The sequence below is a fragment of the Streptomyces broussonetiae genome (genome assembly GCF_009796285.1).
Classification (GTDB): Bacteria; Actinomycetota; Actinomycetes; order Streptomycetales; family Streptomycetaceae; genus Streptomyces; species Streptomyces broussonetiae.
Genome location: NZ_CP047020.1, coordinates 8,832,415 through 8,888,573, shown reverse-complemented (window position 1 = coordinate 8,888,573; position 56,159 = coordinate 8,832,415). Strand labels below are relative to the sequence as shown.

The 56,159-nt window shown below is 71.6% G+C and carries 53 protein-coding genes and 1 pseudogene (1 of these 54 running past the window's edge); 34 read left to right on the top strand and 20 right to left on the bottom strand.

Going from position 1 to position 56,159, the window contains the following annotated elements:
* On the bottom strand, positions 1–71 hold the beginning of the coding sequence (locus tag GQF42_RS40440; protein ID WP_158928373.1) for a winged helix-turn-helix transcriptional regulator. It extends 322 nt beyond the left edge of the window; the window shows 71 of its 393 coding nt (coding positions 1–71); it begins with the start codon at positions 69–71; its stop codon lies off the left edge, out of view.
* Positions 72–200: 129 nt separating this feature from the next.
* On the opposite strand from GQF42_RS40440, the gene GQF42_RS40435 reads away from it, so the two are divergent.
* On the top strand, positions 201–851 hold the full coding sequence (locus GQF42_RS40435; protein WP_158928371.1) for an FMN-dependent NADH-azoreductase: 651 nt from the start codon (positions 201–203) through the stop codon (positions 849–851).
* A 56-nt stretch (positions 852–907) separates the two neighbouring features.
* Here GQF42_RS40435 and GQF42_RS40430 read toward each other — a convergent pair whose 3' ends face one another.
* Positions 908–1,237: a branched-chain amino acid transporter permease gene (locus tag GQF42_RS40430; protein WP_158928369.1), complete on the bottom strand. Its 330-nt coding sequence runs from the start codon at positions 1,235–1,237 to the stop codon at positions 908–910.
* The gene (locus GQF42_RS40425) at positions 1,230–1,979 is read right to left on the bottom strand and encodes an AzlC family ABC transporter permease (RefSeq protein WP_158928367.1); all 750 of its coding nucleotides are present in this window, start codon (positions 1,977–1,979) and stop codon (positions 1,230–1,232) included. The genes GQF42_RS40430 and GQF42_RS40425 overlap by 8 nt, the downstream gene beginning before the upstream one ends.
* A gap of 62 nt (positions 1,980–2,041) precedes the next feature.
* On the opposite strand from GQF42_RS40425, the gene GQF42_RS40420 reads away from it, so the two are divergent.
* Positions 2,042–2,500: an Lrp/AsnC family transcriptional regulator gene (locus tag GQF42_RS40420; protein ID WP_158928365.1), complete on the top strand. Its 459-nt coding sequence runs from the start codon at positions 2,042–2,044 to the stop codon at positions 2,498–2,500.
* A 16-nt stretch (positions 2,501–2,516) separates the two neighbouring features.
* Complete coding sequence (locus tag GQF42_RS40415) at positions 2,517–3,398, top strand: thioesterase family protein (protein ID WP_158928362.1); 882 nt, start codon at positions 2,517–2,519, stop codon at positions 3,396–3,398.
* A 139-nt stretch (positions 3,399–3,537) separates the two neighbouring features.
* Here the strand turns inward: GQF42_RS40415 and GQF42_RS40410 are convergent, their stop codons facing one another.
* Positions 3,538–4,299: a cache domain-containing protein gene (locus tag GQF42_RS40410; protein WP_158928360.1), complete on the bottom strand. Its 762-nt coding sequence runs from the start codon at positions 4,297–4,299 to the stop codon at positions 3,538–3,540.
* 37 nt (positions 4,300–4,336) lie between these two features.
* On the bottom strand, positions 4,337–5,077 hold the full coding sequence (locus GQF42_RS40405; RefSeq protein ID WP_158928358.1) for a FadR/GntR family transcriptional regulator: 741 nt from the start codon (positions 5,075–5,077) through the stop codon (positions 4,337–4,339).
* 109 nt (positions 5,078–5,186) lie between these two features.
* On the opposite strand from GQF42_RS40405, the gene GQF42_RS40400 reads away from it, so the two are divergent.
* From GQF42_RS40400 to GQF42_RS40340, 13 genes and pseudogenes are all read left to right on the top strand, one after another.
* Complete coding sequence (locus GQF42_RS40400) at positions 5,187–6,218, top strand: ABC transporter ATP-binding protein (protein ID WP_158928356.1); 1,032 nt, start codon at positions 5,187–5,189, stop codon at positions 6,216–6,218.
* Positions 6,219–6,260: 42 nt separating this feature from the next.
* On the top strand, positions 6,261–7,469 hold the full coding sequence (locus tag GQF42_RS40395) for an ABC transporter substrate-binding protein (protein ID WP_199272968.1): 1,209 nt from the start codon (positions 6,261–6,263) through the stop codon (positions 7,467–7,469).
* A gap of 3 nt (positions 7,470–7,472) precedes the next feature.
* On the top strand, positions 7,473–8,366 hold the full coding sequence (locus GQF42_RS40390) for an ABC transporter permease (protein WP_158928352.1): 894 nt from the start codon (positions 7,473–7,475) through the stop codon (positions 8,364–8,366).
* 33 nt (positions 8,367–8,399) lie between these two features.
* Positions 8,400–9,215, top strand: a complete 816-nt coding sequence (locus GQF42_RS40385) for an ABC transporter permease (protein ID WP_158928350.1) — start codon at positions 8,400–8,402, stop codon at positions 9,213–9,215.
* A 40-nt stretch (positions 9,216–9,255) separates the two neighbouring features.
* Positions 9,256–9,912 carry a maleylpyruvate isomerase N-terminal domain-containing protein gene (locus tag GQF42_RS40380; RefSeq protein WP_158928348.1) on the top strand — a complete coding sequence of 219 codons (657 nt, stop codon included), beginning with the start codon at positions 9,256–9,258 and terminating at the stop codon, positions 9,910–9,912.
* Between the two features lie 75 nt (positions 9,913–9,987).
* On the top strand, positions 9,988–10,269 hold the full coding sequence (locus GQF42_RS40375) for a hypothetical protein (RefSeq protein ID WP_158928346.1): 282 nt from the start codon (positions 9,988–9,990) through the stop codon (positions 10,267–10,269).
* Between the two features lie 269 nt (positions 10,270–10,538).
* Positions 10,539–11,741, top strand: a complete 1,203-nt coding sequence (locus GQF42_RS40370) for an IS110 family RNA-guided transposase (protein ID WP_158928343.1) — start codon at positions 10,539–10,541, stop codon at positions 11,739–11,741.
* Positions 11,742–12,042: 301 nt separating this feature from the next.
* Positions 12,043–13,122 (top strand): IS110 family RNA-guided transposase, encoded by a 1,080-nt coding sequence (locus tag GQF42_RS40365; RefSeq protein ID WP_158918164.1) that lies wholly within the window; start codon positions 12,043–12,045, stop codon positions 13,120–13,122.
* Between the two features lie 213 nt (positions 13,123–13,335).
* Positions 13,336–15,087, top strand: a complete 1,752-nt coding sequence (locus GQF42_RS40360; protein WP_158928341.1) for a carbohydrate binding domain-containing protein — start codon at positions 13,336–13,338, stop codon at positions 15,085–15,087.
* A gap of 108 nt (positions 15,088–15,195) precedes the next feature.
* Complete coding sequence (locus GQF42_RS40355; RefSeq protein WP_158928339.1) at positions 15,196–15,888, top strand: TetR/AcrR family transcriptional regulator; 693 nt, start codon at positions 15,196–15,198, stop codon at positions 15,886–15,888.
* A gap of 33 nt (positions 15,889–15,921) precedes the next feature.
* Positions 15,922–16,698 carry an SDR family NAD(P)-dependent oxidoreductase gene (locus GQF42_RS40350; protein WP_158928337.1) on the top strand — a complete coding sequence of 259 codons (777 nt, stop codon included), beginning with the start codon at positions 15,922–15,924 and terminating at the stop codon, positions 16,696–16,698.
* A gap of 36 nt (positions 16,699–16,734) precedes the next feature.
* Positions 16,735–17,772, top strand: a pseudogene (locus tag GQF42_RS40345) (NAD(P)-dependent alcohol dehydrogenase); the annotation flags it as partial.
* Positions 17,773–17,905: 133 nt separating this feature from the next.
* Positions 17,906–18,787 (top strand): DMT family transporter, encoded by an 882-nt coding sequence (locus tag GQF42_RS40340; protein WP_158928333.1) that lies wholly within the window; start codon positions 17,906–17,908, stop codon positions 18,785–18,787.
* A 79-nt stretch (positions 18,788–18,866) separates the two neighbouring features.
* Here the strand turns inward: GQF42_RS40340 and GQF42_RS40335 are convergent, their stop codons facing one another.
* On the bottom strand, positions 18,867–19,472 hold the full coding sequence (locus GQF42_RS40335; RefSeq protein WP_233273648.1) for a TetR/AcrR family transcriptional regulator: 606 nt from the start codon (positions 19,470–19,472) through the stop codon (positions 18,867–18,869).
* Positions 19,473–19,553: 81 nt separating this feature from the next.
* Here GQF42_RS40335 and GQF42_RS40330 point away from each other — a divergent pair, with 81 nt between their 5' ends.
* Positions 19,554–20,375, top strand: coding sequence for an NAD(P)H-binding protein (locus GQF42_RS40330; RefSeq protein ID WP_158928331.1), 822 nt, complete (start codon positions 19,554–19,556; stop codon positions 20,373–20,375).
* Between the two features lie 190 nt (positions 20,376–20,565).
* On the top strand, positions 20,566–21,795 hold the full coding sequence (locus tag GQF42_RS40325) for a polysaccharide deacetylase family protein (RefSeq protein ID WP_158931174.1): 1,230 nt from the start codon (positions 20,566–20,568) through the stop codon (positions 21,793–21,795).
* 354 nt (positions 21,796–22,149) lie between these two features.
* Here the strand turns inward: GQF42_RS40325 and GQF42_RS40320 are convergent, their stop codons facing one another.
* On the bottom strand, positions 22,150–22,632 hold the full coding sequence (locus tag GQF42_RS40320; RefSeq protein WP_158928329.1) for a carboxymuconolactone decarboxylase family protein: 483 nt from the start codon (positions 22,630–22,632) through the stop codon (positions 22,150–22,152).
* 120 nt (positions 22,633–22,752) lie between these two features.
* Here GQF42_RS40320 and GQF42_RS40315 point away from each other — a divergent pair, with 120 nt between their 5' ends.
* A complete protein-coding gene (locus GQF42_RS40315) occupies positions 22,753–23,733 on the top strand; it encodes a pirin family protein (protein ID WP_158928327.1) in 981 nt (326 codons plus the stop codon).
* 777 nt (positions 23,734–24,510) lie between these two features.
* Here GQF42_RS40315 and GQF42_RS40310 read toward each other — a convergent pair.
* Positions 24,511–25,386 (bottom strand): LLM class flavin-dependent oxidoreductase, encoded by an 876-nt coding sequence (locus GQF42_RS40310; RefSeq protein ID WP_158928325.1) that lies wholly within the window; start codon positions 25,384–25,386, stop codon positions 24,511–24,513.
* Between the two features lie 185 nt (positions 25,387–25,571).
* On the opposite strand from GQF42_RS40310, the gene GQF42_RS40305 reads away from it, so the two are divergent.
* Positions 25,572–26,183, top strand: coding sequence for a TetR/AcrR family transcriptional regulator (locus GQF42_RS40305; protein ID WP_158928323.1), 612 nt, complete (start codon positions 25,572–25,574; stop codon positions 26,181–26,183).
* A 181-nt stretch (positions 26,184–26,364) separates the two neighbouring features.
* Entirely contained in the window at positions 26,365–27,150 is a 786-nt protein-coding gene (locus tag GQF42_RS40300) for a tetratricopeptide repeat protein (protein WP_233273647.1), read from the top strand.
* A 42-nt stretch (positions 27,151–27,192) separates the two neighbouring features.
* Here the strand turns inward: GQF42_RS40300 and GQF42_RS40295 are convergent, their stop codons facing one another.
* Genes GQF42_RS40295 through GQF42_RS40280 form a run of 4 tightly spaced genes read right to left on the bottom strand, consistent with a single transcriptional unit; the run spans position 27,193 to position 31,062 of the window.
* Positions 27,193–27,651 (bottom strand): MaoC family dehydratase, encoded by a 459-nt coding sequence (locus tag GQF42_RS40295; RefSeq protein WP_158928319.1) that lies wholly within the window; start codon positions 27,649–27,651, stop codon positions 27,193–27,195.
* Between the two features lie 54 nt (positions 27,652–27,705).
* On the bottom strand, positions 27,706–29,229 hold the full coding sequence (locus GQF42_RS40290) for an acyl-CoA synthetase (protein ID WP_158928317.1): 1,524 nt from the start codon (positions 29,227–29,229) through the stop codon (positions 27,706–27,708).
* A 32-nt stretch (positions 29,230–29,261) separates the two neighbouring features.
* Positions 29,262–30,134, bottom strand: a complete 873-nt coding sequence (locus tag GQF42_RS40285) for an amidohydrolase family protein (RefSeq protein ID WP_158931172.1) — start codon at positions 30,132–30,134, stop codon at positions 29,262–29,264.
* Positions 30,135–30,150: 16 nt separating this feature from the next.
* Positions 30,151–31,062 (bottom strand): SDR family oxidoreductase, encoded by a 912-nt coding sequence (locus GQF42_RS40280; RefSeq protein ID WP_158928315.1) that lies wholly within the window; start codon positions 31,060–31,062, stop codon positions 30,151–30,153.
* A 152-nt stretch (positions 31,063–31,214) separates the two neighbouring features.
* Here GQF42_RS40280 and GQF42_RS40275 point away from each other — a divergent pair, with 152 nt between their 5' ends.
* Positions 31,215–31,670, top strand: coding sequence for a MarR family winged helix-turn-helix transcriptional regulator (locus GQF42_RS40275; RefSeq protein ID WP_158928313.1), 456 nt, complete (start codon positions 31,215–31,217; stop codon positions 31,668–31,670).
* Between the two features lie 33 nt (positions 31,671–31,703).
* Here the strand turns inward: GQF42_RS40275 and GQF42_RS40270 are convergent, their stop codons facing one another.
* Positions 31,704–32,669 carry a helix-turn-helix domain-containing protein gene (locus GQF42_RS40270; protein ID WP_158928311.1) on the bottom strand — a complete coding sequence of 322 codons (966 nt, stop codon included), beginning with the start codon at positions 32,667–32,669 and terminating at the stop codon, positions 31,704–31,706.
* 113 nt (positions 32,670–32,782) lie between these two features.
* Here GQF42_RS40270 and GQF42_RS40265 point away from each other — a divergent pair, with 113 nt between their 5' ends.
* The 5 genes from GQF42_RS40265 to GQF42_RS40245 all read left to right on the top strand — a co-directional run bounded on the left by GQF42_RS40265 (position 32,783) and on the right by GQF42_RS40245 (position 38,111).
* On the top strand, positions 32,783–33,373 hold the full coding sequence (locus GQF42_RS40265; RefSeq protein WP_158928309.1) for a non-oxidative hydroxyarylic acid decarboxylases subunit B: 591 nt from the start codon (positions 32,783–32,785) through the stop codon (positions 33,371–33,373).
* Positions 33,374–33,498: 125 nt separating this feature from the next.
* On the top strand, positions 33,499–34,923 hold the full coding sequence (locus tag GQF42_RS40260; protein WP_158928307.1) for a non-oxidative hydroxyarylic acid decarboxylases subunit C: 1,425 nt from the start codon (positions 33,499–33,501) through the stop codon (positions 34,921–34,923).
* A 23-nt stretch (positions 34,924–34,946) separates the two neighbouring features.
* Positions 34,947–35,198: a non-oxidative hydroxyarylic acid decarboxylases subunit D gene (locus tag GQF42_RS40255; protein ID WP_158928305.1), complete on the top strand. Its 252-nt coding sequence runs from the start codon at positions 34,947–34,949 to the stop codon at positions 35,196–35,198.
* Between the two features lie 157 nt (positions 35,199–35,355).
* On the top strand, positions 35,356–36,351 hold the full coding sequence (locus GQF42_RS40250; protein ID WP_158928303.1) for a trypsin-like serine peptidase: 996 nt from the start codon (positions 35,356–35,358) through the stop codon (positions 36,349–36,351).
* A 113-nt stretch (positions 36,352–36,464) separates the two neighbouring features.
* Positions 36,465–38,111: an APC family permease gene (locus GQF42_RS40245; RefSeq protein ID WP_158931170.1), complete on the top strand. Its 1,647-nt coding sequence runs from the start codon at positions 36,465–36,467 to the stop codon at positions 38,109–38,111.
* Between the two features lie 10 nt (positions 38,112–38,121).
* On the opposite strand, the gene GQF42_RS40240 is transcribed toward GQF42_RS40245, so the two are convergent.
* The gene (locus GQF42_RS40240; protein WP_158928301.1) at positions 38,122–39,960 is read right to left on the bottom strand and encodes an arabinofuranosidase catalytic domain-containing protein; all 1,839 of its coding nucleotides are present in this window, start codon (positions 39,958–39,960) and stop codon (positions 38,122–38,124) included.
* A 416-nt stretch (positions 39,961–40,376) separates the two neighbouring features.
* Here GQF42_RS40240 and GQF42_RS40235 point away from each other — a divergent pair, with 416 nt between their 5' ends.
* Entirely contained in the window at positions 40,377–43,199 is a 2,823-nt protein-coding gene (locus tag GQF42_RS40235; protein ID WP_158928299.1) for a lectin, read from the top strand.
* Between the two features lie 206 nt (positions 43,200–43,405).
* Entirely contained in the window at positions 43,406–44,590 is a 1,185-nt protein-coding gene (locus tag GQF42_RS40230) for a PP2C family protein-serine/threonine phosphatase (RefSeq protein WP_199272964.1), read from the top strand.
* Between the two features lie 3 nt (positions 44,591–44,593).
* On the opposite strand, the gene GQF42_RS40225 is transcribed toward GQF42_RS40230, so the two are convergent.
* From GQF42_RS40225 to GQF42_RS40215, 3 genes are all read right to left on the bottom strand, one after another.
* Positions 44,594–45,379: a maleylpyruvate isomerase family mycothiol-dependent enzyme gene (locus GQF42_RS40225; protein ID WP_158928297.1), complete on the bottom strand. Its 786-nt coding sequence runs from the start codon at positions 45,377–45,379 to the stop codon at positions 44,594–44,596.
* 118 nt (positions 45,380–45,497) lie between these two features.
* A complete protein-coding gene (locus tag GQF42_RS40220) occupies positions 45,498–47,960 on the bottom strand; it encodes a SpoIIE family protein phosphatase (RefSeq protein ID WP_158931166.1) in 2,463 nt (820 codons plus the stop codon).
* 120 nt (positions 47,961–48,080) lie between these two features.
* A complete protein-coding gene (locus GQF42_RS40215; protein WP_158928295.1) occupies positions 48,081–48,689 on the bottom strand; it encodes a TetR/AcrR family transcriptional regulator in 609 nt (202 codons plus the stop codon).
* 85 nt (positions 48,690–48,774) lie between these two features.
* Here GQF42_RS40215 and GQF42_RS40210 point away from each other — a divergent pair, with 85 nt between their 5' ends.
* The gene (locus GQF42_RS40210; RefSeq protein WP_158928293.1) at positions 48,775–49,566 is read left to right on the top strand and encodes an SDR family NAD(P)-dependent oxidoreductase; all 792 of its coding nucleotides are present in this window, start codon (positions 48,775–48,777) and stop codon (positions 49,564–49,566) included.
* 16 nt (positions 49,567–49,582) lie between these two features.
* On the opposite strand, the gene GQF42_RS45195 is transcribed toward GQF42_RS40210, so the two are convergent.
* Positions 49,583–49,786 (bottom strand): hypothetical protein, encoded by a 204-nt coding sequence (locus tag GQF42_RS45195; RefSeq protein WP_199272963.1) that lies wholly within the window; start codon positions 49,784–49,786, stop codon positions 49,583–49,585.
* A 339-nt stretch (positions 49,787–50,125) separates the two neighbouring features.
* Here GQF42_RS45195 and GQF42_RS40200 point away from each other — a divergent pair, with 339 nt between their 5' ends.
* Positions 50,126–50,884: a GNAT family N-acetyltransferase gene (locus GQF42_RS40200; protein ID WP_158928291.1), complete on the top strand. Its 759-nt coding sequence runs from the start codon at positions 50,126–50,128 to the stop codon at positions 50,882–50,884.
* Between the two features lie 25 nt (positions 50,885–50,909).
* On the opposite strand, the gene GQF42_RS40195 is transcribed toward GQF42_RS40200, so the two are convergent.
* Positions 50,910–51,536, bottom strand: coding sequence for a DinB family protein (locus GQF42_RS40195; protein WP_158928289.1), 627 nt, complete (start codon positions 51,534–51,536; stop codon positions 50,910–50,912).
* Positions 51,537–51,581: 45 nt separating this feature from the next.
* Positions 51,582–52,547 (bottom strand): prolyl aminopeptidase, encoded by a 966-nt coding sequence (gene pip / locus GQF42_RS40190; RefSeq protein WP_158928287.1) that lies wholly within the window; start codon positions 52,545–52,547, stop codon positions 51,582–51,584.
* A 178-nt stretch (positions 52,548–52,725) separates the two neighbouring features.
* Between pip and GQF42_RS40185 the strand changes: the two genes are divergently transcribed.
* From GQF42_RS40185 to efeB, 3 genes are all read left to right on the top strand, one after another.
* The gene (locus GQF42_RS40185; protein ID WP_158928285.1) at positions 52,726–53,493 is read left to right on the top strand and encodes a polysaccharide deacetylase family protein; all 768 of its coding nucleotides are present in this window, start codon (positions 52,726–52,728) and stop codon (positions 53,491–53,493) included.
* Positions 53,494–53,658: 165 nt separating this feature from the next.
* Entirely contained in the window at positions 53,659–54,906 is a 1,248-nt protein-coding gene (locus GQF42_RS40180) for an EfeM/EfeO family lipoprotein (protein WP_375992486.1), read from the top strand.
* Complete coding sequence (gene efeB / locus GQF42_RS40175) at positions 54,903–56,129, top strand: iron uptake transporter deferrochelatase/peroxidase subunit (RefSeq protein ID WP_199272962.1); 1,227 nt, start codon at positions 54,903–54,905, stop codon at positions 56,127–56,129. Before GQF42_RS40180 ends, efeB begins: the two co-directional genes overlap by 4 nt.
* Positions 56,130–56,159 lie beyond the last annotated feature (30 nt).

Sequence of the window (56,159 nt, the reverse complement as noted above, 5' to 3'; positions counted from 1 at the left end):
TGGAAGACACGGGTGATGCCGTCGTCCACCCGCTTGCACGCCGCGCTGTCGTGGTTCTGCTCCGCCGCCATGTGATCAGGGTACTACCTCACCGTATGGGGATGAAAAAAAGTAAGTCCCTGTGCTATCCATAGTTGAGTACGAAAATTCAGCCCGGCGTCTCGGCGCCCGGCTACCCTTTCCGATTCCTGGAGTCCCCCATGGCCACCCTGCTGCACATCGACTCGTCCTTGTTCCCGGCCGAGGCCTCGGCCTCGCGGGCCGTGACCGCGGCCTTCCGCAAGCACTGGGAGGAGCAGCACCCCGAGGGCACGGTCGTCTACCGCGACCTGAACGCCGAGCCCGTCCCGCACATCACCGCCGCCTCGCACACCGCCGGTTTCGTGGACCCCGCCGCCCACACGCCCGAGCAGGCCTCGGCCTTCGCCGAGCGCGTCCGGCTGATCGAGGAGCTGGAGCAGGCGGACGCGGTGCTGATCGGCGCGCCGATGTACAACTTCACGGTTCCCTCGACCCTCAAGGCCTGGCTGGACAACGTGGTCCTGATGGGCCGCACCGCGGGCGAGACCCAGTCCGCCAAGGGCACCCCGGTGACCGTCGTCGCGAGCCGCGGCGGCTCGTACGAGCCGGGCACCCCGCGCGAGGACTTCGAGTACGTGCGCAACTACCTCGGCGCCGTCCTCGGCACCGGCCTCGGCCTGGACGTCGACTTCATCGTCCCGGAGCTGACGATGGCCCCGCAGAACCCGGCGATGGCCGAGCTGGTGCCGCTGTACGAGGCCTCCCGCGACCGCGCCCTGGAGCAGGCCGCCACGAAGGCCGGACAGCTCGTGGAGCGCCTGGCCGCCTGAGCCCGCCCCGTCCGACCCGGGTACCGCCGACGAGGCCGGACCCGGGTCGACGTGTGTCAGTGCGCGAAGACCGTGCTGGCCAGCGCGATGTCGACCGCGGTGCCGGCCAGGATGCTCAGCGGCGCGTTGCGTCGCCACAGGTGCACGCCGACGGTGACGGCGAGCGCCGCGAGCGGAGCCAGTACGGCGGTGCGGGTGACCGGCAGGTCGCGCAGGCAGTACACGACCAGGATCACCATGATCCCGGCGGGCATCCGGGACTGGAGATACCCCATGGTGCGGCTCGCACGCAGCCGGCCGAGCACGGCGAAGGGCAGGGCGCGCAGGGCCCAGGTGACGGCGGCGGAGACGAGGACCGCGGCGACGAGGTACGGCGTGTCAGGCATGGCGCGGGCGGTCCTTGGCGGTCAGGTGCCGGACGAGGAGCCCGGCGGTGAACAGGGCGAAGGCGGCGATCAGCAGGCCGCCCGGGAAGAGCAGCCGGGCGGCGAGCGCGCTGAGCAGAGCCAGCGCCGGCGTCGGCAGATCGCGCCGCCGGTCCCGGACGGCCTCCAGCGCCAGCACGGTGAACAGCGCGGTGAGGGCGAAGTCCAGGCCCTGGACACGATCGGGGACGAGGGACCCGAGCAGCGCCCCGGCCGTGGCACCGCCGGCCCAGTACAGGTGCAGGAAGAGCTGGAGCCAGAGGATCCGGCGGCCGGACCAGGCGCGGGCCTGCTCGCCCGCGGTCAGCGCGTAGGCCTCGTCGCACAGCGCGAAGGTGCCGTACGCCTTGCCGAGCCGGCTCCGCACCCGGTCCAGCGGGAAGGACAGGGCATAGAAGACGTGCCGCACGTTCACCAGGAACGCGGAGACGGCGACCGAGGCCAGCGGTACGGCTGCGGTGACCAGGCCGATGAGCAGGAACTCGAAGGACCCGCCGTAGACCAGCGCGCTGGACAGGCTCGCCCACCACCAGTCGACCCCGGAGTGGGCGACGAGGACACCGAAGGCGACTCCGAGCGGGACGAACCCCAGTCCGACGGAGGCGGAGTCCCGCAGCGCGGCCCGCGCCTCGGAGGGGGTCCGCGCCGGCGGGACGGCCATGGACAGGGACGCGTCCCGGCCGACGGCAGGAGATATACACATGGAGACATTTTAGGACAGACTGTGCGCCATATGGTTGCCAAAAATGTCCGTACGATGCCCTCATGCGCAATGAAGCGAGCCTTGATGCCATCGATCGGGACATTCTGTTTCACCTGCGCCAGGACGGGCGGCTGACCAACGTCGAGCTGGCCCAGCGGGTGGGGCTGACCCCGCCGCCCTGCCTGCGCCGGGTCAAACGGCTGGAGGAGGCCGGTGTCATCACGGGATACCGGGCGGTGGTGGACCCCGAGGCGCTCAGCCGCGGGCTGGAGGTGCTGATCGACATCGAGGTCAGCGCCAACGACCGCACGACGTTCCTGGAGTTCGAGGACATCGTGGCCGGATACGAGGAGGTCGTCGAGTTCCGCCGGATGTACGGCCGCCCGGACTATTTCGTCCGCGTCGCCGTCGCCGACCACGCCGCGTACGAGGCCTTCCTGGTGGACAAGCTCAGCGCACAGCCCTGTGTCCTGCGCATCGACTCCCATCTGACCATGAAGGCGATCAAGTCCGGCCCGTGAGCGCGCCGCGAGCAGGATGTACCGTGCACGTACCTGCTCGACGCCCCGTGATCATGGACACCCCGAGGAGAGTCACCCGTTGTCCGCGAGCTACTTCGAACGCATCGACCCGCACCACTACAAGCCCACGGCGCACGCGAGCGGCGCGTGGGACACCGACGAGATGCACTTCAGCCCGCTCGCCGGTCTTGTCGTCCACGCGATCGACGGGTATCTCGCCGAGCGGCCGCGGCAGGGCGGACTGCTGGTCTCCCGGATCAGCTTCGACATCCTGGGGCGGCTCGCGCTGGACGAGTGCGAGATCCGGGTGGAGTCGATCCGGCCCGGCCGCACCATCGAACTCCTCGAAGCGGTCGTGGACATCGCGGGACGGACGGCCGTGCGGGCGCGCGCCTGGCTGCTGGCCGAGGGGGACACCCGCGCCGTGGCCGGCGGCGGTGACACCCGTCTCGCCCCGCCGCCGGACGCGATCGCCGCGCGGTCGCTGGGCTCAGTCTGGCCCGGCGGACACTGCGCGTCCGTCGACTTCCGGCCGCTCGCTCCCGCGGAGCCGGGCCGCGCCACGGCCTGGATCTCCACGCACCTCGATCTCGTCGCCGGCGAACCGAGCACCCCTCTCGCGTCCTACGTCGCCCTGATCGACACCGCGAACGGCATCGCGGTACGGCGCTCGCCGACCGAGTGGATGTTCCCCAACGTCGACCTGACGATCCACCTCCACCGCCAACCGGAGGGCCGCTGGGTCGGGTTGGACACCACGGTCGTCTTCGGCCCGACCGGCCAGGGCCTGACCAGCAGCGTCCTGCACGACCTGCACGGCCCGGTCGGCCAGGCCCAGCAGACCCTCACGGTCCGGCCACTGCCGGGCCGTCCCCCGCAGGCGGCACCCGGGGCCTGACGGCGGCGTGGGAGGCGTACGGCGTGCATCCGGCCGCTGTTGGATCAGTTGTGCATGCGGCGGGGCTTCGCGGTACACGTTGCGGGCACGGGCGGCGAAGTCCGAACGGATGCGATGACCGCCGCCGCGTGAGGCAGCCTCAGGCCAGAACCAGCACCAGGGGCACGCCCCCGCACGGCACCAGGCGCATGCCGTCGTGCGTGCCGGGCCGCGCCGCGCTGAGCAGTGCACCCAAGTCCGGGCCCTTGGTGAGGGAACCGGCCAGGTGGGCAGGGTCGGCGGAGGCGGCGACCCGGCCGCGCGCGTTCACCAGATGGGCCGGTCGCTCCAGGCGCCGCAGCAGCGGCAGGACAGCCGCCTCGAAGTGCCGCAGATACACGTCGGCGGCGGCCACTCCGGCGAACCGGCCCCGGATCCGGACGGGTTCGGACAGCGTGAGGCTGTACTCGTCGGAGCAGAGGTAGTCGACGTAGGGTCCGGCCACGGCCCGGCGACCGGTGTCGCGGGGCAGTGCAAACCAGTCCCAGTGCGTGTAGTCGGCATACGCCGACTGTCCGGGGTCGAGGTCGAGCAGCAGCGGACGCACGTCGCCGTCGGCGCCCGACTGCCACCACTCCAGCCACCCGGGTACGTCGGCGAGCAGGCCGGGGGCGGCGACGAAGCCGGCGCCGGAGACGAGGTCCTCGTGGGTCAGGTGCCGGTGCAGTGCGGGGCGCAGGGCGGCGAGGTCGGCACTGGCGGGACGCCGGTCCTGCGCGGCGACCCGGTGGAGCAGTGCCGCCGTCTCGGCGCGGACGGCGGTGACCGTCTCGAAGACGGCCTCGAGCGCACCGCCCACCTGTGCGGCCACCCAGGTCTGCGGATCCGTGTCCAGGGTGGCGAGCGCGGGACTCCAGCCCATGGTGTCCTCCAGCGGACGGGAACCGGACGCGGCGCGGTCAGAGGGTGAGGCGTACGGCGACTAGCCGCGCCGTCGACTCCCTGACGCACCGCTCGGCCAGCGTGCCGGCCGTTTCGTGCGCCCCATCCTGCACGGCGGAGATCACGGCGCGATGACGGTCCGCAACTTCTTCACCATATGCGTCGCCGGACAGGACGAGGCAGAGCAGCGCACCGATCTCGCTCTGCAGGCAGACTTGTTCGCGGGTGAGCCGGGCGGACTGGGCCGCCGCCGCGAGTTCGACGTGGAAGCGGCCGTACAGCCTGCCGCGGGTCGCCGCGTCCTCGGCATGTGTCAACTCCTGTGCAGTTCGGCGCAGTTGGCGAAGGTCCTCGGGTTCGGTGCGCTGGGCGGCGAGCCGGGCGGCGGCGCCGGACAGAGCGGCCCAGTGGTCGCCGAGGTCGCGCAGCCCCTCGGTGCTCCAGCCGTGCAGCCGCGCCTTGAGGCGGTCGTCGGCGGGCACTTCGGGCAGGGAGACGAAGCTGCCGCCGCCCCGGCCGCGGCGGGTGGTGACCAGGCCCTGCTGCCGCAGAGCCATGAGCGCCTCGCGCAGGGTGACCGTGGAGACGCCCAGCTGACCGGCCAGTTCGCTCTCGCCGGGCAGTTGCTCGCCGTCGGCGAAGAGGCCCAGCTCTATCGCGTCACCAATGCGGCGCACGACCGCGTCCACCCGGGCCCGGCTGTCCACCGGGCTGAACACGGCCTTGCGGGCGGCGTCCTCGATCTCGACCTGCTTCACGGCCACCACCTCGTGTGCCGACTCAAGCTTTACCTCAACGGGCTCTTGAGCTATGAACTATGACTTCATATGTTTACGGCAACGTACAGCGAGCCAGAAAGGTTCCCGTATGGAGGGAATGGCGATCCGGCTTCAGGACCTGCGGAAGTCGTTCGGTGAGACGACCGCTGTGGACGGGGTCGACCTGGAGATACGGGACGGCGAGTTCTTCTCGATGCTCGGCCCGTCCGGGTCCGGCAAGACGACCGTCCTCAGGCTCGTCGCCGGGTTCGAGACACCGGACCGGGGCCGGATCGAACTCGCCGGACAGGAGGTCACCGGCCTCGCCCCGTTCGAGCGGGACGTGCACACCGTGTTCCAGGACTACGCGCTCTTCCCGCACATGACGGTGGAACAGAACGTCGCCTACGGGCTGAAGGTCCGCAAGGTACCCAAGGCCGAACGCCTCGTCCGCGCCCGCAAGGCCCTCGCCGAGGTCCGCCTGGAGGGTTACGGCCAGCGCCGCCCGGCCCAGCTCTCCGGCGGCCAGCGCCAGCGCGTCGCGCTCGCCCGCGCGCTCGTCGGCCGGCCCCGGGTGCTGCTGCTGGACGAGCCGCTCGGCGCCCTCGACCTGAAGCTGCGCGAGCAGATGCAGGTCGAACTCAAGGCACTCCAGCGGGAGGTCGGCATCACCTTCGTCTTCGTCACCCACGACCAGGAGGAGGCCCTGACGATGAGCGACCGCATCGCCGTGTTCGACCAGGGCCGCATCGCCCAGGTCGGCACGCCCGCAGAGATCTACGAACGCCCGGCGACCTCCTTCGTCGCATCCTTCGTCGGCACCTCGAACCTGCTCGACGCGGAGGCCGCCCACCGGATCGTCGGCGCCCCCGGCTTGTACAACATCCGGCCCGAGAAGATCCGTGTGCTGAAGGAGTCCGCCGAGGCCGACGAGCCGGAACAGGCCACCGTCACCGGCACCGTCGCCGAGGTCGTCTATCTCGGTGACGCCACCCGGTTCATGGTCGATCTCGACGGCGGCGGCCGGCTCACCGCGCTCCAGCAGAACCTGGAGACCTCCTCCGAGGACGTCGCCGCCTACCGCGGCACCCGGGTGCGCCTGGCCTGGCAGCGCCGGCACGCCGTACGGCTGCCCTCCTGACCCCTCTCCCCCACCGCACCTCTCCCCCACCGCTACGTCCCCATGGAGAACGTCGTGCGTCTCAACCGCATCCCCCGGGCCGCCGCCGCGGCCGCCGCGCTGCTGCTCGCCGCCGCGTGCGGCTCCTCCGGCTCCGGCGGCTCGTCCGCCACGGGACTCAACCCGCCGGCCCTCAAGGCCCCGACGAAGCTCGGCGCGACGGAGGGCCAGGTGAACCTGATCGCCTGGGCCGGTTACGTCGAGGACGGCTCCAACGACCCCAAGGCCGACTGGGTCCACGGCTTCGAGAAGCAGACCGGCTGCCAGGTCCACTCCAAGGTCGCCGCCAGCTCGGACGAGATGGTCAAGCTGATGAAGACCGGCGAGTACGACGCCGTCTCCGCCTCCGGCGACGCCTCCCTGCGCCTGATCGCCTCCGGTGACGCCGCGCCCGTCAACACCGCTCTGGTCCCCAACTACAAGGACATCTTCCCCGGGTTGAAGAACGGCGCCTGGAACTCCGTGAAGGGTCGGATGTACGGCATCCCGCACGGCCGGGGCGCCAACCTGCTGATGTACAACACCGGGAAGGTCAGGCCCGCGCCCACTTCCTGGTCGGCCGTCTTCGACGACGCCGCGCCGTACAAGGGACATGTCACCGCCTACGACTCGCCGATCTACATCGCCGACGCGGCCCTCTATCTCAAGGCCACCAAGCCCGAGTTGAAGATCACCAACCCCTATGCGCTCGACCAGAAGCAGTTCGACGCCGCCGTGGCCCTGCTCAAGCAGCAGAACAAGAACATCGGCGAGTACTGGAGCGACTATCTCAAGGAGGTCTCCGCCTTCAAGAGCGGCGACTCCTTGGTCGGTTCCACCTGGCAGGTCATCGCCAACCTCGCCGCCTCCGAGGGCGCGAAGGTCAAGGCGTTCGTGCCCAAGGAGGGTTCGACCGGCTGGTCCGACACCTGGATGGTGTACAGCAAGGCCAAGCACCCCAACTGCGCCTACAAATGGCTGAACTGGATCGTCTCGCCCAAGGTCAACGCCCAGGTGGCCGAGTACTTCGGCGAGGCCCCGGCCAATTCCAGGGCCTGCGCCGAGACCAGTGACAAGAGCTTCTGCACGGTCTACCACGCCGCCGACGAGAGCTACTGGAAGAAGATCGCCTTCTGGAACACGCCGATCGCTCAGTGCCTCGACGGCCGCACGGACGTGAAGTGCGTGCCGTACGACCAGTGGGTGCAGGCCTGGACCGAGATCAAGGGCTGAGTCATGGCGACCGACGCGGCGACCGCCGCCGGCCGGGGTACCGTCCGGCGGCTCGCCGGGAGCCTGCACCGCAGGCCCCGGCTGCGACTGACCCTGTTGCTCACCGCGCCGCTGCTGTGGCTGGCCGTCCTCTACCTCGGCTCGCTTGCGGTGCTGTTCGTCTCGGCGTTCTGGACGACGAACTCCTTCACCTCGCAGGTGGTGAAGGTCTGGTCGACGGACAACTTCCACGAGCTGCTGACCACGCCCGTCTTCCGCGAGGTGATCCTGCGCAGCGTCGTCGTGGCGCTAGCGGTCACCGCCCTGTGCGTGGTGATCGCCTTCCCCGTGGCCTTCTACACCGCGCGGGTGGCGAAGCCCAGGTGGCGGCCGTTGCTCGTGGTGGCCATCCTCACCCCGTTGTGGGCGAGTTACCTGGTCAAGGTGTACGCCTGGCGGCTCATCCTGTCCCGGGGCGGCCTCGCCGACTGGATGCTCGCGCCGTTCGGGCTCAGCGGCCCCGGCTTCGGTCTGCCCGCCACGGTCCTGACCCTGACGTATCTGTGGCTGCCGTACATGATCCTGCCGATCCACACCGCCCTCGCACAGCTCCCGGCCGGTCTGCTGGACGCCTCGGCCGACCTCGGGGCGCGGGCCGAGCGGACCTTCTGCTCGGTGGTCCTGCCGACGGTGCTGCCCTCGGTCGCGGCCGGCTCGGTGTTCACCTTCTCGCTCAGCCTCGGGGACTACATCACCGTGCAGATCGTCGGTGGCAAGACACAGCTGATCGGCAACCTCGTGTACTCCAACATCGATCTCAACCTGCCCATGGCCGCCGCGCTCGGCACCGTCCCCGTCGTCGTGATCGTCCTGTACCTGCTCGCGATCCGCCGTACGGGCGCCCTGAACAGCCTCTAGCGGACCCGGAATCGCACGCCGGAAGGAAGCGTCATGCATCTCAGCCGCACCGCGCGCATCGCCCTGCGCGTCGGCGCCGGGCTCGGTTTCGCGGTGATCTACGTGCCGCTGCTGCTCGTCCTCGTCAACTCCCTGAGCCCCGACCGCAGCGCGAGCTGGCCGCCGCCGGGACTGACCGGGCACTGGTGGTCGGTGGCCGTGCACAACTCCGGTGCGCGGCAGGCGTTGTGGGTCTCGGTGAAGGCGGGCCTCGGGGCCACCGCGATCGCGCTCGTGCTCGGCACGCTCATCGCGTTCGCCGTCGCCCGGCACCGCTTCTTCGGCCGGGACACGGTCTCGTTCGTCGTCGTCCTGCCGATCGCGCTGCCCGGTATCGTCACCGGTATCGCCCTCAACTCGGCCTTCAGCACGGTTCTTCAGCCGCTCGGCGTGGGTCTCGGACTGTTCACGGTGGTCATCGGACACGCCACGTTCTGCATCGTGGTGGTCTTCAACAACGTCGTGGCCCGGCTGCGCCGCACGACGGCCTCGTACGAGGAGGCGGCCATGGACCTCGGCGCGAGCAGCTTCCGTGCCTTCGCCGACGTCACCTTCCCGCTGGTCCGCTCGGCGCTGCTGGCGGGCGCCCTGCTCGCCTTCGCCCTGTCCTTCGACGAGATCGTGGTCACCACGTTCACCGCGGGACCGGGGATCGAGACCCTGCCCATCTGGATCTTCGACAACATGACCCGGCCGCAGCAGGCACCCGTGGTCAACGTGGTGGCCGCGGTGCTCGTCCTGCTGTCGGTGCTCCCGATCTACGTCGCCCAGCGCCTGTCGGGGGACACGGCCACGTCGAGCCGGGTGTGACACCCTGGGCCCGGACCGACGGGGACTGCCAGGGGGGCGTATGCACACAGAGGCACAGGTGCTGCGCGCGGCGTACGAGGCCGCGGCGGCGGTCGTCGAGGGGCTGGGAGACGAGGAGTCGTGGCTGCCGAGCGGCTGCACCGGCTGGGCGGTACGCGATCTCGTCTTCCACTGCCTCGGTGATGCCCAGCGCGCCCTGGTGGCCCTGCACACGCCGTCGCCGGAGCCGGTGGACCGCGACGCGGTGACGTATTGGAAGGACTGGCGGCCGAACCCCGCCGGGGCGGCGAACGGCCGCCGCTGGGCGCGGGTGAACGCGAGCATGTTCCTGGACTTCGGTCAGCTGCGGGGCCTGTGTCTGGAGACCCTGGCGGCGACCGTGCACGCGGCGGAGGCGACCGATGCCGACCGGTGTGTCGCCACCCAGGGCCATGTGCTGACGGCCGGGTACCTGCTGACCACCCTTGTGGTGGAGGCTACCGTGCACCACCTGGACCTGACCGTCGCACTGCCGCTCGCCCCGGGGCCGGCGCCCGAGGGCCGGCCGCGGTGCGCGCCACCCTGGACGGTCTGCTCGGCCGGCCCGCGCTTGCCGGGTGGACACTACGCGCGCGTGGGCACCGGCCGCGCTCCCCTCACCGGGACCGAGCGCGCCACGCTGGGCCCGGAGGCGGACCGGTTCCCGCTGTTCGGCTGAGACAGACACACACTCCGGCCGACACACCCGCACGACGACGCCCGCACGGGCCGGGTTGATGGAAACCTGCGAGCCATGAACAACCCGCCCAGCATCAACAATTACGTCGACCGTGTCACCGCGGGCCCCGGTGGAGCGCTGACCGACGAAGCCGGCGTCCTCACCGGCGAACTGACCGTCGCGACCATCCTGCTGTCCGACGGCCACAGCGCGCGTGTCGCCGTCCAGCCCTTCGGCGGCGACACCTGGTACACCCTCTCGGGCAGTCCGGCGCCCGTACCCGCCGGGCAACTCGCCGCCTACCACCGGGATCTGCTGGGCCGCATCCGGCGCGGCGGCGGCACTCGGGCCAGCTGAGGCCCCCGTTATCTTCTTCGCGGTTCCGCAACGGGACCGCTGGCCTCCGGGCCCGGCATGACTGTTCCCCCCTGTCGAAGAGATGACCTGGGGGGTGGTGTCACCGGGCCCGGGAGGCGCCGTTGGAGACGCTGATGAGAGGTCCGACTACCGCCTGGCCTGGTGCAATGCCCGGCCGCTTGCGGGCGGCAGGTCTGCATAACGTGGATGCGCGCATACGACGCCAACGCCCTGGCCAGCACCGCACGAACCCCGTTCGGGAGGATGAGTTGGACGACATCGACGACGTGGGCGTCTTTCTCGGTCTGGACGTCGGCAAGAGCGCCCATCACGGGCACGGGCTGACCCCGGCCGGGAAGAAGGTCTTCGACAAGCAGCTGCCCAACAGCGAGCCGAAATTGCGGGCCGTCTTCGACAAGCTGGCCACGAAGTTCGGCACCGTGCTGGTGATCGTGGACCAGCCCGCCTCGATCGGAGCCCTGCCTCTGACGGTCGCCCGGGACGCCGGCTGCAAGGTTGCCTACCTGCCCGGACTCTCGATGCGGCGGATCGCCGATCTCTACCCGGGCGAGGCGAAGACCGACGCCCGCGACGCGGCCGTGATCGCTGACGCCGCGAGGACGATGCCGCACACCCTGCGCTCGCTGGAACTGACCGACGAGATCACCGCCGAGCTGACCGTGCTGGTGGGCTTCGACCAGGACCTGGCGGCAGAGGCCACCCGCACCTCCAACCGGATACGCGGCCTGCTCACCCAGTTCCACCCCAGCCTGGAACGCGTCCTCGGGCCGCGTCTGGACCACCCGGCCGTGACCTGGCTGCTGGAACGCTACGGATCTCCGGCCGCCCTGCGAAAGGCCGGTCGTCGCAGGCTGGTTGAAGTCATCCGGCCCAAGGCCCCGCGCATGGCTCAGCGACTGATCGACGAGATCTTCGACGCCCTCGACGAGCAGACCGTCGTCGTCCCCGGGACCGGCACGCTCGACCTCGTGATCCCGTCGCTGGCCCGCTCGCTAGCGGCCGTCCACGAACAGCGACGAGCTCTGGAAACACAGATCGGGCAACTGCTGGAGGCTCACCCTCTTTCCGCGGTCCTGACCTCGATTCCGGGGGTCGCGGTCAGGACCGCCGCCACTTTGCTGGTCACCGTCGGCGACGGCACCAGCTTCCCCACCGCCGCCCACCTGGCCTCCTACGCCGGCCTCGCACCGACGACGAAGTCGTCCGGGACCTCGATCCACGGCGAACACGCGCCCAGAGGCGGCAACCGGCAGCTCAAACGCGCGATGTTCCTGTCCGCATTCGCCGCCCTGCACGATCCCGCCTCCCGCACCTACTACGACCGCTGCCGAGCCCGCGGGAAGACCCACACCCAGGCACTTCTCCGCCTGGCACGCCAGCGGATCAACGTGCTGTTCGCGATGCTCCGCGACGGCACCTTCTACGAACCCAGAACCCCACGCCTCGCTTGACGAAAGACTGTGAGTCTTCATCTGGCTGGTCCGGGACCGGCTGGCAGGGTTGACGTCGGTCGCCTCGTCGTAGTCGTGACTCGTGACAAAAGTGGCCCCCACGGGTGCCTTGCCTATGAACTGTCCGACTATGGCGGGCGGTCGGCGCCGACCCGGCCCACCTCGGTGGCCTGATAAGAAGCCTGCCCGGCCCCAAAGGGCCGTGGCCCGTCACAGTTCTGCCTCGAAGTGACCTCTCCCGGGCACGGCGCCGGTCCGCAGCGACCGGGACCACCGCCTCACGGAGAGGAACCCTGATCGCGTGAACACCATTGTCGCCCAGGCGCATTCATTCATCATCGGCGTCGACACCCACGCCAAAACGCACACTTACGCCGTGCTCGCCTCCAGTGGTGAGCACCTGGGCACGGAGGCATTCCCCAACACCCACGCTGGCAGGGCACGAGCCATCAACTGGGCTGGACGTCGCACTGGTGGAGACCTCGGTGCTCTGTGGGTGATCGAGGGGGCGGGCAGTTACGGAGCCCAGATCGCCCGCCAGACGGCACGCGCCGGCTACCAGGTGGTTGAAGCCGCCAGAATGGGCCGCGCCGGCCGCCGCGGCATCGGCAAATCCGACCCGATCGACGCCCGGCGGATAGCCGCTGCCGTGCTTCCGCTCCCCGAAGAACAGCTGCGCACTCCACGAATGGACGAGGGGGTTCGGGCGGCAGCACAGATCCTCCTCACCTCCCGGGACGAGCTCACCAGCGAGCGGACCAGGGCCGTGAACGCCTTGACTGCCCTTGTGCGCATCGCCGACCTCGGCATAGACGCCCGCCGTCCCCTCAGCGCCAGGCAGATCGGCGAAATCGCCCGCTGGCGCCCCCGTGAGGAGGACCTCGCCGCCACGACGGCCCGCACCGAGGCCGTCCGTCTGGCCAAGAGGATCCTCGCCCTTGACACGGAAATCGCGGACAACATGAACCGGATAGGCGAGCTCGTTGACGCCAGCCCTGCGGCCGGCCTCCCCGAGGAAACAGGGATCGGCCCCGTCACCGCTGCCACCGTCCTGGTCGCCTGGTCCCACCCGGGACGGGTCCGTGACGAGGCCGCGTTCGCCGCCCTCGCCGGAGTGAGCCCCATACCCGCCTCCTCGGGCAACACCACTCGCCACCGCCTCAATCGCGGCGGCGACAGGCGTCTCAACCGAGCTCTGAACGTCATCGCGATGGTCCGCATGGTGCATCACCCGCAAACCCGCGCCTACGTTGACCGACGGCGGGCCGAAGGCAAGACAGACCGCGAGATCCGCCGCTGCCTCAAGCGCTACCTCGCCCGACGCCTCTACCGTCATCTCAACAACGCCGCCGCGGCCGAATTGGGGGTTGACGGGACATAGAAGCTTCATAGAGGCACCCCCCCGGCCGGGCGGGGATGACACAGCGTCAATATCAGTGATGTTCGGGCGGTTGACTCCCTCATGAACATGCAAAAGGCGGCTCCCAGACCTTGACCGGTGTTTGGTCCAGACCAATCATGGCCTAGACCAATAGCCCGGCCGGGCTGCTCGATCCCGTTCGATCGCCTGTCGTTCGCTATCCGGGAGTACCCGATGACACGTCCGAGATCCATACGCGCCCTGCTCGCCGGCGTGGCCACCCTGGCCGCGTCCGCGGGGCTCGCCCTGGGCGCCACCGGCACCGCACAAGCGGCCACCGCCCTGCCCACGCACGTCTTCGCACCCTACTTCGAGGCCTACAACGGCGACAGCCCCGCCGCACTCTCCCAGGCCTCCGGCGCCAAGTACCTGACCATGGCCTTCCTCCAGGCCAACCAGAAGGGTTCCTGCACCCCGTACTGGAACGGCAACACCAGCACGCCGGTCGACTCCTCCGTCTTCGGCTCCGACTTCACCACGATCCGCTCCCGGGGCGGCGACGTCATCCCGTCCCTCGGCGGCTACGGGGCCGACAACGCCGGCACCGAGATCGCCGACAGCTGCACGAACGTGGACTCCATCGCCGCCGCCTACGAAAAGATCATCACCACCTACGACGTCTCACGGCTCGACATGGACGTCGAGGACAACTCCCTGACGAACACGGCCGGCATCGACCGCCGCAACCAGGCCATCAAGAAGGTCCAGGACTGGGCCGCCGCCAACGGCCGCTCGGTGCAGTTCTCGTACACCCTGCCGACCACGACGACCGGGCTCGCCGACAGCGGGCTCGCCGTGCTGCGCAGCGCGAAGAACGCGGGCGCCAAGGTGGACGTGGTCAACATCATGACCTTCGACTACTACGACGGCGCCACCCACCACATGGCGACCGACACCGAGACGGCCGCGAGCGGGCTGCACGACCAACTGGCCTCGCTGTACCCGAACCTGTCGGACAGTCAGCTGTGGAACACGATCGGCGTCACCGAGATGCCCGGCGTGGACGACTACGGTCCGGCGGAGACCTTCACCACCGCCGACGCGACGACCGTGTACGAATGGGCGGTCTCCAAGGGCATCAACACCCTCTCCTTCTGGGCCCTCCAGCGCGACAACGACGGCTGCCCCGGCTCCGGCGCCTCCGACAGCTGCTCCGGCATCGCCCAGGACACCTGGTACTTCAGCCACACCTTCGAGCCCTTCACCGGCGGTACGACGACTCCGCCCGCCAACGACTTCGGCGTGTCCCTCTCCCCCGCCACCGCATCGGTCGACCCCGGCGCCTCGACGACCGCGACCGTGAAGACGTCGGTCACCTCGGGCAGTGCCCAGAGCGTGGACCTGGCCGTGAGCGGCGCGCCGAGCGGAGTGACCGCCTCCCTCAGCCCGGCCTCCGTCACCGCGGGCGGCAGCTCCACCCTCAGCGTGCAGGCCAGCGCCTCGACGGCACCCGGCAGCTACACCCTGACCGTCACCGGCACGGCAGGCTCGGTCAAGCACAGCTCCTCGCTCGCCCTGACCGTGAACGGCTCCGGCGGCGGCACGAGCGCACTCGCCAACGGTGACTTCGAGAGCGGCGCGCTCACGCCCTGGACCTGCGACAGCGGGGCGACGGTCGTCAGCTCGCCCGTGCACGGCGGCTCCCACGCACTCAAGACCGTGCCCACCGCCTCACAGACGGGCCAGTGCACGCAGGCCCTCACCCTGAAGCCCAACACCTCCTACACGCTGAGCGGCTGGGTGCAGGGCCCGTACGCCTACCTCGGCGTCAGCGGCGGGGCGACGGCCAGCACCTGGGCCTCGTCCACGTCGTGGTCGAAGCTGACGGTGCCGTTCACCACCGGCGCCTCGGGCACGGTCACGGTCTACGTCCACGGCTGGTACGGACAGGGCGCGGTGTACGCCGACGACCTGGGCGTCAGCTGATCCACCTGCGTCCTCCAGGCCCCGCCCGGCACCCACCGGGCGGGGCCGCCCGATGCCCCGGCGAAACTAATGTCCCACTGGGACATTAGTGGGTGTACGGTCGAAGGCATGACGGCGACGCAGCCACCCGAGCCCCCGTCCGGCACCCCCGAGGACCGCCGGCGACGCCGGGCGCTCAGGACCCGTACCGCGCTGGCGGCGGCCGCGGTGGAGCTGATCCTCGAGCGCGGTCTTGCGGAGACGACCGTGGAGGCGATCGCGGAGCGCGCCGACGTCACGCGCCGCACCTTCAGCCGGCACTTCACCGGCAAGGAGGACGCCGCGCTGGACTTCGTCCGCCTCGACGTCGACCACATCAACGCGCTGCTGCGCGAACGGCCGCCCGAGGAGCCCGCGCTGCTGGCCTACCGCCGGGCCGTGGAGTGCTGGCTCGCCGACCCGGCCAACCCGGCCCGGCATGTGCGCCCGGACCTGCGGCGCCTGCTCGCCCTGCTGGAGAGCGAGCCCGCGCTGTTCGCCGCGTACGAGCGCATCCGGGTCGACGCCCAGGAGGAGTCGATCCGCATCATCGCCGGCCGGCTCGGCACCGACGACCTCAGGGACGTGCGCCCGGCCGTCGTCGTGGACGCCGGTGCCGGAGTCCTCACCGCCGCCCTGCGCCTGTGGGCGCGCGGCAGCGCGGACCACGACGGGGCAGCCGAGGACCTCTCCGCCCTGGTCGGGCGGGCCTACGACGCACTGACCACCGAGGCAGCGTCCGCAGCCACAGGCACAGGCACAGCCGCCCACCAGACCCCTTGAGCCCCCCTTGAGCCCTCGAGAAGTGAGCCGAGCATGAACACCACCTCCCTGCCCGATCCCGCCGCCGAGTTCGCCGGCCGTACCGCCCTGGTCACCGGTGCCGCCTCCGGCATCGGCCTGGCCACCGCCCGCCGGCTGGCCGCCGGCGGCGCCCGGGTGGTCATCGCCGACTTCGACACCGAGGGCGCCGAGCAGGCCGCGGCGGACCTCACCGCCGACGGCGCCCCGGCCGCCGCCGTCCACGTCGACGTGACCGTGCCCGAATCCGTCGAGGCGGCGGTGGCGTTCACGGCACAGACCTTCGGCGGGCTGCACCTGGCCGTGAACAACGCCGGGATCGCAGGTCCGCTCGCCCCGACCGGGGCGTACGACATCGCGTCCTACCAGCGCGTGATACGCACCAACCTCGACGGCGTCTTCTACTCGCTGCGCCACGAACTCCCGGTGATGCAGGCCGCGGGCGGCGGTGCGATCGTCAACGTGGCCTCCATCCTCGGCTCGGTGGGCTTTGCCGGCTCCCCCGCCTACGTGGCCGCCAAGCACGGCGTGGTCGGGCTGACCAAGGCGGCCGCCGCCGAGTACGCCGCGCACGGCATCCGCGTCAACGCCGTAGGACCCGGCTTCATCGAGACCCCGCTGATCGGCGGGAAGGACGAGGCCGCGCACCAGGCCCTGGTGGACCGGCACCCCGCAGGCCGCCTCGGCCGGCCCGAGGAGGTCGCCGAACTGATCGCCTTCCTGCTCTGCGACCGCGCCTCCTTCGTCCACGGCGGCTACCACCTGGTCGACGGCGCCTACACGGCCGTCTGATCCCCGCGCCGCACACCGCCCCGAAGGGAACCCACCATGAAGGCACTGCAGTACCGCACCATCGGTGCCGCCCCCGAGGTGGTCACCGTCCCCGATCCCGAGCCCGGCCCGGGCCAGGTCCTGCTGAAGGTCACCGCCGCCGGCGCCTGCCACTCCGACATCGCGGTGATGAGCCAGCCCGCCGAGCACTTCAGGTACGCCCTCCCGCTCACCCTCGGCCACGAGGGCGTCGGCACCGTCGCCGCGCTGGGCGCCGGGGTCGGCGGACTCGCCGAGGGCGACGGGGTTGCCGTGTACGGCCCCTGGGGCTGTGGCACCTGCGTCAAGTGCGCCGAGGGCAAGGAGAACTACTGCCTGCGCACGGAGGAACTCGGCATCCGCCCGCCCGGGCTCGGCGCTCCGGGCTCGATGGCCGAGTACCTGCTGGTCGACGACGTCCGGCACCTGGTGCCGCTGGGCGGCCTCGACCCCGTCGCCGCCGTGCCCCTGACCGACGCGGGCCTCACGCCGTACCACGCGATCAAGCGCGCGCTGCCCAAGCTGGTGCCCGGCTCGAGCGCGGTGGTCATCGGCACGGGCGGGCTCGGCCATGTCGCCATCCAGCTGCTGCGCGCGCTGACTCCGGCGCGGGTGATCGCCCTCGACGTCAGCGCGGACAAGCTGCGGCTCGCGCGGGAGGTCGGTGCGCACGAGACCGTCCCGTCCGACGCGCAGGCTGCCGCGGCGGTCCGTGACCTCACCGGGGGCCTTGGCTCCGAGGTGGCGTTCGACTTCGTCGGCGCCCAGGTCACGGCGGACCTCGCCGCGACCGTGGTGGCCGTCGAGGGCGAGATCTCGGTCGTCGGCATCGGCGGCGGCGCCGTACCGGTCGGCTTCGGGCGGCTGCCGTTCGAGGTCACGGTGTCCTCCCCGTACTGGGGCAGCCGCACCGAGCTGGTGGAGGTACTGGCGCTCGCCCGGGCCGGCGCCGTGTCGGTGCACACCGAGACCTTCTCGCTGGACGAGGCGCCTGTTGCCTACCAGCGCCTGCACGACGGCAGGATCGACGGCCGGGCGGTCGTCCTGCCCCACGGTCAGAGTCCGCGCACGGAGGTGGACCCGGCAGGCGGGCGTGGACCCGGCACACGGGCGAGGCCTTTCGTAGGCTGAAGAGGTCCGAGGACTCCGCAAGCTCCTCCGGGAGGCCTCCTGTGGGCAGGAGACGGTCGTGATCGAACTGGCCGCGGCGTTCGCCGTCGCCGGAGCCGCGAGCAACGCCGTGGGCACCGCCTTCCAGCGCAAGGCGGCGTCCACGTCCCGCCGGAGCGGGATCCGCCTGGTCGCGGAGCTGGCGCGACGGCCGTTCTGGGTGATCGGCATGGCCGGTGTCGTCTGCGCCGCACTCTTGCAGAGCCTGGCCCTGGTCAACGGCCCGCTCGCACTAGTCCAGCCGCTGTTCATCCTCGAGCTGCCCTTCGCGCTGCTCGTCGCCGCCCCGCTGATGCACAAGCGGATGCCCCGCTCGGGCTGGTGGGGCGTGGGCGGCTGTGTGGCGGGCCTCGCCGTCCTGCTCATCGCCGCCGCCCCGCACGGCGCCATCGACCATGCGCCGCTCACCCGCTGGATCCCGGCCCTGTGTCTGTGCCTGGGCGCGATGGCCGTGGCCGTCGTGCTGTCCGGGCGCGGCCATGCCCCGGCCCGCCGCGCCGCGCTGCTCGCGGCCGCCTCCGCGACCGGAAACGCCCTGACCGCCGCCCTGCTCAAGTCGGCCAGCGGCACGTTCGCCGATCACGGCTTCACGATGTTCCTGCGGTCCTGGCAGACGTACGGCTTCGCGCTGACCGGGGTCGCGGCCGTGGTCCTGCTGGAGAACGCGCTCCAGGCAGGTCCGCTGGCCGCGGCGCAGCCGGCGCTCACCATCGGCGACGCGATGGTGAGTCTGGCGCTGGGCATGACCCTGTTCGACGAGCGCATCCGCACCGGCTGGTGGCTCGTGCCCGAGGCGTGCGGCGCCCTGCTGATCGTCGTCGGCGTGCTGGTCCTCAGCCGGGCCGTCCAGCACATCACCACGGTGCCGGTCGCGGCGGAGCAGCGGCAGGCGACGTCCTGACGGAGGCCGGCAGGGCCGGTCCGGTCCGGCGGGTGCCGTCGGCGGCGCCGGCAGAGCGCTCGCCCACGCCCCTGCCCGGCTACCGACCCGCGACCCCGTCGATCCAGGACCGCAGACGCTCCCCCTGCGCCGCCATCAGACCGGGATCGCGCAGGGTGTTGGTGAGAACGGACATGCCCTGGTAGGCCGCGACGAGTTCGACGGCCAGTGCGGCGGCGTCGGCACGGCCGAGCTGGGCGAACTGGGACTCCACCCAGTCCAGTAGGGCCCGCATGACCTGTGCCGCAGCCCGGTCGAGGCCGTCGTCGCGCTTGTCGAGTTCGGACGCGAGGGTGCCGAAGGGGCAGCCGAAACGGGCCGCGGTCTCGCGCTGGTCGACCCAGCCGGCGACCAGTGTCCTCAGCCGTTCGGCCGGGTCCGGGAGGGTGTCCAACTGGGCGGTGAGTGTGTCAAGTTGGGCGCAGTGGGCGGCCACCGCGGCCTCGACCAGCTGGTCCTTGGTCTTGAAGTAGTAGTAGACGTTGCCGAGCGGCACCTCGGCCGCACGGGCGATGTCGCCGAGGGTGGTCTTCTCCACACCCTGCTCATGGAAGATCCGCACGGCTGCCCTCACCAGGCGCTCACGCTTGCCGCCACGGCCCGCTCGCACAGCCTTCGTCCCGGTTCCGGATTCTGAGTCAGTCACCTGACTAACGATAGACAAAGGACCGCGCCGCAGGCTAACGTCCCTCTTAGTCAGTCAACTAACTAACTCGAAGGAGACGCCATGATCGTCGTCACGGGGGCCACCGGAAACGTCGGCCGAGCGCTGGTCGCCGAGCTGGCCGAGGCCGGCGAGGCGGTGACGGCCGTCGCCCGGCACATCGGGGCCGCGGACGTGCCGCCCGGGGTACGGGCCGTAGCCGCCGACCTCGGCAGGCCGAAGAGCCTCGCGCCCGCGCTCGCCGGCGCGCACGCCCTGTTCCTGCTGGTGGCCGGCGAGGACCCGGACGGCATCCTGCGCCGGGCCGCCGACGCCGGGATCGAGAAGGTGGTACTGCTGTCCTCACAGGGCGCGGGGACCCGGCCCGGGGCGTACGCACACGCCGCGGGCTTCGAGGCGGCCGCGACAGGGGCCGGTCCGGCGTGCACCGTCCTGCGCCCGGGCGGACTGGCCTCCAACGCGCTCGCCTGGGCGGAACCGGTCCGCCGGCACCGTACGGCGGCGGCGCCGTTCGCCGATGTGGCGCTGCCGTTCGTCGACCCGGCCGATGTCGCGGCCGTTGCGGCGGCCGTGCTGCGCGAGGCCGGGCACGCCGGCGCCACCTACACACTGACCGGCCCGGAGCCCACCACCCCACGTCAGCGGGCCGCCGCCATCGGCGAAGCGCTCGGGGAGCCGGTGACCTTCGTGGAGCAGACCCCCGAGGAGGCCCGCGCACAGATGCTCCGTTTCATGCCGCCCGCGGTCGCCGACGGCACGCTCGCCGTCCTCGGCACCCCCACCCCGCAGGAGCGGACGGTCACCCAGGACGTGCCCCGGCTGCTCGGACGGCCCGCGACCCCCTTCACCACCTGGGCGGCACGCAATGTGACGGCGTTCCGCTGACGGAGACGCTTTGGCAACCCCTTTGCGCGCCACACCGCCCTAAATCAATCAATTCCTCCGCTTATCGGATTTACAGTTCGATATGTTCCGACGCACGACTTCGGACGCACGGCATTCGGACCCACGGCATTCGGACGCAAGGCTGAGGAGGCGCACAACGCGTCGCGACAGGAGGCGAGTCGGGATGACGATGAGGGACATCAGCCGCCGGAGGATGGCACACCTCGGGATCGGCGCCGGCATCGGTGTGGCCGCCGCCTCCCTGGCCGGATGCGCGGGCCTGGGCACAGCAGAGGGGCAGGAGGGGCCGGGGGCGGCACCCAGGCTGATCGGGGACGGCTCGACGTCGTACACCGGGCGGCAGCCGCACCAGCCCGCACCGGCAACCCCGCTCGAACCCGGCCGGCGCCCGCCGCAGTTCGTGGTGTTCTCCTGGGACGGCGCCGGCGAGGTGGGCACCGGCCTGTTCCCGCGCTTCCTGCAGCTCGCCCGGGACCACGACGCATGCATGACGTTCTTCCTGTCCGGCCTCTACCTGCTGCCGGAGGACAAAAGCCAGCTGTACCGGCCGCCCAACAACCCGGTCGGCGCCTCGGACATCGGTTACCTCACCGACGACCACCTCAGGCAGACGCTGTCGTACGTGCGTCAGGCCTGGCTCGACGGGCACGAGATCGGCACGCACTTCAACGGACACTTCTGCGCCGGTCCCGGCTCGGTGGCCGACTGGACTCCGGCGCAGTGGCGTTCGGAGATCGACCAGGCCCGCTCCTTCGTCAAGTCCTGGCGCACGCACACCGGTTGGCACAGCGAGCCGCACCCCCCCTTCGACTACGACAAGGAACTGGTGGGCGGCCGAACCCCCTGCCTGCTCGGGCAGCGGAACCTCCTGCCGGTCGCGCAGGAAATGGGCTGGCGCTACGACGCCTCCTCACCGGGCGGGCTGCAGCGCTGGCCGAGGAAGCGGGAGGGCGTCTGGGACCTGCCGCTGCAGAGCATCCCGTTTCCCGGCCACACGTTCGAAGTGCTGTCGATGGACTACAACATGCTGGCGAACCAGTCCAAGAACACGACGCGGGCACCGTCGTACAACTACCCCTACTGGCGCGCCCAGGCGACACAGGCGTACGTGGCCGGGTTCCAGCGGGCCTATGAGACCAACCGGGCGCCGCTGTTCATCGGCAACCACTTCGAGGAGTGGAACGGCGGCATCTACATGGACGCGGCCGAGGAGGCCCTCAAGCAGATCGCCGGCCGGGAGGACGTGCGGCTGGTCTCGTTCCGGCAGTTCGTCGACTGGCTCGACGCCCAGGACACGGAGGTTCTCGCGAGACTGCGCAGCCTCAGGGTCGGCGAGAAGCCGGAGGGCGGGTGGAGCGCGTTCCTGGGCCCGGCAGAGCGCTATCGGGACACCGCGTGACCGCCGCCTTCGGGCAAGGCCACTGTCCCCCCTGCGCGCCGGGTGCTGTGTTCGATCGCGTCGTCCCCGGACGACCTGCTGGTCACAGGCGTGGCCCGGCGACGAGGCCGGGCGGCCCGGCTGCCGCACCTCGGGCCGGTGCACCGGTTGGTGCCGGCGCGGGCCGAGTGCGAGGTGCCGGTGGTGGCCGGCCGGAGGTCGCCGGAACAGTGCCGCAGCACCCTCCTGCACGGCTCGAAGTCCGCACGGCCGGGCGGCGGACAACGCACGCGCACTACTCCCTCATGCGCCGGACGCTGAGTGACCAGGAGCGATACGTCTCACAGCGATACGTCACAGCCGGCCGAGGCACGGTCAGTGCTCCTGCCGCACCGGGTGTCCGCTCATGATCGAGACCCGGTTGAAGGCGTTGATGGTGATGGCCACCCAGATCACCGCCGCCGTCTGGTCGTCGGTGAGCACGTCCCGCGCCGCCGCGTAGGCCGCGTCCTGGCGTTCACCGTCCGCCGCCGCGGTGGTCGCCTCGGCGAGCGCCAGCGCGGCCCGCTCGGCGGGCGTGAACAGTTCGGTCTCCCGCCAGGCGGCGAGGACGCCGAGGCGCTCCGGCGTGTCCCCCGCGCGCAACGCGGCCCGGGTGTGCACGTGCAGGCAGTAGGCACAGCCGTTGATCTGCGAGACACGCAGGTTGACCAGCTCCACCAGGGTGCGCTCCAGGCCGGCGTCGGCGGCTGCCGCCCGCACCGCCTCGGACGTCTGCAGCAGTGCGTGGTAGGACTTGGGGCTCTGCTTGTCGATGAAGATCCGCCGGGTGGCGCCGGACGGGACGGGACTGGTCAACCTGGACTCCTCCGTTCGCGGTGACCGGGCTCCCGCCAGGAGGTGCGCGGATCCGGTCTCGGGGCTATGATCGCACATAGTTGTTGAATATAAAACTAATATGGACGGAGGTGCGGACTCGTGAGCAACACCGAGGCGAGGCCCGCCGAGATGCGCTGCGGCTCCCCCGCCGAGACGGACCACACCGACACGGCCGCGCGGGTCGAGGTACTCACGCCGCGCGACGTACCGTTGGGCGGACCCCGCGCGATGACGGTCCGACGCACACTGCCCCAGCGGGCCCGAAGCCTGATCGGCGCCTGGTGCTTCGCCGACCACTACGGCCCCGACGACGTCGCCGCCACCGGTGGCATGGACGTCGCCCCCCATCCGCACACCGGGCTGCAGACGGTCAGCTGGCTGTTCAGCGGCGAGATCGAGCACCGGGACAGCCTCGGCAGCCACGCCTTCGTACGGCCCGGCGAGCTGAACCTCATGACCGGCGGCCACGGCATCAGCCACTCCGAGGTGTCCACGCCTGGGACCACCGTCCTGCACGGCGTCCAGCTCTGGGTGGCCCTGCCCGAGCAACACCGGCACACTGCCCGGGACTTCCAGCACCACGTGCCCGAGCCGGTGCGTCTCGAAGGCGCCGTGCTCCGCGTCTTCCTCGGCTCCCTCGCCGGATCGGCCTCTCCCGTACGGACCTTCACTCCTCTCCTCGGCGCCGAGATCGTCCTCGAACCCCACGCCGGGCTCACGCTGCCCGTCGATCCCGCCTTCGAGCACGGCGTCCTCGTCGACCAGGGTCATCTCAGCGCCGCCGAAACCCCGTTGCGTCCGGCCGAGTTGGGGTATGTCCCCGACGGCGCCTCCGCCCTCACCCTCACCAACGACTCCGACACCCCGGCTCGCGCCGTCCTGCTCGGCGGCCCGCCGTTCGGCGAGGAGATCGTCATGTGGTGGAACTTCATCGGCCGCTCGCACGCCGACATCGCCCAGGCTCGCGAGGACTGGATGACGGGGACGCGGTTCGGCGAGGTGAAGGGTTACGACGGTGACCCGCTCCCCGCGCCGGAACTGCCGCACGTCCCGCTGAAACCACGCGGACGGGTGCGCTGACCTGCGGGACCACGTCCGGCAGCGGCATCGCGTCGCGCTCGGGGGTTCCCCCGGTGTCGCGTGGTGGATGACCGGGCATGGGCCGCCGGTACCGCAGATCGCCATGGGGTGCAGGCGCACGGCGGCGGCCACCTTGCGAACTCGGTCTCCTTCACGACGAGTTCACCGACGAGCCGGACCGGATCCGGCGCGTCCGGGCCGGCGCCGGCGAGCGCGCGGGTGGGCCGCGCCGTGCGCGGCCGTCTCCTTCCGGTCGCGGTACGGCGAGCGGGCCACGGACTGCGCCGTATCGCCCTGCACGATCGGGAACCGGTCCACCCGCACTCGCCGCTGTGGCACCGCGGCAACCCGCACCCGGCACTCACCGCGCTCCGCCGCCACCTGCACTCCGGGCGGTTCGCCCTCTTCGGGGCGCGGCCTGGACCCCGGCCTGGGCACACTGTCCCCGAGGGCCACTTCCGCACGCATGAGCACCGTGGTGAGCACCGTACGACGGCCGACCCGGGAAAGGCATCGGCACCATGGACGAGCGACCGCCCTTGACCGACGCGGGCCGCCCTGCTGTTCCGCACCGAGCGCGTGAAGAAGTCCAGCGCCGCCTCGGTCTCGAACGACGGCGAGTTGGAGACGTCCACGACCACGTCCGCGCCCTTGACGGCCTGCTCCAGCCCCTCTCCGGTGAGCGCCGATGCGCACACCAACAGGACAGGGCAGCGGCCGGGCAGCGGCCGGGTCTGTGACAGGTGACGCCGTTCCTCCTCCCGGAACGGCCAGGTCCTAGGCCGACGGCTTGATCACCTCGTCGGTCACCCACTGGGCGACTCCGGCCGGATACGGCGCCGGCAGCCCGAGGACGACGTGCCCGAAGCCGGCGTCGACCGCCTCGGCGATCGCGGCCCGGGTGCGGCCGGGCCGGTCGTAGGAGACGGGCAGGTGGATCGAGCGCGTGAGGGTGGCCGGGTCGCGGCCGATCTCGGTGCAGTAGCGGTCCAGCAGGGCGCTTCGGCGCACGACGTCGGCGGTGTCGCCGCCGGGGATGTTCCACAGGTCCGCGTGCTCGGCGGCCACGCGGAGGGTGGCGGAGGCCCGGCCGCCGACGAGGATCGGCGGGTGGGGGCGCTGCACGGGCTTGGGGCTGCCGTACGCGCCGGCGAGGTGGTGGTGGGTGCCGTGGAAGTCGAAGGGTTCCGGCTCGGTCCACAGGCGGCGGATCAGCGTGCAGGCCTCGGCGAGGCTCTCGACGGCGTGCCCGGTGTCCTGGAAGGGCAGTCCGTGGGCCGGGTACTCGCGGCGGGCCTCGGGCGGGTTCGGTCGCGAGCCGACACCGATGCCGAAGTCGAGCCGTCCGCCGGAGACGACGTCGACGGTCGTGGCGATCTTGGCCAGCATCGCGGGCGGCCGGAAGCGGTTGCTGGTGACCAGCAGGCCGAGGCGCAGGCGACGGGTCTGCGCGGCCAGGGCCGCGAGCAGTGTCCAGCCTTCGAAGATCGGTCCGCGCGGGTCTCCGACGATCGGCATGAGGTGGTCGAAGAGCCAGGCGTGCTCGATCTGCGCGATCGCGTCCGCCTCGCGCCAGACCCGCACGATGTCGTCGTACGTCACCTGCATCGGAGCGGTCATGATGCCGAAGCGGGGCCGGGGTGTGTGCGGCATGACCGTGGGTCTCCTGTCTTCTCGGTACGAAGGGAGCGTGGCGACGCGGGCATGACTTGGCTGCCGGCGCTCGCTCTGCCACCATGGGCAAGCGGAACCATGTTCCGGAAACGAAGATACGGAACACCGTTCCGTTTAGCAAGGCGTGCCAGGGCGGCCGGGCATGCCGTGGAGGGAGCGGCGCGGTGCACGACGGCGACGACGGAGCGGGGCGCGGGGCGCAGGCCAGGCGCAGGGACGCCGTGCGCAACAAGGAGACGTTGCTCGACGCAGCGGCGGCGGTGTTCGTCACGTCGGGCGTGGAAGCACCGGTGCGCGACATCGCGACCCGGGCGGGAGTCGGACTGGGCACCATCTACCGCCACTTCCCGACCCGCGCGGACCTGATCATCGCCGTCTACCGGCACCAGGTGGAGAGCCTCGCGCAGGCCGGTCCCGAGCTGCTGGCGAGCGGTACGAGTGCTCACACCGCGCTCGGCCGCTGGATCGACCTCTTCGTGGACTTCCTGGTCACCAAGCACGGTCTCGCCGCCGTACTGCGCTCGGACAGCGCCGGCTTCGAGGCGCTGCACACCCACTTCCTCGACCGCCTCCTGCCGGTCTGCACCGAGTTGCTCGACGCCGCGGCGGCGGCCGGTGAGATCCGCCCCGGCCTGACGGCCTACCAACTCATGCGCGGCGTCGGCAACCTCTGCATCGGCGCGGAGAGCGACACCCGCTACGACGCCCGCGAGCTGGTCCGGCTGCTGGTCGCGGGCCTGCAGGCCGACGGCGGCGACCACCTGCCGCCCGGCTGATCCGGGCCGCGGGTCCGGCGATCCGGCCGGGCGCGGGCGACGCCGGGCAGCACGGGCCTTGCCGACCGCCGGTACCGCCTCGGACCCGCGTGCCCGGCGTTCGTATGCTCCGGACATGAGACTCTTCCGGCCCCGTGGCCGAAACGACGCGGGAAGGTCCGCGTCTCCGCTGACGCGGACCATGGACCTGCTCAAGGACGGGCGGTTCGCCGAGGCGGAGGCCGAGGCCCGTGAGGTCGCCTCGGCCCGCTCCGCGCTGCACGGTGACGACCCGTACGCACCGCGGGCACTGAGCATCGCCGCGGTCGCGATGGGCGCGCAGGGCCGCCACGCCGAGGCCCTTGCCCAGTACGACGAGCTGCTGCCGGTGTTCGGCAGGATATTCGGTGCCGAACACCTGCTGACCCTGAAGCTCCGCTCGGACCGCGCCCAGACCTTGGTGGCCCTCGACCGGTCCGCCGAGAGCGAGGCGGAGTGCGCGGCCGTCGCCCGCATCGCCGACCGCGGCACCGGGCCCCACCTGCCACTCGTCGCCGTGGCCGCCCGCAACGGACTGGTCTTCGCCCTCAACGCACAGGGCCGCCATGAGGAGGCCGAGGCAATCGCCCGTGACGCGCTCGCCGGCCGCTTCGCCGAGGGCCGGCTCGCGCTGGTCCTGCGCCTCGGCCTGGCCCGCAGCCTCAACGGCCAGGGACGCCACGAGGAGGCGCTCACCGAGGCCGAGCATGCCGGCGCGCTGCGCCGGGACCTGCCCGAACTCACTCGTGCGGAGACGGGCGGTGTCGAACTGGCCGTCGCCACCGCCCAGTTGGGCCTGGGCCGCACCGACGAGGCCCGCGCCGGGGCCGCGGACGCCCTCGACGCCTGCCGGACCGTGCTGGGCCCGGACCATTACCGCGCCGCCGAGGCCCGTTCGTTGCTCGACCGCATCGACGGCCGCTCCCCCGGGCGCGACAGCGAAGGCTAGCTCCCCGGCCCTGCCCCACTCGGCGGGCCGGGCTCCGGCACGTCAGGCGTAGTGCCGGTACACCGCCTGTGCCACGCACGCCGGTTTGTCGTTGCCCTCGACCTCGACGGTGAAGGCCACCAGCATCTGGACGCCGTTGCCCTTGACCCGCTCCACGGAGTCGACCGCGCCGTGCAGCCGGATCTTCGCGCCGACCGGTACGGGGCTGGGGAAACGGACCTTCTCCAGGCCGTAGTTGACGCTCATGGAGATGCCGCTGATCCGCAGCAGGTCACCGAAGAGCGGAATGACCAGGGAGAGGGTGAGATACCCGTGGGCGATGGGACCGCCGAAGGGCCCCGCACCGGCCCGCTGCGGGTCGGTGTGGATCCACTGGTGGTCGTCGGTGGCGTCGGCGAAGGTGTTGACGCGCTCCTGGGTGATCTCCAGCCAGTCGGTGCGGCCGAGATCGCGGCCGGACAGGGAGAGGAGGCCGTCGAGGCCGTCGGCGTGCAGGGGCATGGGAGGTCCGCCTTTCGTGAGGGAAGTCGGGGAGCCGTCCGGCCGGTTGCCGGGTCAGGGGTGGACGCAGGACGCACGCACGGCGGCCTTGACGATCTTTCCCGAGGCCGTGCGGGGCAGGCTGTCGGCGAAGACCAGGCTCCTCGGGATCTTGTACTTGGCCAGCCGGGGCCGTACGTGCGCGAGGATCTCCTCGGCGCCGGCCCGCGCCCCGGGCTCGAGGACGAGGACCGCGTGGCCGACCTCGCCCCAGACGTCGTGCGGCACACCGACGACGGCGCATTCACGGACGGCGGGATGGGTGAGCAGGGCGGCCTCGACCTCGGCCGGGTACACGTTCTCGCCGCCCGAGACGAACATGTCCTTGACCCGGTCGACCACATAGGCGTAGCCGTCGTCGTCGGTCCGCGCCACGTCACCGGTGCGCAGCCAGCCGTCGTCGGTCACGGCGGCCCGGGTGTCCGCGGGCCGGTTCCAGTAGCCGGCCATGACGTTCGGGCCGCTGACGAGGATCTCGCCCCGCTCTCCCGGGGCCGCCTCGTGGCCGTCGGGGCGCACCACGCGCGTGTCGGTGAAGAAGTGCGGCACGCCCGCGGAGCCCGCCTTCGCCGAGGTCTGCTCCCGGTCCAGGAAGAGGACTCCCGGAGAGGCCTCGGTCATCCCGTAGCCCTGGCTGAAGGCCAGTCCGCGCGCGAGATAGGTGTCGATGGTGCGGGCGGGCACCGGCGCGCCGCCGCAGCACAGGGTGCGCAGGCTGGAGAGGTCCGCCGTCGGCCACCGGGGGCGGGCGGCCAGGGCGTCGTACATCGTGGGCACCCCGAACATGTACGTCACCCGCCGCCGCTCGATGACCTCCAGCACCTGCTCGGCGTCGAAGGCGCCGAGCAGCACGGCACGGCCGCCCTTGAGGAAAGTGGGCAGGCAGGTCATGTTGAGCGCGGCGGTGTGGAACAGCGGGGCGACGACCAGGGTGACCTCGTCGCCTGCCAGGTCGGTGTCGACCAGGACGTTGACGCTGTTCCAGATGATGTTGGCGTGGGACAGGACGGCGCCCTTGGGGCGGCCCGTGGTCCCGGAGGTGTACATGATCATGCAGGGGTCGTCCGGGGCGACGGCCTCGTCCAGCGGCTCGGTTCCGGCGCCGGCGAGCAGGCCGTCGTAGTCGAGGGTGTCCGCGGTGTCCGGGGCACGGGCGATGCGGTGGCGCACGCCCGCGTCCGCCGCCGCGGTCGCGGCCGGCGCGGCGTGCTCGGGGCCGTGCACCAGGACAGTGCTGCCCGAGTCGCTGAGGTTGTACGTCAACTCCTGTGCCGTGAGGCGGGTGTTGAGCGGCACGAAGACGGCGCCGAGCGCACCGGCCGCGAACAGGGTCTCCAGGAAGGCGGGATGGTTGGGTCCGAGGTAGGCGACACGGTCGCCGCGTGCGACGCCCAGGGCGCGCAGGGCGTGGGCGAGGCGCAGTACCCGCTGGTGCAGTGCGCGGTAGGTGATCTCCTGGTCCTCGTGGACGACCGCGATGCGGTCCGGGGTCTTGCGGGCCCGGCGCGCGGGCCAGGAGCCGAGGCCTTGGTTCAGCACGGCATCTCCCTCCATCAGGCCTTGCGCAGGCCTCAGTCCTTGAGCAGGCCGAGCAGCCGGGCCGCGTTGTCCTTGAGGATCCTGGGCCTGACCTCGGGTTTGATGTCGAGGCCGGCGAAGTCGGCGAGCCAGCGGTCGGGCGTGATGACCGGGTAGTCGGAGCCGAAGAGCACCTTGTCCTTGAGCAGCGTGTTGGCGTACCGCACCAGCTGCGGCGGGAAGTACTTCGGGGACCAGCCCGACAGGTCGATGTACACGTGCGGTTTGTGCGTGGCGACGGCCAGGGCCTCGTCCTGCCAGGGGAACGACGGGTGCGCGAGGATGATGCGCAGTTCGGGGAAGTCCACGGCCACGTCGTCGACGAGCATCGGATCGGAGTGCTTCAGCCGGATCCCGCCGCCACCGGGGACACCGGCGCCGATGCCGGTCTGGCCGGTGTGGAACAACGCGGGGACACCGAGTTCCTCGATGGCCTCGTACAACGGATAGGCCATCCGGTCGTCCGGCGAGAACCCCTGGAGGCTGGGGTGGAACTTGAAGCCGCGCACGCCGTACTCCGTGACCAGCCGCCGGGCCTCGCGCACGCCCGCGCGGCCCTTGTGGGGGTCGATGCTCGCGAACGGGACGAGGACGTCGGCGTGGGCCGCGCAGCTCTCGGCGATCTCCTCGTTGGGGATGCGGGGATGGCCGGTGGCGTGCTCGGCGTCGACGGTGAACACCACGGCGGCCATGCGGCGTTCACGGTAGTGGGCGGCCATCTCCTCGATGGTGGGCTGCCGGTGGCCGTGCGCCTTGAAGTACGCGGCGGAGGCGCCGAGGAGTTCGGGGCTCAGTGACGCATGGCCGTCCTTGGAGATCTCTGCGTGGGTGTGGACGTCGATGGCGGTCAGCGAGCTGACATCGATCGCCGGGGTGGCCATGTCACGCCTCCGGTGCCTGGGGAGCCGGGATGCCGTAGGTCTCGGGCTCGGCGCCCACGCCGCCGTGCCAGTGCTCGGCGATGGCGTCGGCGCTCCAGCCCCCGGCGGCGAAGGCGACGGCCTTCTCCTGCGGGTGTGCCCACAGGGCGAGCCGGTCGCCGCCGATGCCGATGGCCTGGCCGGTGATGTCCTTGGCGGCGTCCGAGGCGAGGAAGGTGATCAGGCCCGCGACGTCCTGCACGGTGCCGAGCCCCTCGTCCCTGCGCAGCCAGTCCGGCAGGGGGGTGCCGGTGCGTTCGGACTCCTCGATGAGCGGCGCGAAGACCGGGATGGTCCTGGTCATCTCGGTGGCCGCGACCGGGACGACCACGTTGACGGTGATGCCGGCCCTGGCCAGCTCCATCGCCCAGGTCCGCGCCATCGCCACGATCCCGGCCTTGGCGGCGGCGTAGTTGGTCTGCCCGAAGTTGCCCCGCTGGCCGGCCGGGGAGGAGATCAGCACGATACGGCCGCCACTGCCCTGCTCGCGCATCCGCACGGCCGCGGCACGGGCACAGGTGAAGGTGCCGCGCAGATGCACCCTGACAACGGCGTCGAAGTCGTCGTCCGTCATCTTCCACAGCACCCGGTCGCGGAGGATGCCCGCGTTGGTGACGAGGACGTCGAGCCGCCCGAACTCCCTTACCGCGGTCTCGACGAGCTGCTCGGCCGCCGCGCTGTCGCCCACTGCGGCCACGACGCCGACGGCGTTGCCGCCCGCGGAGGTGAGGGTGTCCACCGCCGCGTCGACCGCGCCGGGATCGACGTCGTTGACGACGACGGCGGCTCCGGCCGCGGCGAGGGCCCGGGCGTAGGCCAGACCGAGCCCGCGACCGCTGCCGGTGACGACGGCGACCTTGCCGTGCAGATCCATGCGTGCGCCTCTTCCTGGGGTCCGTCGATTGGTGTCCGTCGATAGATCGACAGGAATCCTGTCGGTTGCGCCAGTGTTCTCTTCCGACAGGATTCCTGTCAATGACTTAGGCTGACGGAAGCGACCGAGATCGGCATGGGGGAAGGCACGGCATGACGCAACCGACGAAATCCGCTGCGCAGCGAGGTGGGGAGAGCGGCCCTTCCCTGCTCTACCTGCTCAAACGCACCGAACTCGTCGTCCGCGCCCGCCTGGACGAACTGGTCAGGCCGGCCGGCATCACGGCCCTGCAGTACACCGCCCTCACGGTGCTGGAACGGCACGACGCCATCTCCGCCGCCCAGTTGGCCAGGGACTCCTTCGTCACGGCCCAGTCCATGGCCGACATGGTCCGCGCCCTGGAGGCCCGCGACCTCATCCGCCGCGAACCGAACCCCGGCAACCGCCGGGAGAAGATCATCCTGCTCACCGACACGGGCCGCCGCCTCCTGGCCGAGTACGCCGAACCGGCCCGCAGCCTCGAACGCCGCATGGTCCAGGACCTGACCCCGCAGGAGGTCGGTCACTTCCGCAACGCCCTCAAGAGCGCGCACCGGGCACTGTCCTGAGGACGCGGGCAGGACCGCCCACCGAACGCACCCCTACCCCTGTGAGCCCTCCCCCCGTGAGCCCTGCACCGGTGAGTCCGGACCGGCCGGTCGCGGTGCGCGTCCTCGCACCCGTGCCCGGAACGCCGCGGGGGTCTCGCCGGTCCGGCGGCGGAAGAAGCGGGTGAACACGGTCGCGTCGGGGAAGCCGAGGCGGTCGCCGACCGCCGTGGCCGGCAGGTCGGTGTGCCACAGCAGCCGCCGTGCCTCCAGCAGTACGCGGTCGTCGATGAAGGCCTTGGCTCCGCTGCCGACGGCCGCGCGGGTGGCTCGGGTCAGGGTGCGGACGCTGTAGCCGAGGGCGTGCGCGTAGTCCTCGACCCGGTGGGTGCGGGCGAAGTCCCGCTCGACCGCGCGCCGCAAGCGCCGAAACGCCTCGTTGCCGCTCGCCGTCGCGTCCTCCTCCTGCTGCGCGTGGGACAGCCGGAGCACCAGCACCGACAGCAGATGTCGTACGACGTCGATCCGGATCTCCAACGGCAGGTCGGCCGGCCGCCGGTACTCGCTGCACAGCAGCCCGAGTACGGCGTCCAGGGCTGCCGCGTCCGTGTCCGCCGGGGCCAGCGGGGCGCGCCACACGGGCTGGTCGACGTGTGCCGCCTCGATGGTCGCTGGGGTGAGGAAGCCCGGGGTGAACAGCACGACCACCCCGTCGGCGGCGGCGAGGTCGGAGTCGTACTGGTGGACCTGGCCGGGCCGCACCCACAGCCAGTCACCCGCCGCCATCTCGCACGCGCCGAAGTCGAGCGAGCAGCGCAGGACGCCGCCGCGCAGCGCGATCAGCTCGTGGAAGGCGGGGCGCTTGGCCGCGTAGGGGTCCAGGCCGTGGCCGTGGGCGCGGCGGGGCAGCGCGGAGAGGTCGAAGACCTCCGCCCCGGGCGGGGCTCCGGCGGCGGCACGGTAGGGGGCGGGGGCGATCCCGGTCCGGCCGGTGGAGCGTGGCTGTCCGTTTTTGTCCATGATCTGTCCTCAGCGTACGCCGCCGACCTCACTGGGCACGCATAGCGTCGAAAGGGCGGTGACCGAAAGGGTTGCCCGCATTCCGAGCCGGACGAACCCAAGGAGCCGAGACCGTGCGACTGATCGTGGGCATGACCGGAGCAACGGGCGCCGTGTTCGGCGTCCGGCTGCTGGAGCAGTTGGCCGCGCTCGCGGACGTGGAGACCCACCTGGTGCTCAGCCGCTGGGCACGAGCCACGATCGAGCTGGAGACCGGGCTGGCGGTCTCCGACGTCACGGCGCTGGCCGATGTCACCTACGCGCCGCAGGACCAGGGGGCGGCCATCTCGTCGGGCTCGTTCCGGACGGACGGCATGGTCGTGGTGCCCTGCTCGATGAAGACCCTCGCCGGTATCCGTGCCGGCTACGCCGACGGGCTGGTCGGCCGGGCCGCGGACGTGGTGCTCAAGGAGCGGCGCCCGCTGGTGCTGGTGCCGCGCGAGACACCGCTGAGCGAGATCCACCTGGAGAACATGCTCGAACTCGCCCGCATGGGCGTGCAGTTGGTGCCTCCCATGCCGGCCTTCTACCACCATCCGCAGTCGGTGCAGGACATCGTCGACCACGTCGTCACGCGCATCCTCGACCAGTTCGGCCTGCCCGCGCCCGAGACCGGGCGCTGGGAGGGCATGCGGGCGGCCCGCGCCCTGCGCGCGACCGGCTGACCCGTCCGCCCGTCACCACGTGGCCCCCCTCCTCCCCATCCCTCACCTCACACCCACCTCTCTCACCACACCCGTCACCCCTCACCCGTCACCCCTCACCCGTCACCTCCGGGAAAGGACCTCCCATGCCCCACGACGACCTGCGCGGCTTCCTCGACGCGCTCGACAAGGCGGGCCAACTCCTGCGTGTCACGGACGAAGTGCTGCCCGAACCCGACATCGCGGCCGCGGCGAACGCCGCTCCGCGCCTCGGCGACGCGGCGCCCGCCCTGTTCTTCGACAACGTCAAGGGCTTCACGGACGCGCGGATCGCGATGAACGTCCACGGCTCGTGGGCCAACCACGCGCTCGCCCTCGGTCTGCCCAAGGAGACCGGGGCCAGGGAGCAGGTCGCGGAGTTCGTCCGCCGCTGGGAGGCGTTCCCGGTCGAGCCCGAGTGGCGCGAGAACCCTCCGTGGGCGCAGAACACCCTCGAGGGCGACGACGCCGACCTGTTCCGCGTGCTGCCGCTCATCCGGCTCAACGACGGGGACGGGAGCTTCTACCTCGACAAGGCCGCGGTCGTCTCCAAGGACCCCGACGACCCCGAGCACAGCGGCAAGCAGAACCTCGGTATCTACCGCCTGCAGGTCAAGGGCCGGCGCAGGCTCGCCATCCAGCCGGTGCCGATGCACGACATCGCCCTGCACCTGCGCACGGCCGAGGAGCGCGGCGAGGACCTGCCCGTCGCGATCACCCTCGGCAACGACCCGTTGATCACCATCGCCGCGTCCACCCCGATGAAGTACGAGGAGAACGAGTACGGGCTCGCCGGCGCCCTGAGGGGGGCGCCCGCCCCGATCGCGCGGGCGCCGCTGACCGGGCTGCCCGTGCCGTGGGGCAGCGAGGTGGTGATCGAGGGAGTCGTCGAGGGCCGCAGGCGCGAATTCGAGGGGCCCTTCGGCGAGTTCACGGGCCACTACTCGGGCGGCCGGAGCATGCCGGTGATCCGGGTCGACCGGATCTCGTACCGCACGGACCCGGTCTTCGAGCACCTGTACCTCGGAATGCCGTGGACGGAGTGCGACTTCCTCATCGCCGCCAACACCTGTGTGCCGCTGTTCCAGCAACTGAAGGCGGACTTCCCGGAGGTACAGGCGGTCAACGCCTCCTACACGCACGGGCTGGTCGTCATCGTCTCGACCAATAAGCGGTACGGCGGTTTCGCCAAGGCGGTGGGGCTGCGGGTGCTGACGACACCGCACGGACTCGGCTACGCGACCACGGTCATCGTGGTGGACGAGGACGTCGACCCGTTCGATCTGCCGCAGGTGATGTGGGCCCTGTCCACCAAGATGAATCCGGCCGGGGACCTGATCACCATCCCCAACCTGCCGGTCGTCGAACTCGCTCCGCAGGCCCGGACCCCGGGCATCGTGGACAAGCTCGTCATCGACGCGACGACGCCCGTCGCACCCGACCACCGCGGCACCTACGGAACCCCGGTCCGGGACCTGCCCGAGACGGCCGACTGGCTCACCCGCCTGCAGGCCCTCGCCGCCCGCCGCTGACCCGAGCCCTCAAGGAGACCGCCATGCCCGAACCCACGAACTACACCGTCTGCCCCCGCTGCGAATGCCCGCGGCTCGAGCACGTCCACTCCTCCCCGGTCCCCGGCGTCTGGGACGTGCTGCAGTGCGCCCGGTGCCTGTACATGTGGCGCACCAGCGAACCCGCACGGCGTACCCGGCGCGAGGCCTGTCCCGAGGGTTTCCGGCTCCGTGAGGAGGATCTCGCGGCCGCCGTCGAGACGCCCGCCGTTCCCCCGTTGCGCGGCACCCTCTGAGCAACTTCACGGCCCGTACACCCGGATGGCCGACAGGAGTTGACACCCCGTCGGGCGCCGGACACCCCGCATAGCCGGATTCGGCCGTGGACGCTGTGACTCCCGGGGCCGTGGGCTTATGGTGAGCCGTCACCTGCGGCCGCCCTGAGGGGAATCGATGTTGCTCGGGACCAGAATCGTCCGTTACGCCACCGGCTGCGCGGCAGCCCTTCTGTTCAGTGCCGGACTCACCACGACGGCATCCGCCGACAGCACCACGGCCGACCCCAACCCGGTCGCCGAACGACTCGACGCCTACTGGACCCCGGCCCGGATGGCCGCCGCCCTGCCCGCCGACGCCGTCAAGGGCGCGGAGACGGGCACGACGGCGCCGTCCGCCACGGTGTCCCCCGCGGTGGACGGGCCGCAGCCGGGCGAGTACATCCCGCCGAGCCGGAGCTTCGACGGCATCCCACAGGCCGGCACCTTCTTCTGGACCGACGCCACCGGGACCGGCCGCACCTGCAGCGGTTCCGTCGTCCGCAGCCCCGGCCACGACCTGGTGCTGAGCGCCGGCCACTGCCTGAAGGGGTACGCGGGCACCTCCCCCAAGCGCCATCTGGCCTTCGTCCCGCAGTACCACGACGCCCTCAAGCCCTTCGGGATCTTCCCGGTGCGCACCAACGGCGTCTATGTCCCGCAGAAGTACTACGACCTGGGCGAGCACGCGGGGGCGGCGTACGACTTCGCCTTCGCGGTCACCGAACCCAACGAGGACGGCACGCCGCTCCAGGACGCGGTCGGCGGGGTACAGCTGCTCACCGGGACCGGTTACTACCACGCCCCCGTGCGGATGATCGGCTATCCGTCGGGGGCGGAGAAGCCGCTGGAGTGCTGGAGCGCAACCACCCGCTGGGACAGCGACGACCCGGCCGACCCGGGTACGTTCCCGCGCATCGCCTGCGACGCCTTCGTGGGCGGCACCAGCGGCGGCCCCATGCTCCTGCCCTGGCCCGGCGGCTGGGCCGTCATCGGAGTGATCGGCGGCTATCACACGGGCGGCAACACACCCCAGATCTCCTACAGCGCCTACTTCGGCGCCGCCACCCGGGCCCTGTACGACGCGGCGGTCGGCGGGGCCGCGCCGGCCGGCCCGCACCTCGCGGCCGGCTGACCGGCGGGCCCGGGCCGCCGGGCCGGGTACGGGCGCCTGCCCGTCCACTGCCAAGAGCCCGTCGCCGTGGCACGATGAGGGTGAACATCGCCCTGATCGAGGGGGTGCGCGCCATGGCCGTGCCAGACACGACGCCCGGCCCCAAGGCCCGCGCACCCGGGCTGCGGCGCGAGATCGGGTTCGTCGGGCTGATCTGGGCCTCGGAGGGCTCGATCATCGGGTCCGGCTGGCTGTTCGGCGCGCAGGGGGCGCTGGCGGCGGCCGGCCCGGCGGCCATCATCTCCTGGGCCATCGGCGGCGTCGCGATCCTGATCCTGGCGCTGGTGCACGCGGAGCTGGGCGGGATGTATCCGGTGTCGGGCGGCACCGCCCGCTTCCCGCACTACGCCTTCGGGGGCGCCGCCGGCGCGTCCTTCGGCTGGTTCTCCTGGCTGCAGGCGGTAACGGTGGCGCCCATCGAAGTGCTGGCCATGATCACATATGCCCAGCACTACTCCTGGGCGGGCGGCTGGGAGAAGGTCCGGAGCGGCGAGCACATCCTGACGCCGTCCGGCATCGCCGTAGCGGTCGGGCTGATGGCCGTCATCACGTCCGTCAACTTTCTCAGCATCCGTCTGCTGGCCCGCACCAACAGCGCCGCCACCTGGTGGAAGGTCGGCACCCCGCTGCTGACGATCTTCGTGTTCGCCATCGTCCAGTTCCACACCGCCAACTTCACGGCCGCCGACGGCTTCGACCCGTACGGGGCCAAGGGCATCCTGTCCGCCGTCTCCACCAGCGGCATCGTCTTCGCGCTGCTGGGCTTCGAGCAGGCCGACCAACTCGCCGGCGAGAGCGCCAACCCCAAGCGGGACATTCCGCGGGCGGTGATCGGATCGATGGTCCTCGGCATCCTCATCTACGTCCTGCTGCAGGTCGTCTTCCTCGCCGCGCTGCCCTCGTCCCAGATCGGCAGCCACTGGGCCACCTCCGCGTTCACCGCGCTCAGCGGGCCCTTCGCCCAGGTCGCCACGCTCATCAGCCTCGGCTGGCTGGCCACGGTCCTGTATCTCGACGCCGTCATCTCACCCGCGGGCACCGGGCTGATCTACATCACGGCCACCTCCCGGGTCTCCTACGGCCTGAGCCGCAACGGCTATGTGCCCTCCGCCTTCGAGACCACCGACCGGCGCGGTGTCCCCTGGGTCGGTCTGAGCACCGCCTTCGTGATCGGCTGCGTCTGCTTCCTGCCGTTCCCGAGCTGGCGTTCCCTGGTCGGGTTGATCACCAGCGCGAGCGTGCTCATGTACGCCGGCGCGCCGCTGTCCTTCGGGGTGTTCCGCAACCGGCTGCCGCAGGCACACCGCCCCTACCGGCTGCCCGGCGGCAGCTGGATGTCGCCGCTCGCCTTCATCGTCGCCAACCTGCTGATCCTGTGGTCGGGTTGGACCACCGACTGGAAGCTGGGTGTGGCGATCCTCATCGGCTACGTCGTCCTGGTCGCCAACCGCGTCGCCGGGATGAACCCGATCACGCCCCAACTCGACCTGCGCGCCGCCCAGTGGCTGCCGGTCTATCTGGTCGGCATGGGCCTGATCGTCTACCTCAGCGACTTCGGACCCCTCAGGCACCCCTGGTTCCCGCTGTGGTGGGACATCGGCGTCACCGCCGTCTTCAGCCTCGTCGTCTACCACTGGGCCCTGGCGGTGGCGCTGCCTGCCGACCGGATCCAGCAGATGATCGACAAGGTCGTGGTCCCGGAGCAGGAGGAGATCCCCTGACCGTCCGGGATCAGCCCAGCCGGAACTTCTGCGCGGCCGAGCCGTTGCAGTCCCAGATCCGCAACCGGGTGCCGTTGCCGGTGGCACCGTTGGGCGAGTCCAGGCACCGCCCCGACTGCGGGTTCAGCAACGAACCGTCGGCCTGCTGCACCCACTTCTGCCCACCCACACCATTGCAGTCCCACAACTCCACCTCGGTCCCGTTCGCCGTACCGTTGCCGTCGACGTCCAGGCACCGGCCCAGCGTGCTCAGGGATCCGTCCGAGCGGTGGTACCAGTGCTGGTCGACCGCCCAGGACTGACAGTCCCACAGCTGTACGGCCGCGCCGTCGGTGCCCGTGTCGTCGGCGGCCACGTCGACGCACTTTCCGCCCGGTCCCGCCACCGGGGCGCCCCCGTCGACCGAGAACTTCTGCGCGGCCGAGCCGTTGCAGTCCCAGATCCGCAACCGGGTGCCGTTGCCGGTGGCACCGTTGGGCGAGTCCAGGCACCGCCCCGACTGCGGGTTCAGCAACGAACCGTCAGCCTGCTGCACCCACTTCTGCCCACCCACACCATTGCAGTCCCACAACTCCACCTCGGTCCCGTTCGCCGTACCGTTGCCGTCGACGTCCAGGCACCGGCCGATGGTGCTCAGGCTGCCGTCGGCGTTGTGGGTCCAGTGCTGGTCCTCCGCCCAGGACTGGCAGTCCCACAGCTGTACGGCCGCGCCGTCGGTGCCCGTGTCGTCGGCGGCCACGTCGACGCACTTTCCGGCCGGGCCGGTGATCGTGCCCTGCGGGCCGTTGGGGATGTTCGTCTCGCCCGAGTAGCCGACGGAGACGATGTTCGCCTGGACCGCGTTCTCGGTGGCGTCGCTCGGGTAGCCGGAGACCATCACGCCCTCGAAGAACGTGCCCATGTTCCAGTTGCTGTTGTCACCGCCGGTCCCGAGGATGATGCCGCCCTCCTGGTGCATGGGCCGGTAGCCGCCGCGGCCGGGCAGGGCGCCGTCCCACCAGGTCGTGAGCCCGCCCGACTGCGCGTCGGCGCCCTTGAGCGCGTACCGCGTCTGCCCGTCGTTCTTGAGCACCGCGGTGACGAAGGTGCTGTTGTTGCCCCGGTTGGCGGTGTTGGAGCCGTTGTCGCCCTGGAACATGCCGTTCTCCAGGTCCGCCTCGACCCAGGGCCCCGGCCCGGTGCACGGCGCGAAGTAACAGGTCGTCGCCAGACTCACCGCGTCCATGTGGCCGTTGCCGGTGTCGGCCGGGGTGCTCTCGGCATTGCCGTAGTCGAAACAGCACGCCGAACCCACATGGGTCCCGCTGGCCACCATGTAGGCGCCCTCCGCCGAGCCGCCCACGGCGACACCGGAGGCGGCGCCGGTGTAGCGGTAGCCGACGCCCGGTGAGATCCACACGCCGTACGCCTTGTGCCCGCCGGCCGTGACGGCGATCTCGGCGGCGTCCGCGCCGCGGTCCGCGCCCATCCCCGAGGTGCCCGCCGGGCCCGGGGTCAGATCGTTGTGCCGTGCGCTCTGGTCGTAGATCTTCGTGATGGCGCACGTGGTGTCGGCGCAGAACGTGTCCTGCCGGCCGGCATCGGCGTAGCCGCCCGGGGCGAGCAGGCCGATGTCGGCGCCGGCCCCGTCGGAGGCACGGGTGACGCGGTACAGCGGGCCGTCGTAGGAGGAGAAGAGCGCGCGTACGGTGCTGTGCGCGGCGACGCAGGGCGTGCCGGCACCTGCGTAGATGTCACAGGGCAGTTGGGCGCCGGCGGCCCGGGACGGTCCGGGCAGGCCGAGCACGGCACCCAGGAGAAGGCCGACGACGGCCAGGAACGACGCGAGCGATCCACGGCTTGCACGCATGCTGGGCTCCTCGATGCGGTGGAGGGTGATTCCGGCTCAGGGAGGGTCGAGCGGGAGCGCTGGGCAGCCGTTGCGGAAGGTACGCACGCCGACGGACGGCGTCAAGATTTGTTGCCTTTTGACTTGTGGGAAGTTCCGGATGTGAGTCAACGTGTGCGGCCACCAGGCAGTGTGACGTGTCGTCAGATGTTTGTGGCTTGCTCGGGCGGCCGGACGACTGCTTCTTCATCGCGCGTCCTTGACAGCGGGTGCGGAAGGCGCAAGCTTCGGGACAACGTTGTCGAAGGGACACGGTCACGATGACACGATCCACACGACTCAGAAGACACGGCAGAACTCGTTCGTTTCCGGTTCGAGTTCTGCCCCCCTTCCGACTCCCGTCCGTACTCGCCGCCGGCGCCCTGGCGGTGGGCGCCATGGCCGCCCCCGCATTCGGCACCACCGCCCGGCCCGCCCTCGTCACCGACCCCACCTCCCGCGTGAACCCCTTCATCGGGACCTCGAACGCCGCGGACGACTTCCCCGGCGCCGACACACCGTTCGGGATGGTCCAGTGGAGCCCCGACACCCCGCACAAGCCGGACGGCGGCGGCTACGAGTACAACGACTCCTCCGTCACCGGCTTCGGCCTGACCCACATCGCCGGACCGGGCTGCCGGGCCGGCGGTGACATCCCGGTCCTGCCGACCGTCGGCACGGTGGACACGAGCGCCACGGACAGCTTCTCGCACACCCACGAGTCCGCCTCCCCCGGCGCGTACACGGTGTCGCTGGACAACGGCGTCAAGACCGAGCTGACCGCGACCACCCGCAGCGGCATGGCCCGCTTCACCTTCCCGGCCACCCGGCAGTCGAATCTCCTCTTCAAACTGACGAACAGTCAGAACGGTGACACCGCTGCGCAGTTCCACATGGTGAACAGCAAAGAGGTGCGCGGCAGCGTCACCAGCGGGAACTTCTGCGGCGAGGGCAACTCCTACACCGTCTACTTCGACATGGTGTTCGACCAGCCGTTCCAGCACAGCGGTACCGCGCTGGCCGCCGCGACGCCCACCACGCCGAGGACCGCCGTCTCGCCCAGCACCCCCGAGGCCCCCAACAAGCCCGTGCTGCACGGCGTCGTGCCCGGCGCGGCCCGCCCCTTCGCCGCCAGGGCGAGCGGCACCGACGGCTACGTCACCTTCGACACCACCACCCGTCGTACCGTTCAGGCCAAGGTCGGCATCTCGTACGTGTCGGCTGCCGACGCGGTGGGCAACCGCACGGCGGAGAACGCCGGCTGGGACTTCGCCAAGGTGCGCGACGCGGCGCACAACGCCTGGAAGTCCCTGCTCGGCCGGGTCAGGATCGCCGGCGGCACGGCCGCTCAGCAGACCGTCTTCTACACGGCGCTCTACCACGCGCTGCTGCACCCGAACGTCATCAGCGACACCAACGGCCGCTACCCCGGCTTCGACGGCAAGCCGCACACCGTGGACAAGGGACACGCCGCCGCCTACGCCAACTACTCCGGCTGGGACGTCTACCGCTCGCAGGCCCAGCTCGAAGCCCTCCTCGCCCCTAAGGCCGCCTCCGACACCGCCCAGTCGATGGTCGACGACTACCGGCAGACCGGGCTGTTCCCCAAGTGGTCGGAGAACAACGGCGAGACCTACGTCATGGTCGGGGACCCCGCGGACGAGATCATCGCCGACTACTACGCCTTCGGCGCCCGGAATTTCGACACCGCCACCGCTCTCAAGGGCCTGATCGCGGAAGCCACCGTCACCAACAACAACCGGCCCGGCCTGAACTACCTCGAGCAGATCGGCCGACTGCCCAGCAACGGCAGGTACGGCTGCTGCAACTACTACGGCCCGGCCTCCACCACGCTCGAGTACAACGCGGCGGACTTCGCGCTCTCCTCGTTCGCCGGAGCCCTCGGCGACACCGCCGACCAGCACCGGTTCGCGGACCGGGCACAGGACTGGCAGAACCTGTTCCACTTCGGCAGCGGCTTCATCCAGCCGCGCGACGCCTCGGGCACCTGGACCTCGGGCTTCTCCCCGACCTCCGGCAAGAACTTCGTCGAGGGCGACTCCTGGCAGTACACCCCGATGGTGCCGTTCAACGTGCACGGGCTGGCCACCGCCATGGGCGGCGACGCGGCCCTCGGCAAGTTCCTGGACACCGACCTGTCCTCGCTGACCGGCGCCGGCGGCTACACCAACCTGGGCAACGAGCCCAGCCTCAACATCCCCTGGGAGTACGACTACATCGGCATGCCGTACAGGACACAGAAGGTCGTCCGGCAGGTGCAGGACCAGATCTGGACCGACAGCCCCTCGGGCCTGGCCGGTAACGACGACCTGGGCGAGATGAGTTCCTGGTACGTGTGGTCCGCGCTGGGTATGTATCCGCAGACCGCGGGCACCGCCGACCTGGCGCTGGGCAGCCCGCTGTTCACCCAGGCGGTGATCACCCTGCCCTCCGGGCACACCCTCACGGTCAACGGCGACGGAGCCGCGGACGACGCTCCGTACGTACAGTCGGCGACATGGAACGGCACGGCGTGGAACAAGGCGCACGTGCCGGACGGCGCCCTCACCGGCGGCGGCACCCTCGGCTACGTCCTCGGCACCTCGGCCAACACCTCCTGGGCGTCGGACACCACGGCGGCTCCGCGTTCCTACCCGGGCTCGCCCGGCTACACCGACGTCGGCACGTCCGGCGACACGGCCGCCGCCTCGGCGAACTTCGACGGCGCGGGCTACAGCTACTCGGCGCACGCCCTGGCCGCCGCGGGCGTCACACCGGGAGCGAAGGTCACGGCCGGCGGGGTCACGTTCACCTGGCCCAAGGTGGCGTCCGGCGCCGCGGACAACTACGTGGCGAACGGGCAGACGGTACGGGTGTCCGGGTCCGGCAGCATCTCCTTCCTGGGCGCCGCCAACAACGGCCCGTCCTCCGGTACCGCGACCGTCACCTACACGGACGGCACGACCCAGTCGGTCGCGCTCGGCCTCTCCGACTGGACGCTCGGCGCGGGCAGCGCCTCGCCGCTCGCGGACAACACGGTGGCGGTGACCACGTCGTACCGCAACCAGGCCGGTACGGCGCACGACAGCACCACGTCCTACGTGTTCGCCACCAAGCCGGTGACGCTGACCCCCGGCAAGACGGTCAGCGGCGTGCGTCTGCCGTCCGACGTCAACGCCGGGGGCCTGCACGTCTTCGCGATCGGTTTCGGCACCGGCTGAGCCGAACGGAACATGCCGCCCGGTGGAGCAATGACCGGGATCCCGGGGCTCGGCCCACCAGGCTGGAGGGCTGTCGAGGTCGTGTGACAGGAGTCCCGGGTGCGAAATCCACAGAGGCCGAACCGTCAGGTGTGCCGTCCCGCTGCACGGACGGCACACCGCGGGGCCGGAGCCGGTGCCCCGGCGTCGGTGCCCGGGAGCGACGGATGAGCCAGGGTTCCGCCGGCCAGGAGCCGGACGTCTCCGCCGAACAGCGCGCCCGGCTGCCTGCGCCGCCCCTGTGGCTGCGCTGGCTGCCGCTGCTGTACGTGGCGGCTTTACTGGCACTGGAGCCTCTCACCCCGGTGCAGTGGCCGGTGAGCTTCGCACTGATCGCGGTGCCGCTGGTGGCGGCCTTCGCGTACGGGCCCGTGGGCGTCGCCGCGGCCACGCTGTTCGCCATCGCCCTCGAGGGGGTGCTGGCCGGCACCCCGTGCTGTGCGGGCCGGTCCGTCGGCTATCTGTGGGACCGGCACTACGTCGCCTCCTACATCTGCACGGCCCTGGTGGGCGCCCTGGGCACGGTCCTGGCGGCCCACCGGATCCGGCGGGAGCGCACCCTGGCCGACGTGCGGTTCGTGGCCGAGATCGCACAGCGCGTCCTGCTGCGGCCGGTGCCGCACCGGATCGGCCATCTCCAGCTGGAGAGCCTCTACCTCTCGGCCGCCGCGCAGGCCCAGATCGGCGGTGACCTCTTCGAGGCCGTGCCCACCGGCTACGGAGTCCGGCTGCTCATCGGTGACGTGCGCGGCAAGGGACTGCTCGCGGTGGAGACCGCCGCCACCCTGCTCGGCGCGTTCCGCGAGGCGGCGTACGAGGAACCCGATCTGCCCTCGCTCGCCACCCGGCTGGAGACGAGCATGCTCCGCAGGGCGGAGCGGCTCGGCGGAGACGAGACGGGCGAGCGGTTCGTCACCGCGGTCTTCGCCGAGATCCCGGCCGACGGCGGGCTCGTCTACCTCGTCAACTGCGGCCACCCGCCCCCGCTGTGTCTGCGGGCCGGCCAGGTCCGCGAGCTGGACAGCGGCCGGTCGGCACCGCCGCTGAACCTCGGCATGCTGGTCCAGGACCCGTACCACGTCGACGTCTACCCGTTCTGGCCGGGCGACCAGCTGCTGTTGTACACGGACGGCGTCACGGAGACCCGGGACGCGTCCGGCACCTTCTACCCCCTCCTCGAACGCGTCCGTTCCTGGGGTGTGCTCCCGCCGAAGGAGTTGCTCGCCCGCCTCCACGACGATCTGCTGGCCTACAGTCCCCGTGGGCTGCAGGACGACACCGCGGCGCTCGCGGTGTGTCTGCTGCCCCGGGAACCGTCCGCGCCGGCGCCCACGACGACGTCGGCGGAGTGAGGGTCAAAAGCCGGTGTGGGCGAACCAGTTGTCGAGGACCGTGCTCTGCCCCGAGACCTCGTAGGCGGGTTCGCCGTACGACCTGCGGCCGTAGAGGAGCAGCAGGAGGTCCGCCGCCGCTGCGCGCACGGCGGCCGTGGCCGCTTCGTCCGTGTGCGGCACCGGGCGAAAGCCGTCCGGGTCCAGGCGCACGCGCCACTCCTCGGCGGTGTCCGTACTGTGGAACGCGAGGATCTCGCCGTTGCCGCGCAGCTTGGTCACGCCGGGGGCGAAGAGGCCCGCGTGGGGCAGGTTGACGAGGAACTCGTCCACGCCGTCCGCCGCGAGCACGGGGTCGAGGTCCGCCGCCCGGCCGACGGCGCGCTCCGCGTCGACCCGGTGCACCAGCGTCTCGAAGAGCATCCGCCGGGCCCAGAACCGCGCGTGCGGGTCCTCGCCCCAGGTCCACATCGCCGCATCGGGGTCCGTGGCGCGCAGGACGGCCGCGACGGCGGGTTCCCCGGCCGCCACCCAGCCGGGATAGTCCTGCGGGTCTGCCGGCAGGCCCAGTTCCACCTCGCGGCTGCGCGGGGGCTCCTGCACCAGCCGGGTCAGCAGCGTGGCGAACCAGCGCTGCAGCGCGCCCACATGCCGGGTGAGGTCGGCCAGGGTCCAGCCGGGGCAGGAGGGCACGGCGCTCGCGGGGTCGGCGTCCTGCACCGCCTCGGCGAAGCGCCGGGTCTCGCGGGCGATGGCCTCGCGGTAGGTGTCGTACGGCAGGGGGTGCCCCGCCTCGTTCGTCGCTGCCATCGGCCGCCGCCATTTCTGTCCCGTCCCGGGCGTGCAGGCCCGGGCGCCGTGTCCGCACGACGGATCATCCGTCGGCGTCAGTCTGGACGCTGGAGTCCACTCGAAGGCAAATCCGGGCTCAGGGTATCTGCTGCTCGGCCCAGATGATCTTGCCCTGTTCCGTGTACCGGGCACCCCAGCGAAGGGCGAGCTGGGCGACCAGGAAGAGTCCGCGGCCGCCCTCGTCGGTGCTGCGGGCGTGCCGCAGCCGCGGGACGGTGCTGCTGGCGTCGGCGACCTCGCAGGTGAGGCGGGCATCGCGGAGGAGGCGGAGCCTGATGGGCGGTGCGGCGTAGCGGATGGCGTTGGTGACGAGTTCGCTCACGACCAGTTCCGTCGTCAGGGCCAGCTCCTGCAGGCCCCAGTCGCACACCTGGCGGGTGGCCCGGGCGCGCAGGTCGCCGACGGATGCCGGGTCGGGGGGTACGTCCCAGGAGACGACCTGGTCGGCCCCGAGGGCATGGCTGCGGGTCAGCAGGAGGGCGATGTCGTCGAGCTGGGGCACGGGCACGAGTTGCTCCACGGCAGAGGAGCACAGTGTGTCCAGGTTCGCCTCGGTGTGTGCGAGGACCTCGCCGAGCCGGGCCATGCCCCGCTCCAAGTCGTGGTCGCGGCCCTTGATGAGACCGTTGGTGTAGAGGCCGAGGAGGCTGTTCTCGGCCAGTTCGATCTCGGTTGCCTCGAATGACATGCCGCCCAGCCCGAGCGGGGGTCCGGGGGGAATCTCCGGGAAGCCGGCCCTGCCGTCCGGTGCCACGACGACGGGTGGCGGGTGTCCGGCGCGGGCCATCGTGCACCGCCGGGTGACCGGGTCGTAGACGGCGTAGAGGCAGGTCGCGCCGGTGAAGGTGGCCGTGGAGCGGGCGGCGGTGCCGGCGGCGTTCTCTTCGTCGCTGAGCCGGAGCACGAGGTCGTCGAGGTGGGCGAGGAGTTCGTCGGGGGGCATCTCCATCTCGGCGAGGGTCTGCACCGCGGTGCGCAGCCGGCCCATGCTGGCCGCCGCGGTGATGCCGTGGCCCACGACGTCACCGACGACGAGGCCGACGCGCGCGCCGGACAGCGGGATCACGTCGAACCAGTCGCCGCCGACACCGCCGGTGGGGTCCGCCGGAAGGTAGGAGGAGGCGACCTCCAGCGCGGTGCCGCCGGTCAGGGCGGGGGGCAGCAGGCTGCGCTGCAGGGTGACCGCCGCCGTGTGCTCCCTGGTGTACCGGCGGGCGTTGTCCACGCACACGGCGGCTCGTGCCACCAGTTCGCGGGCCACCAGGACCTCGTCGGGCCCGAAGGAGACCGGGTTGAGCGACCGGGCGAAGGTGGTCAGGCCGAGGACGGTGTTCCGGGCCCGCATGGGCGCGGCGATCAGCGAGTGCACGCCGAACTCCCGGATCCGCTGCGTACGCAGGGGTGACCGGCTGGCCCACTGCTCGTCCGAGGGGTCGAGGACGGGGATGAGCAGCGGCTCGCCGTTGACGAGGAGGTCGGCATCGTGGGGAGGCGGGATGAAGTCGACCTTGTCGCCGACCCGCGCGACGGCCTCGGGACAGTCCTCGCGCACCGAGCGCAGCGCGGCGCGGCACATCACCGTCCGGGCCGGCGCGGGGCCGGCGTCGGGCAGCCAGGCTCCGTGGCCCTCGGTGCTCAGCACGGATTCCAGCAGGTCGACGACGACGAAGTCCGCGAAACGGGGGACGGCGAAGTCGGCGAGTTCCTGGGCGGTCCGCATCACGTCGAGCGTCCGGCCGATACTGGTGCCGGCCTCGTTGACGAGGGTCAGGAGCTGGCGGGCGTGCCAGCGCTCGGTGACGTCCTGGACCATGTAGCACACGCCGGTGATGGCGCCGTCGGCGTCCACCAGCGGGAAGAACGAGGTCGAGTAGGCGTGCCGGCGGTGCGGGTCGGCCCAGCTCCAGCCCTCGTACTCGTAGTCGGTCACGGGCAGCCCCGTCGCGAACACCTTGCGCATCAGCGTTTCCAGTGCCTCCGCCTGCAGGCCCGGCAGCAGCTCGCTCAGTCGCCGGCCGAGCCGCTGGTCGCGGGGCACCCCGCCGAAACGTTCCAGGGTGTCGTTCATCCAGACGTAGCGCAGCTGCGGATCCATGACGGCCATGCCGACCGGTGAGCGGGTGAGGAACCCGTCGAGGACGGACTGGCCCATGGTCCACTGCGGACGCTGTTCGCTCGCCGACACCAGAAAGCACTCGTCCTCGCCGATGCGGAAGGAGGCGGACACGCGCACTTCGACGTCGAGGGCCCGGCCGTTGCGGTGGCGTACGGCGATCCGTCCGTTCCAGCCGTTGCCCTCACGGCAGCGCTGCACGATGCCGGCGAGCCGTGCGGGGTCCTCGGACATGGCCAGCAGGCGCGCGGCGGAGCGGCCCACGACCTCTGTCGCCGGGTGGCCGAGCAGTGCCACGGCGCAGCGGGTCCAGCCGACCACGACGCCGCGCGCGGAGATCACCGCGGCCGCGTCGGTGGACGCGTCGAGGAGATCCCCCGGTCCCGTGGACGGGGGGATGTCACCGCCATCTGGCACTGCTTCCATCATTTCCACCCTTACACCACTATGGTCCCGATTGTCCGCCGCTGAGCAGAAATCCGGCGGTCGGGGTGCCGGGGGCGGGGGGGCGAGGGAGGCGAGCGGGGCCGGTCGGGCCCGGGTGCGCTACTGCGCCGCCGGCTCTCCGGAAGCGGTCGGGACCTGGTGGTCCGCGGCCCCCTGGACGAGGAGCAGGAGGGCGTCGGCCAGGTCGTCCGCGGCGCTGCCCGTGGCCAGGCGGCGCAGTTGCAGGCCCATCACCAGGGCGACCGCCGTGGCGGCCAGGCGTTCGGCGTCCGGGACGCCCAGCGCGGTGAGGATCCGGGTGGCGAGCCGGTCGTAGGCCCGGAACGCCTCCGCCGCCGCCTCCCGCAGCCGCTCGTCCCGCCCCGCGTGCAGATACAGCTCGAAGGGCGCGAGATGGGCACTGTCCAGTGCCGAGCCGCGGGCGACCTGACCGGCCAGGGATGCCGCGCCCTCGACGTCGATGTCCTCGGTCCTGCACTGGTCGGCCAGCTCGGTGAAGTGCCGCGCCTCCTCGCGCACGAAGTACAGCAGGCTCTCCCGCAGCAGTTCGTGCTGGGTCTCGAAGTGGTAGGTGACCGAGCCGAGCGAGACGCCGGCCTCCCTGGCGATCCGGCGGTTGGTGACCGCGGCGACCCCGTCCTCGCCGATGATCCGCAGCACGGCGGTGATGATGCGCTGACGTGTCGGGGAGGCTGCGGCATGCGACATGTCCCGCATTCTTCCATCACCAGGTGGACAGCCCCGTTGCGCGACCCCTACTGTTCGTTCGAACGAACAGCTTGGGGAGGCAGTCATGGACATCGCCGGAGCCACCGTTCTGCTCACCGGTGTCACCGGGGGCATCGGAGGCGCGCTCGCCGCCCGGATGTCCGAGCGTGGTGCCCGTCTCGTCCTCACCGGACGGCGGCGCGAGGCGCTGGAACCCCTCGCCGAGCGGTACGGCGCCCGGATGGTCCTGGCCGATCTGGCCGACCCCGACGACGTGGCACGGCTCGCCGGGGAAGCGGTCGGCACGGACATCCTCATCGCCAACGCGGCCCTGCCCTCCAGCGGCGACGTCCTCGACTACACCCCGGAGCAGATCGACCGGGCCCTCGCGGTGAACCTGCGGGCTCCCGTGATGCTCGCCAGGCAGCTCGCTCCCGGCATGACGGCCGCCGGGCGCGGGCACATCTGCTTCGTCGGATCGCTGTCCGGCGTGGCGGCCACCAGGTCGTCGTCGCTGTACAACGCGACGAAGTTCGGGCTGCGCGGCTTCTCGCTGGCCTTCCGTCAGGATCTGCACGGCACGGGCGTCGGCGTCTCGATCGTCCAGCCGGGCTTCGTACGCGGCGTGGGCATGTTCGCGAACACGGGCTCCGCCACGCCCGGCGGCGTGCGCACCGTGTCGCCGGAGCAGGTCGTCAAGGGCGTGGCGCGGGCGATCACCCGGAACGTCGCCGAGGTCAACGTGGCCCCGCCCGAACTGCGGCTGCTGACCAGGATCGCGTCGCAGTTCCCCGGATTCGCCGAGCGCGTGCAGCGGCGGGCGGGGGCGGGGCCGGCCACGGACACGATCGTGGCCGCGCAACGCTCGAGCCGGTGAGCCGCTGCCCGCAGGCTCAAGTCCGGCTCACCGGGGCGTCCGGCAGCGCGGAGCGGCTGCCCGTACAGGAGTAGACGATCTCCACGGCCCCGCCGGGCAGGGCGCGTTCGCGCTCCAGGGCATGCCCGGCCGTGGGGCTGAGCGCGCGGGCGCGAAGGTCGTGCGTCCCATCGGCGCCTGCCCGCCCCTGGAGGAACCTCTTCGGCCGAGGCGCGGGCATTCCCTTCCACGAGGGGCAGTTGGCGCCCGCGGCGGGGATCGCCGTAATCGGCTTGCCCGCCGTTCCCCGCTGTGGCACGCTCCACGAGCCCCACCCCACACCTGCCTCCTCATCACGAAGGACTGAGGTCCATGGTTCCGGCGTCCCGCAGTGGTCGCCGTCGGCACTGAGCCGTCTGCCCAACGGCAGCGTTCGGTTGCCCCGCGTCCCCTCACGGCGGCCCGACGACACGGTGTCCCCGCACACCGCCATCCGCCTCCCTCGCGGAGGTCTGCCCCGTCTGCCCGGCCACGCCCGGCCCACGCCCGCCGTCGCCGTCTTCACCGTGAGGTCTTCACCATGCGCAACGATGTCCAGAGCTTTGCCGTCACCCACCTGCGGCGCCGCCCGGCGCCGTGCGAAGTCGGCGGCTTCGTCGCGGGATTCGACCCGTCGACGACCAGCCCGTACGTCAACTACGCCACCCCCTTCCCCGGCATCACGCCCACGGACCGGGACGTCACCGACCTGATCGCCGCGTTCCGCGGGCGGGGCCTGGTGCCCCGGCTGGAGTTCGCCCCGGACGCCGCGCCCGCCGTGGAGCCCGTGCTGCGCCGGGCCGGATTCCGTACGGAAGCGGTGCACGAGTACCTGGTCTGTACGCCCGCCACACTGAGCGCGCCCGGCTCCGGCGCGGGCCAGGTCGAGGTGGAGAGCCCGGCCACGGACGCGGACTACACCGCCATCGACACCGCGCTGTCCGAGGCCTTCGGCGGTGAGTTCGCGCCCTCGCCGCAGGGCGCGGCGCGGTTGCGGCGCACCGCGGAGGGCGGTGGCGCCGTCCGGTTCGTCCGCGCTGCGGGTGGCGGCTGCGCCGGCGGGGCCCTGTGCTCGGCGCCCGCCGAGGGCGCCGCGGAACTCGCCGGTGTCGGCACCGTCCCCGCGTACCGGGGCCGGGGCATCGCCGCCGCGGTCACCCACTGCCTGGCCGCGACGATACTCGGTGGCGGCGCGTGCTCCGTGTGGCTGGAGTACTCGGGCGAGGGCTCGCGCCGCGTGTACGAGCGGGTCGGCTTCCGGCCCGGCGGCACACGGCTGTACGTCTCGCTGGAACGATGAGCCTCCGCGTCCTCGGCCGGTCCGCTCAGCCGGGCCGGCCGCCGGCCCGGTAGAGGTCGCGGAGCAGGGCGATCTCGGCGCCGTGGTGCAGGACTTCCTGGTTGACCCACCACACGATGTCGAGGAACGGCTCCTCGGCGTCGCTGCCGTACGGGTAGGCGCAGTGGCCCACCGTGTCCAGCGCCGTGTCGTCCGCGCTCAGCAGGGCCTGCCGCCAGGCGGCCGCGCCGGCCGTGAAGGCCGCGACCGCTGCGGCGGCGTCCCCGCTGACGGGATGCTCCGCCCTGGTCGCCGAGCGGCTTCCGGTGGTGTGGTCGGCGCGCAGGGCGAGCATCTCGGTGAGATGGCTCAGCCGCCAGGCGAGGGTCGTCACCGGCGGCGGCCAGGGGTGCGGGTAGGGTGCCGCGTCCCGTCCCCACGCGCCGCCGCCCGCCAGGTGGGTCGCCCTCGGAGCGGGCCCGTCCGTGCGCCGCCTGACGGACCAGCAGCCCGGGACGGGTTCCCAGAAGTACTCGTCGTCGGTCAGTGGATGGACCCTGGTGTCCGTGCCGTCGCCGCTGTCCATGACGGGCCCGGCCAGCCGGCCGAGCAGCCGCGCGCAGGCGTGGTCGAACTGGTCGAGCAGCGGGCGCAGTCGGGTCGGTGTCGTCATCAAAGGCTCCTGCTCGTCGAAGACTTACGGAAGAGCGGGCCGTGATCAGGACCGGCGGGCGTACCGGTCGGTGGCCGCCACCAGCGCCTGCGCCATGGCCGGTGCGGCGGTGTGGTGACCGGTGTCGCCCACCGTCACCAACTCGCTGCCGGGCCAGTCGCGTTGGAGTCGCCATACGATGCCGAGCAGGTTGCCGAAGTCGAGGCTCCCCTGCACGAGCGTGCCGGGGATGCCCTGAAGCAGGTGCGCGTCGCGCAGGACCACGCCGCCGTCGTCGCCCTCGCCGAGGAAGTGGCCGTTGCCCCAGTAGTGCGTGACGGTGCGGGCGAAACCCAGGCGGAAGACGGGATCCTCGAAGCGCGCGACCGAGCGCGGCGGCGCCGGGATCATGGCCGTCTCCCAGTCCGTCCAGGCCCGCGCGGCCCGCTCCCGCACCTCGGCGTCGGGGGATTCGAGCAGCCGGCTGTAGGCAGCGGCGAGACTGCCGCCGCGCTCGTCCTCGGGCACCTGGGACCGGAACCGTTCGAAGGCGTCCGGGAAGACCCGGCCGAGCCCCCGGGTCAGCAGCTCGACCTCGGCGTTGGACCCCGTGGCGACGCCGGTCAGGACCAGTTCGGAGACGACGCCCGGGTGGGTCTGCGCATAGCGCAGCGCGAGCACCGATCCCCAGGACACCCCCCACACCAGCCACCGTTCGATGCCCAGGTGCCGGCGCAACAGTTCCAGGTCGGCCATGAGGTGGGCCGTTGTGTTCACGCTCATGTCGGTGTCGTGGCGGCTCGCGTGCGGGGTGGAACGGCCGCAGCCGCGCTGGTCGAGCAGGACGATCCGGTAGGCGGCCGGGTCGAACAGCCGCCGCGCGTACGGGGTGCAGCCGGAGCCCGGTCCTCCGTGCAGCACGACGGCGGGCCTGCCGTAGGGGTTGCCACAGGTCTCGAAGTGAACGCGGTTGCCGTCGCCCACGTCGAGCATGCCGGTCTCGTACGGTTCGATCTCCGGATACAGAGGCATCCGGGCACCGTAGCGCGAGCCGGGGGCCGGCCGCCTCCGAGAAAGACATCCCGGGCATCTGTCGCGGAAGCGCCCCGGAATTGTCCGTGATCGGTAACAGACGGATCCCGTGATCAACCTGGCCCGTCCTGACAGGTGCACAGGAACACGGCGGCACACCACGGAACTGGGGCGGGACATGGCGCGGCATGGCGGGCGGGGTTGGCACGGTCGGGTGATCGCGGCGGCGGTCGGAGTCACGGCGGTCGCCGCCGCCGCCTCGGTGTGGACCGCGCAGGCGGGCCAGTCCGGCGGCGCTTCGCCCGCCGCCCCGACGCAGCATGCCGCACCCAGGACGGTGAGCGTGTCCCCGGTCATCGCCCATGCCTCGGACGGCGGCGCGCACGCGGTCAACATCACCATCGACGACGGCCCGGACCCGGTATGGACCCCGCAGGTGCTCCAAGTGCTGCGCGAGAACGGCGTGAAGGCGACCTTCTGCATGATCGGCCCGCAGGCGCAGGCGCACCCGGACCTGGTCCGCCAGGTGGTGGCGGCCGGGCACCGGCTGTGCGACCACACGGTGTCGCACGACACCACGATGGACAAGAAGTCCGAGGCCTACCAGTCGCAGCAGATCCTGGACGCCGAGCAGCAGATCACCAAGGCGTCCGGCGGCATACGGCCGATGTACTACCGCGCCCCGGGCGGCGCCTTCACTCCGTACAGCCGGGAACTCGCGGCCTCGCACGGGATGCGCCCGCTGGGCTGGAACGTGGACTCCAAGGACTTCGAGCGACCGGGCACCGACGCCATCGTGGCCACCGTCCGGCGCGAGCTGTCAAACGGGCCGACCCTGCTGTTCCACGACGCGGGCGGCGACCGCTCGCAGACCGTGGCCGCGCTGCGCACCCTGCTGCCGTGGCTGAAGCAGCAGGGCTACTCCTTCGGCTTCCCGGTGCGCTGAACGGACCGGCAGGAGGGCCGCCCTCGCCCTTCTGAGCCGATGGAGCACGCCGAGGCCGACGCACGCACCCGGCCGGGCACGCCGACCACGATCCGGTGAACCCCGGCCGAATTCTTGGTCATCGAAGCCTTGATACGGGTGTTCGGATCCGGAGCGGTGCCTACCATGAGGCCCACCACGTACGTCGTTCCGGAAAGGCTCGCCATGCCGTTGCCTCGCCTCGGCACGCGGTCCGTTCGTCTCCGGACGGCGCCCGCCGTGTTCGTCGCCCTCGCCGCGGCCCTCGCCGGCACGGTCCTGGCACTCTCCCCGGACAACAGCCGCACAGGCCACGCCGGCGACGACAAGCCCGGACACATCGCCGTCGACGTGTCGCAGAGCCGCTGCGGCCAGGGCTGGACCCGGCCCGGGCCCGGGGTGCGCACCTTCGACCTGCGCAACTCCTCCGACGGCGCCGCCGAGGTCTACCTCGAGGACCCGGGCAGCCAAGCGGTGTACGGCGAGGTGGAGGACATCGGTCCCGGTACGACACGCCAGTTGACGGTCCGGCTCGGCAAGGGGGCGTACGCCTTCAAGTGCGTGCCCGACGACGCCGACGCGGTGACCGGGCCGACGGTGCGCATCACGTCGGGGCAGCCCGGTCCGGCCGCGGCCCCGGTCACCGAGCACGATCTGATCCCGCCGGCGCTCGCCTATCAGAAGTGGATCGGCGGCGGGCTCGACGACGTCGTACGGCTGACGACGACGCTCAAGGACGCGATCGACCGCGGTGACCTCGGCACCGCCCGCTCCGACTGGCTGCCCGCACACCTGGAGTACGAACGGCTGGGGGCCGCGTACGACGCCTTCGGGGATGCGGACGCACAGGTCAACGGGACTGACGCGGGGCTGCCCGACGGGGTGCACGACAAGGGCTTCGCCGGGTTCCACCGTATCGAGTACGGACTGTGGCACGGCGAGTCGGCCGACGGGCTGCGCGCCCCGGCGGCTGTGCTGGTCAAGGCGGTGACCCGGCTGCGTGACAGTTGGTCGCAGACCCGGATGGACCCGGCCCAGCTGGGCCTGCGCGCGCACGAGATCCTGGAGAACACCGTGCAGTTCGAGCTGACCGGCCGCACCGACTACGGCAGCGGCAGCAACCTCGCCACCGCCCGCGCCAACCTCGACGGCACCCGCGAGGTGCTGTCCCGGCTGCGCCCGCTGCTGACCACCCGGTACGCCGATCTGCCGGGCCTGGACAAGGAACTGGACCGGGCCCAGCACACCCTCGACGGCTTCCGGCACGGCGGGCGCTGGACGGCGCTCGGCCGGCTGAGCCGCGCCCAGCGGGAGCAGACCGACTCCGTGCTCGGCGATCTGGTGGAGCGGCTGGCATCGGTGGCCACGCTGTGCGACCCGCGGAGGACCGTGTGAGCAGCGACGGACGAGCCGACGGCCTGGGCCGGCGCGGCTTCCTGCGGGGGGCCGCACTGGCGGGCGCCGGCCTCGCCACGAGCGCGGCGGCGGCACCGGAGACCGCCCCCGCCACGACGGACGCCGTGGCCCCCTTCCACGGGGTCCACCAGGCCTCGGCGATCGCCGCCCCGCGCCGTACCAGCGTCTTCGCGTCCCTCGACGTGACCGCCGAGAACCGGTCGGAACTCACCGACGTGCTGCGCACGTTGACGGACCGGGCCCGCTTCCTCACCTCCGGCGGGACGCCGTCACCGGTCGGCATCACCGCCCCGCCCGCCGACTCGGGCGTCCTCGGCGACCAGGTCCCGGCCGGCCAACTGGCCGTCACCGTGGGCGTCGGCGCCTCGCTCTTCGACGGCCGGTACGGGCTCACCGCGCTCAAGCCCAGGCGGCTGACCGCGATGCCCGCCTTCCCCGACGACGATCTGCAGGCCGACTGGTGCCACGGCGACCTCAGCCTCCATCTGCACGCCGACGAGCCGGACACCACCCTGCACGCCCTGCGTGACATCGCCCGGCACACCCGGGGGGCCCTTCAGGTCCGTTGGCGGCTGGACGGCTTCAGCAGCCCGCCCCGGCCGTCGGGCACCGCGCGCAATCTGCTCGGCTTCAAGGACGGCACCGCCAACCCGGACGCCACCAGCGCCCGGGACATGAACGGCCTGGTCTGGGTGGGCAGGGACGCGGGCGAGCCGGACTGGGCGGTCGGCGGCAGCTACCAGGTGGTGCGGCTGATCCGCATGCTGGTGGAGTTCTGGGACCGGGTCTCGCTCAGCGAGCAGGAGCGGATGTTCGGCCGTTCCCGGACCTCGGGCGCACCGCTGGACGGCGACCACGAACACGACGCACCGCGGTACGCCGACGACCCCAAGGGTGACGTCATCCCGCTGGACTCGCACATACGCCTGGCCAACCCGCGCACGTCAGCCACCGCCGACCAGCGCCTGCTGCGCCGCCCATACAACTACGACCGGGGCATGGACGCCAACGGCAACCTCGACATGGGCCTGCTGTTCTGCTGCTACCAGCAGGATCTCAAGCGGCAGTTCGAGACCGTGCAACACCGGCTGGCGGGCGAACCGCTGACGGACTACATCAGGCCGTTCGGCGGCGGCTACTTCTTTGCGCTGCCCGGCGTACGGGATGCCGCCGACTGGTACGGGCGCGCACTGCTCACCTGAACCTGTCCGGACAACTTGGCGACCCGACGG

Excerpts from the sequence above, each read along its gene's own strand:
- GQF42_RS40435 (WP_158928371.1), top strand. The coding sequence starts at position 201 with ATGGCCACCCTGCTGCACATCGACTCGTCCTTGTTCCCGGCCGAGGCC.
- GQF42_RS40430 (WP_158928369.1), bottom strand. The coding sequence starts at position 1,237 with ATGCCTGACACGCCGTACCTCGTCGCCGCGGTCCTCGTCTCCGCCGCC.
- GQF42_RS40425 (WP_158928367.1), bottom strand. The coding sequence starts at position 1,979 with ATGTGTATATCTCCTGCCGTCGGCCGGGACGCGTCCCTGTCCATGGCC.
- GQF42_RS40420 (WP_158928365.1), top strand. The coding sequence starts at position 2,042 with ATGCGCAATGAAGCGAGCCTTGATGCCATCGATCGGGACATTCTGTTT.
- GQF42_RS40415 (WP_158928362.1), top strand. The coding sequence starts at position 2,517 with ATGTACCGTGCACGTACCTGCTCGACGCCCCGTGATCATGGACACCCC.
- GQF42_RS40410 (WP_158928360.1), bottom strand. The coding sequence starts at position 4,299 with ATGGGCTGGAGTCCCGCGCTCGCCACCCTGGACACGGATCCGCAGACC.
- GQF42_RS40400 (WP_158928356.1), top strand. The coding sequence starts at position 5,187 with ATGGAGGGAATGGCGATCCGGCTTCAGGACCTGCGGAAGTCGTTCGGT.
- GQF42_RS40395 (WP_199272968.1), top strand. The coding sequence starts at position 6,261 with ATGGAGAACGTCGTGCGTCTCAACCGCATCCCCCGGGCCGCCGCCGCG.
- GQF42_RS40390 (WP_158928352.1), top strand. The coding sequence starts at position 7,473 with ATGGCGACCGACGCGGCGACCGCCGCCGGCCGGGGTACCGTCCGGCGG.
- GQF42_RS40385 (WP_158928350.1), top strand. The coding sequence starts at position 8,400 with ATGCATCTCAGCCGCACCGCGCGCATCGCCCTGCGCGTCGGCGCCGGG.
- GQF42_RS40380 (WP_158928348.1), top strand. The coding sequence starts at position 9,256 with ATGCACACAGAGGCACAGGTGCTGCGCGCGGCGTACGAGGCCGCGGCG.
- GQF42_RS40375 (WP_158928346.1), top strand. The coding sequence starts at position 9,988 with ATGAACAACCCGCCCAGCATCAACAATTACGTCGACCGTGTCACCGCG.
- GQF42_RS40360 (WP_158928341.1), top strand. The coding sequence starts at position 13,336 with ATGACACGTCCGAGATCCATACGCGCCCTGCTCGCCGGCGTGGCCACC.
- GQF42_RS40355 (WP_158928339.1), top strand. The coding sequence starts at position 15,196 with ATGACGGCGACGCAGCCACCCGAGCCCCCGTCCGGCACCCCCGAGGAC.
- GQF42_RS40350 (WP_158928337.1), top strand. The coding sequence starts at position 15,922 with ATGAACACCACCTCCCTGCCCGATCCCGCCGCCGAGTTCGCCGGCCGT.
- GQF42_RS40330 (WP_158928331.1), top strand. The coding sequence starts at position 19,554 with ATGATCGTCGTCACGGGGGCCACCGGAAACGTCGGCCGAGCGCTGGTC.
- GQF42_RS40325 (WP_158931174.1), top strand. The coding sequence starts at position 20,566 with ATGAGGGACATCAGCCGCCGGAGGATGGCACACCTCGGGATCGGCGCC.
- GQF42_RS40310 (WP_158928325.1), bottom strand. The coding sequence starts at position 25,386 with ATGCCGCACACACCCCGGCCCCGCTTCGGCATCATGACCGCTCCGATG.
- GQF42_RS40300 (WP_233273647.1), top strand. The coding sequence starts at position 26,365 with ATGGACCTGCTCAAGGACGGGCGGTTCGCCGAGGCGGAGGCCGAGGCC.
- GQF42_RS40295 (WP_158928319.1), bottom strand. The coding sequence starts at position 27,651 with ATGCCCCTGCACGCCGACGGCCTCGACGGCCTCCTCTCCCTGTCCGGC.
- GQF42_RS40280 (WP_158928315.1), bottom strand. The coding sequence starts at position 31,062 with ATGGATCTGCACGGCAAGGTCGCCGTCGTCACCGGCAGCGGTCGCGGG.
- GQF42_RS40275 (WP_158928313.1), top strand. The coding sequence starts at position 31,215 with ATGACGCAACCGACGAAATCCGCTGCGCAGCGAGGTGGGGAGAGCGGC.
- GQF42_RS40270 (WP_158928311.1), bottom strand. The coding sequence starts at position 32,669 with ATGGACAAAAACGGACAGCCACGCTCCACCGGCCGGACCGGGATCGCC.
- GQF42_RS40260 (WP_158928307.1), top strand. The coding sequence starts at position 33,499 with ATGCCCCACGACGACCTGCGCGGCTTCCTCGACGCGCTCGACAAGGCG.
- GQF42_RS40255 (WP_158928305.1), top strand. The coding sequence starts at position 34,947 with ATGCCCGAACCCACGAACTACACCGTCTGCCCCCGCTGCGAATGCCCG.
- GQF42_RS40250 (WP_158928303.1), top strand. The coding sequence starts at position 35,356 with ATGTTGCTCGGGACCAGAATCGTCCGTTACGCCACCGGCTGCGCGGCA.
- GQF42_RS40245 (WP_158931170.1), top strand. The coding sequence starts at position 36,465 with ATGGCCGTGCCAGACACGACGCCCGGCCCCAAGGCCCGCGCACCCGGG.
- GQF42_RS40240 (WP_158928301.1), bottom strand. The coding sequence starts at position 39,960 with ATGCGTGCAAGCCGTGGATCGCTCGCGTCGTTCCTGGCCGTCGTCGGC.
- GQF42_RS40235 (WP_158928299.1), top strand. The coding sequence starts at position 40,377 with ATGGCCGCCCCCGCATTCGGCACCACCGCCCGGCCCGCCCTCGTCACC.
- GQF42_RS40230 (WP_199272964.1), top strand. The coding sequence starts at position 43,406 with ATGAGCCAGGGTTCCGCCGGCCAGGAGCCGGACGTCTCCGCCGAACAG.
- GQF42_RS40225 (WP_158928297.1), bottom strand. The coding sequence starts at position 45,379 with ATGGCAGCGACGAACGAGGCGGGGCACCCCCTGCCGTACGACACCTAC.
- GQF42_RS40220 (WP_158931166.1), bottom strand. The coding sequence starts at position 47,960 with ATGGAAGCAGTGCCAGATGGCGGTGACATCCCCCCGTCCACGGGACCG.
- GQF42_RS40215 (WP_158928295.1), bottom strand. The coding sequence starts at position 48,689 with ATGTCGCATGCCGCAGCCTCCCCGACACGTCAGCGCATCATCACCGCC.
- GQF42_RS40210 (WP_158928293.1), top strand. The coding sequence starts at position 48,775 with ATGGACATCGCCGGAGCCACCGTTCTGCTCACCGGTGTCACCGGGGGC.
- GQF42_RS45195 (WP_199272963.1), bottom strand. The coding sequence starts at position 49,786 with ATGCCCGCGCCTCGGCCGAAGAGGTTCCTCCAGGGGCGGGCAGGCGCC.
- GQF42_RS40200 (WP_158928291.1), top strand. The coding sequence starts at position 50,126 with ATGCGCAACGATGTCCAGAGCTTTGCCGTCACCCACCTGCGGCGCCGC.
- GQF42_RS40195 (WP_158928289.1), bottom strand. The coding sequence starts at position 51,536 with ATGACGACACCGACCCGACTGCGCCCGCTGCTCGACCAGTTCGACCAC.
- pip (WP_158928287.1), bottom strand. The coding sequence starts at position 52,547 with ATGCCTCTGTATCCGGAGATCGAACCGTACGAGACCGGCATGCTCGAC.
- GQF42_RS40185 (WP_158928285.1), top strand. The coding sequence starts at position 52,726 with ATGGCGCGGCATGGCGGGCGGGGTTGGCACGGTCGGGTGATCGCGGCG.
- GQF42_RS40180 (WP_375992486.1), top strand. The coding sequence starts at position 53,659 with ATGAGGCCCACCACGTACGTCGTTCCGGAAAGGCTCGCCATGCCGTTG.